Genomic DNA, 45,945 nt, shown 5'->3' with positions numbered 1-45,945 from the left:
GTATACTCCCGCTGAAAAACAAGCTATAGTAAACAAAAATCACAAAGTAACAGATAAAAGCGGAAAAGAATTTTTCGTTGAGGATTTCACTATTTTTGAGCAGGATTTACCTTTGGACTTATTTTGTCATGAATTTGGATATGTTTTAGGGCTTCCAGATTTGTATGATACAAATAAATCAGAACCACCTGTAGAAAACTGGTCCATAATGGGTGGAAGTTACACAGGTAACCCAAGAGGCTCACAGCCTGTAAGCTATGGTGCTTACTGTAAAGAGTTTTTGCAGAAGGATTTTGAAAAGAGAAAAAGAGCGGCCAATTGGCAAAATATGAAAAAAATAAGCTTAGATGATGTTACGGCAGAAGGAATTGATGTTGTACTAGATCAAGCTACCCTTAAAGGAAAAAATAAAGACGTTGTAAGAATTGACCTTCCTAAATATGCAGAAAGAGTGGTAATGCCAACTGAAGGGAGCCAATGTTTCTTTAGTGGTAAAGGTGATAAGTTAAAAAACTACATGACAACTAAAACTCCCATAGAGCTTTCGGCTGATAGCAATGCAAAATTAACTTTTAAAACTTGGTATGATATAGACCCGTACTTTGATTTTGCATCAGTTCAAGTAAGAGAAGTTGGAACTGATAAGTGGGTAACATTAAAAGATGAAACCGAGCTTACAACTGATAAGGTAGATCCTTGGATAGAGTCACATGATAAAGAAAATATACTAGATAGAAATCCAGGTTGGGGATTTACTGATACATCAAATGAAAAATGGCTATATGCTTCTTTTAATTTGAGTCAGTTTAAAGGTAAAAAATTTGACTTAAGATTTAGATTTAGAACGGATGACAATACTCCTGAGAAGGGTATATATTTTGATGAAATTAAAATTAAAGAAGGCTCAAAAATAATTTTTGAAGATGGCGCAGAGGATAGTGAAAATACAAAATTTAATTTTGATGGTTTTAGTATAAATGATGGCAAAGAGAGATATGAGCATTACTATTTATTAGAATGGAGAAGTAGTGGTGCAGGTACAAAGGTTGATAAAGGGTTGGATACTATAAATATGGGTGCAGAGGGTCTTTCCTATGAAACAGGATTGATTATGTGGTATATTAACGGAAAGTACCTTGTAAGCGGTACAGATCAGGATTATAATTCGCATAAGGGTGCGGTAGCCGTAGGTGTTATAGATGCAGATCAAGATCCTATAACTTATTCATATCCAAATGGGTCTTCAGGACCAGATAGATTAAACTATCAGCTTAGAGATGCAGCCTTCAGTATAAGACCAGACAGATCATGGTTATTGGATGCAGGCACTTACAAAGTTGAGGATATGCATACATTCATGAACCCTATATTTAAAGATAGTAATGACTACACATCACCAATGTGGGGATCACCTACAGGCTTGAATTTAAAAAATTACGGATTGCAAATATTCGTAACAGATGAGAGCAAAGATAGAAGTACAGCTAAAATCCATATTGCCAAGAGAAATGGTAATGAAGATACTGTTTATGCAAAACAAGATGCAGATATGATAAAGGAAATCAGTATATCGAATGGGAAAATATATATAACTCCAAAGGAACAATACAGTAATAAGGCATACGCAGCGTTTTCTGATCTAAATGGCAGAAGTTTAGAACTTGAGTTAAAATACGAGAATGGAAAATATGTGTGTGATTCTAAGGGGATTAGTGATAGTGGGCTATGGAAGCCGGAGTTCATAATATTTGAAGATGCCGAAGGTAATGCAAAGGCTGTTTACAACAGAGAGGCTAATGGAATATTTGGGGCGGATTTAAGTAAATTGTTTAAAAAACTAGAGGTTGAAGTTGATCCTGAGATTAAATTTAATAAGGGTGAAAAATCCAATGTTAGCATAAATGTAGATTTACCTAACAGTGTAGAAGAGGTAACATTATTAATTGGTATATATGACGAGCATGGTAAAATGTTAGCTAGCTCTATTAAGAGTGAGAAGGTAAATGGCAAAACTACTTTAACCTCAGAAGTTGATGTTCCTAACGAAGAAAATATGAAAATTAAAATTATGTTATGGGATTTAAAGACCATGAAGGTTTTGCAGAAGGAAGTAGTATATAACATAAAATAAAAAAATCTGTATTAGTGCTTAAATGTACTACTATAAAATTACTAAAAAAGGATAGCTAAAACAAGCTATCCTTTTTGCCGTTATTCCTCTATCATCAATTCTCTTAACATGACTACGGCTCTATGCTTTCTCTGGACCAAGACTCTGTAAGCTATCTTTTTAGCCTTGGCATAGTCCTTCATGCACATATCCTTTAAGACGCACTCAACTATTATTTCACGGTATTTTTCTGGAAGTTTTTCGATGGCCAAATATAAATGAGTCATGTCTTCGTTGAGAATAATATCATCTTCTAAACAGACTTTATCCTTGAGAGTATCAAGTACAGTGCCACCATTTTCTTCAAAAGGCTTGTCTAAACTGTCCTCTAAATTATATTTAGCATATCTTCTCAGTAGTTGTAAGTACCTGTTTCTCACACACTTGGCAACGTAGGCTGTGAAGTTGCCTTTGCTTGGGTTTGGAACGTATTTTTTTATTGCTAGCAGCACGGCGATGTAGCCTATCTGCTCTAGATCGTCGTAGTCGTAGTTTTTTAGATGTATTCTAAGAAGCTCCTTGTAGATTAAAGGTTTGAAGTTGGCAACTAGGATTTCCTCAGCAATCCTATCACCTTGTTTCGCAAGTATAACTAATCTATTGTTAAAGTTACCCTCTTTTGACTTTGAAGAACTAGTATCCTTTGAGCCTTCCCCCATATTTTCCTTACATAGAGATCCTTCTTTACTTGTGAAAAGTTTTTCGTCTTTTTCGTTGATTACATTTCCGTTCATTATTATTCTCCTTCCCCTAAGGATTTTATTTTTAAAAAAAGTATGTTGTGCTTTGCTGAACTTCGGTTTTAATTACGGTTTATTTTCATCAAACATAATAAAGAGTCACCTTACTTTCAAAAAAATATATTAATAGAAAAGTAACACTGTGATGTCAAATTATGCAATGGAATAATTTGTAAACAAATTATAACAAAAACTTTGGTATTTGTCTATATATTTTAAATAAATAATGAAATCATGTCAAATTATTGCACAATACCCAATCCATGCGTGTTTGAAGGGGTTTTTTTACCTAAAATGCAAAATTTGTCGAACGATTCTTTTGAAATATTTTTAAAATGTTACATATTCCTATTGAATTTGGATTTGCGTTAGCATTTATTTTGCCATATATGCTAAAATAAAAAATATAGTGAGTTTTAAACATGTAAGGAAGAACATTGAACATATGAACTTTTTACTAGTTTTTACGTGGGAAATCCTTAGATGACACAGTAATAATTTGAAAAATGTAACTTTTAGATATATAATGAAAGTTAGATATAATACCTTTAGGAGGGAAATTTATGCAGGGAAAAAACGCGAAGATATTAAGTGGGTTAATAGCTGCCATTTCAACGGTGAACTTAATGGGCAGCTCAGTTGTCAGGGCAGATGTGGATGTAAATGATTTATACGATAAAGCTTATAGAGCTACTGAAATTGCAAAGAATGATAAGACTCAAAGTTCTATCAATGAAGCTAGAAAAAACATTAGGAATTTGAATAATGCCTTAAAGGATAATGAAAAATTAAGAAAGCAATTGGTAGGAACTCTGTCAGGTTCCCTAGATCCTCTACAACATAAGTTGTTTGTCGATTTTTACGGAATACTATATAAAAAAGATGGAAGTATTAAAGAAGCCATGATTCAGGACGATATTAATAAGGCAAGGGAATATGTCAATGGCTTTGCAGGTTGTGAAGAGAATTCATATTATATAGGTGCTTGGTCTTCTGCCATTGATAAATTTCAGGGGGACAACATAAATCAAGGGAAACTGGCTTTAGAAAAAGCTAAAAAAACAAAGAATAAAGAGGATATTGCCATTGCCAGGGTTGTTTTAAATGATTTGCTTAAGATAAAGCACAATGACGATATGAAAAAGGTTATAGAAGGATTTGATTTTAGATTGTCTCAACTGGAAAATGAAAATAACTCTGTTCAAGGGGTATCCCTAAGAGCGGCTGGAGAGAGAATCTTAGAGGTTAAATTTTCAAAGGCCGTGGAGGATACAGCAAAGGTGTCTTTTCAGATTAAAAAGGAAAACATTAAACTTAATACAAGAGAAATTCAGTGGAACCAAGGTAAGGATGTGGCAACTATTGTGTTACCTCAAGTTCTACAGGATGGAATTTATTCTTGTTTTGTGTCCTATGCCGATAAAGAGTTGGCAAAGGATGAAAATGTGGTGGTAAAGGCAGCGAAGATAAGCAAAATTGACTTTTTGAATGATTACGCTGTGGTGAAAGATTCTACACCAACTACTCCTAGCATTGATGGTCAGCTAGTGACTACCATGATGCGTATAGAAAATCAATATGGTGAGGATATAACCGGCAGAATTAATTTATCTGATTTTACTATATCTTGTTCTGCGGGAAAGGTGAGCTCCATTGTTGGAAACACTGTTAGCATAAAGGATATCAATGAGTACAAGGTGGGAAGTAAGCTTACCATAACTGTGATTCATCAACCATCAGGCCTTGTAGCCAATAGAACTTTTACAGTTGTAGGACAACCAACCCTTCGCTCTATAGTATTAGGTGATGTGAAGAGCACTGATAGTAAATTAAATGGTAAGGAGATTTACCTTTCAGATATGAAGGAAAAGGGAAGCACTTATTATATTCCTCTTACTGTAAATGATGAATATGGCAATGAGTTGTCAGAGGATGAACTTAGAAATTTTAATGTGCTCAGCTCAAATGAAAACATTGTAAAACCTAAAAAATCCAATGGCAAGGCAGTGGTGGTGACTAAGGACAAAAAACCTTGCATTTTGCTAGAAAACACTGGTATAAATGGCATGTTTGGTACTTGTGTCATAACTCTTATATCTCCTAATGGTGTGGCAGCGAATTGCAAGATAACGGTTTTAGACAGTGCCAAGGTTGATGTCTTTACACTGGAACAACCTTATAGTGATTTAAAGGCGGGCTGTGAGATTACTTTGCCTTTTGCTGCAGTAAATCAGTACGGAAAAACTCTTAGTACTGCGGATGAGTTGGTGGTGGATGGAAATGGCACTTCATGTTTGAGGATCAACAACAAGGAAGTGACAATCTCTGCAACTAATGCCACTCTTACATCTAAAATAGATTATGCAAAAGAAAAAAAGTTAAGTCTTAGGTTGATAGCAAATGAAAATGCAAAAAATGTCATAATTACTGTGGTTACAGCTACGGGTAGGGTGCAGACGCTGACTTTTAGAGTTCAAGAGAAGCCAGTGGCAACTTCCATTCTAGGCATTAGAGAAGATTTCTATAGGAAACTACAAAAGGGAGAATCTTGCTCTATAGATGGAAAGATTCGATTTGCGGACCAGTATGGTGATGAAATTTTTAATGATAACAATGCCCTGTGGGAGATACAGAACGTGAGCAATTCTTCTTATGCAAGTAATTACAATGTTTCTTATAACCCATCAAAAAAGAAGTTTGCTGCTGAAAATCAAGGGACTTCTACTTTTAAAATAGTGCTTAAAGAAAATTTAACTGGAAAGGTGATAGATGAGTATGTTTTCGACATGGAATCTGTTATTCCAGAGAGCATAGAACAGTTCGTCATGGCAGATATAAATAAGCAGTATACGGGTTCCGATGTGGTTATGCAAAATTCTCACCATCAGGCTATAAAAATTCATGGAATAAAGAATGGAGAGAAGGTTAAAATCAATCAGAAGTTGATTATTGATGCCAGAATCACAAACAATCAAAAGATAGCTTTTGCAGTGGATGATAATGGTGATGTCTATAGAGAGCTTAAGTCTTCTTTTGTGGATACTAATGAAAAGGACTACAAGGCTACCCTTAATATAATAGTGGAGGGGTCTAGTGGGGTTCAGGTATTGACTCAGGAAGTTGTATACAGCAGTGCACATCCAGAGGCAAAAACTTTAGATGTTTACTACAATGGTTCTATTCTTGCGGATTCTACTGTGGAACTTAGCACTGATAGAATTGGAGGCAGGGTAGGAACTGCTTGCAATATCTTAAATAGTGAAAATAAGAATTTGTACTTTAAGTCAAAGGATCAGTACAATGTAAACTGTAGTGCTGATGAGGTAAGGTTCTATATCTCCAATGTGAAGGATGGGGCTATTAACTCAGGATTTAATGTTACTGCCGATGAAAATGGAAACATAAGCATATATTCTACCAGTGGCAAGGTAGCATCGGGAAGTTCCTTTGTCATCAATGCTGTAACTAAAAAAGGCATGATTAAATCTGTAAATGTGGTTTTGAATAGTGGAAGTAATTTAAAATAATAAAATACGATAAGGGGATGACATGTGAGTATGGGTAAAAAGATTGCTAGTTTGATTTTAGTTGCCACAATTTTCTTCAACAATATGGCGGTTTTCGCGGTGGCTACCAAGCCTACGGAGGCTGAGCTTAATAAGTTGTATGCAGAGGGATATAATGCGGTAAAAGAGTGTAAGGAGAAAAAAACTCAGCAATCAGTGAACTCTGCAAGGGCAACCCTAAGCAAGTTTAAAGGAAAGCTTGATTGGGCCATAGGTGAGTTCTCTAAAGAAATAGACAGTGTGCAGCATCCCATATTGGTGAGTATTGTAACGGGAATCAGTTCAAATAAAAATAAACCAGTTCCAGAGAGCATAAACAAACTTCGAAAGGAAATTAAAGATCTTCCCGTGGATTTTTGGAGAAATTCCTACAGCACTGCTTTAGATGAAGCTCAAGATGTTTTAATAGTTAAGGTTATGCACAGTAAACAGAAGTACGAGATGACAAAGGAAGAGTCGGATAGAGAGGTTCTTTTAAAGAATATAAATGAATTGTCCCTAATTCAGGATGACAATGTGAAAAACTTTGTAGAAAAAATACGGGAGGAAGTAAAGCCTAGGCCTACTTCTTTAAAAAAAGGAACCTATATAGTTGGAAAGGACTTTCCAAAGGGAGAGTATTTATTTCTATCTCAAGGTGAGTCCTATTATAAGATTTCTAGGGTAGAGAAGGGGACAACTGTTACGGTGGCTGAGGGCTTTATAATTGGTAGGAAGTATCTTGCTTTAAACAACGATGAGGTTTTTGAAGTTGACAGTGTGGATATGTACCATGCAAAGGAAACTCCTGAAATAGATATAAAGAAAAATAAGTTCATAAAAGGTATGTATAAGGTGGGGAAGGATATTCCTGCAGGGGAGTATTTATTAGTCAATAAGGAAGAGATGTATTTTCAAATCACTAGCAATAGCTCGGGTACTTTGGATAGCATATACAACAATGGTTTTGCCATGGGGCAGATGTATATTACTTTGAAGAAAGACCAGTATATTGAGGTGGAAGCTTGTGAAATTTATGAGGAAAAGACTGCTGCAAAACTTGACTCAACAAAAAAAGTTATTCCGCCGGGGATGTATAAGGTGGGCAGAGATATAGCTGCAGGAGATTATATTTTCTCTTGTCATGGTACAAAGGTGAATTTTAGGCTATACAAGGATAGTCAATACACTAAGGACAGCCTTATAAAAGTCTCATCTTCTCAGGATAAGATGTTCTTTGGTCTTAAGTCTGCACAGTATATATATCTTGATGGAACTGTAACTTACCTAAAATAATAAAAAAGAGAGAATCCAGTATTAATTAAAATAAGGATTCTCTCTTTTTATTGTTTACTTTAAGTTATTGTTTATTTAATGTTTGAGATATCACTGAATAGTGAATTCTTTACAGTTCCTTCAGGAAGTAATGATACGGAAGCTTTGGCGATTTTTATTGATTCCTGGTTTTTTAGCCTTTTTGCAATTTTAATGTCATATTTTGCCTTGTTTTCAAGTTTTGATATAAAGAAATCCTTAAGAGTTGTGAATCTTTCTACTAATTTTGCTTTCTCATTGTCATCTTTTAGTATCTTAAGTAAGTTATCTATGGTATAGATTTCAGAGACCTTTGGAGTTTTTTCAAAGATATCTACTTGTTCTTTGCAATACTTTAATTGGATTTTGTTTATTTTATCTTTGTCGCTTTCACTTTGCTTTATTTTCTCTTGAATAACCTTTAATCTCTGTTCTAAAGCTTTTTTTCCATCACTTGTTTCCAATTTAGACACTAGTGTCTTGGCCCTATCAAAGAGCTCTTTCATTAAAGTGCTTTCTGCTAAGTTTACCGCAGTGGTAGCTTCATCTATTTTTTCTTGGTTTGCATTTTTTATTTTGTCTTTAGCTTTCTCTATCCTATCTTTTAATGCCTTTTTTTCGCTGCCATCTTTTAATTTATCCACTAGAGATACTGCTGTATTTAAATCAGAGGTTATTAGAGTAGTTTCAAGTTTTATCACAGCTTCTGTTGCTTTACTTATCTTCTCCTTTTCTACAGCAAGTTCTTTTTCTAGTTGTTCCAATTTTTTTACACTATCTAGGATATTTTTTAATCTATTTTCTAGGTTTGTTCTAACGTCTCCTCTAGCTAGTCTGTTAACTAAGCTTTGAGCTGTGTTGTAATCTTCTCTTTTAGAACTTTTTTCTACTTTCTGCACAGCTTCAATAGCTCTGCTGACTCTTTCTACATCTACATTTTCCATGGCTATTTTGATCTTTTCTATTTTGTATAATAGATCCGTTTTTTCTTTGCTTTCATCCAATTTATTGACTAAGTTAATGGCGTTTTTTAAATCGGATTCTTGCAATGTGTTATAGGCTTTTTCCACTGCGGCAGTGGCTGTTAAAATTTTTTCATATGCTAGGGCTTTTTTTTCAGCTTCTACTAATCTATCTTTTAGAGAAGTTTTAATAGCACAATCAGGCAAGTTGCTAACTAGTTTCTGGGCACTTTGCATATCTTCTCTTTTTAATGAATTTTCATATTTTTCCACAGCTTTTCTTGCTTCATTAATTTTATCTTTGTTTGCATTTTCTATGGCGGAGGCAATAGCTTTTTCAAGTTTATATATTCTTGCATTTAAGCTTTCTTTTGTGGGCCCATCTTTTAATTGATTTACATAAGCCTTCGCTATTTCCACATACCCTGATACTAAGTATTTTTCACCTTCTTTTAAGGCGTTTTCCGCTTTTAATATTAGTTCCTGCTCTTCGGTTGAAGTTATCGCTCTGTTTCCAGTTTCATGGCGATTAAGCTGAGTTTTCACCTTTGTTGTAGCTAGAACCTGTGTATTGCTAGCTAGGGTAGAGCATAAACTTAATACTATACATAAAATAGACATTTTCTTTTTGTTCATTGCTTTAATCCCTCCTCATAATATATTTTCGGTGATTTCACTTGAAATATCAATACCTAGTAGCAATTAAAATAGAAGAAATCTATTGTTAAATAGTTATCTATTTCAAAATACAAATGGTATAACTGCAATATTAAGTAATTTAATAAATTAAATAACTGGTATATGCAAATAATGCTTGTATAATTTAGATGTATTCATGATATTTGAAATCTTCCCAATGGTAATAATCATAACTATAAAATAAAAAATTTTGGTTATTTTTATTGTCATATTTCAAATACCGTAGGTGTATTTACTTAAAATATTACCTAGAACACTAATTACCGATGGAACGCCTTATGCCGTGAAAGTGGCACGTAGGGTGTGGACCGAGCGAAATTTTTGTAAGTATGTGATGATATGTTTATGTATGTATGTGATCATGTGGCTGTATTGTAAAATGCAGTGATGACTAAAAATATAGAATATTATTGCATTACGGAAAAAGATAGCAAGGGATAGCGAAGATAAAACAATAAGCAATAACACTCAACTACAGGAAGCTATTAAAAAAGCTAATGACGGAGATACAATAAAAATAGGAGGTGACATTACAGGGGATATTAGTCTTACAAAGCTTGTCAATCTTGATTTAGGTGGCAAGACATTGACAGGAAATGTTACAATTACAAGCGATGCAAATGGAACTGTTAGTATTGCAAATGGCATTATTACAGGAAACTTTACTGTAAACGCTAAGAATGCCACAGTTAACAATGCTGCCACAATAAATGGGACTACTACAATAAATGATGTTTCCAATAACACATTTAATAATAGTGGTGTATTAAATGTGGTTATAATTAAAGATTCCAATGGTGGATCTTTCAACAATACTGGGGTTATAAATAAAGACATTACCATAGAGACAGGAGTAGACTTTACAGAGGCTCTTGTGCTAAAAGGTGTTATTGATGCTACGGTTAAGGTAACTGGAAATAGCAAATCACGAGTTAATATAGAAGGAAAAGTCAAAGATGTTATTTTACAAGCAAAAGATGCAATTTTGACTTTAGCTGAAAAAAGTGAGATTGTTAATCCGGTAATAATCGATGAGGCAGTTACAATTATATCAGTTAAACCTGTAAAATCTAAAATCGGCAAAGATGTAGATGTTACGGTTAAAGAAAGTGAAAAGTCAGTTGGAAAGCAAGTTAAAGGTGAAGGCAAGGATAAGGAAGTTAAACTTGAGGTAAGCAAATCGCCATACACCTTTAATACAGCATTAAACAAGGATAGTTATGGGGTAAATGATGATATAGTTATAACTGGAAGTTTGATGGAGGCTGGAAAGGCTTTATCTAATGTGGATATTTCATTGAAGGTATCAGATATCAATGGAAATGTTATAACTGTTGAGCAACTTGTCACTGACGATAAGGGAGAATTCCAGCATACATTTAAAGTCCCAGAGGACACAGAAGCAGGAAAATATAACATGACAATTAAAGCTCATAGCCCTGTCAATGAATCTATGGAAGAAAAGTTAGTAATAAAGAATAAGTAAAAAAATTAAGTAGCATTTCTATGGTAATAGGGGTATACCCTTATCCCTATTACCTAATTAAACTGTCTAAAGAGGAGATAATATAAACAATGAATTTATATAAGAAAAATAGAATTATAAAAAGTTTCATGTGTTGTATGTTGGCATTTGCCATGGCATTTTCCGTTTTCCAAACTGCGTTGGTAAACTATCCATTAGTAGTAAGTGCCATTGAAGATCAACAATCAGAGTTTACCGTAGAAAACGGTGTAATTATTGCTTATAGTGGTACGTCAAAGGAACTGGTAATCCCAGATATGGTAAATGGGCAAGTTATCACGGCTATAGGTAAAAAAGCATTTTCAGGAAAAAAGATAACATCTATTAAATTGCCTAATACACTTGAGAGTATTGGTGAAATGGCCTTTGCAAGCAATAGCTTGACTAGTTTGGAGCTACCTAGCAATGTAAAGGTTGTAGGTGTCGGTGCCTTCATGGTAAACAATATAAGTAATTTAGTTTTAAACGAAAGTATAGAGGAAATCCAAGAAAATGGATTTTTTAACAATCCTATTGTAGAACTTAAAATCCCTGGTACTGTAAAAGATATAGGGAAAAGAGCTTTTTCTAGTCAGAAAACTGGGAAATTATCCACTCTTGAACTAGGTGAAGGCGTAGAACATATAGGTATAATGGCATTCGATAAAAATGCATTGACAAAAGTTACTATACCAGATTCTGTAACTAATATAGATGACTCTGCCTTTGCCAACAATGAAATTTCAGAGGTGATTTTGGGTGCATCTGTTGAGAGAATTGGAGCACAAGCATTTACAAACAATAAGTTAACTAGCATGGAAGTACCTTCAACTTTAAACACAATTTATTGGCATTCTTTTAAGGGCAATGTAGAGGACGCAGAGAAATTTTTTAACATAAAATTGCGCGAACCAATAAAGTTGAGTGTTGGAAGCACGGAAGATGAAGTTATTTCTGCTTTAAATGAAAATGTAAAGGTTAGGGCATATATAAGTATAGGCGCTGGCACAGAAAAGAGAAATGTACCTACAGAATTTAAAACATGGATAATAGAAAGCTTTAATGGAACCCAGGCTGGACAATATACAGCTACATGTAGCTATAAAGATTTTGAGGATATAGGTGTTAGCACTGGGGCTAATGAAGAATTAGCTAAATTAATAGTTACTGCTACCGTAGAGTTACAGGAAACTGAACAGGGTTGGGGTACGAAACATTTCATTATTGACGGAACTACTATAAAGGGATTTTCTGATGCAGGTAAAAGTAGATTTGCAACGGATAAGGACCTTGTAATTCCAAGTAAAAATATTCAGGGTGAAAATATAGATAGCATAGGTGATAAGGCGTTTAATATAGAGTCCTATGGAACTGAAGGAATAAAATCTGTTGTATTGCCTGAAACTATAAAAAATATAGGTTTGATGGCATTTAGAAACAACAATATAACAAGTCTTGTATTGCCTAATAGTGTAGAGACTATTGGAAGTGGAGCTTTTGCATCTAATAAGGATTTATCAACTTTGACGCTTTCAAATAACTTAAAATTAATATCTACTGGAGCATTCTCATTTAGCAACATAGAAACTTTAATAATACCAGAAGGTGTAACGGAAATAGGGGGTTCTGCTTTTAGCGAAAATAAAAAGTTATCCAATTTAACTATTTCTAATACTGTTACCAAAATAGGAAGTAAAGCTTTTTGGGGTGCCAACATAAAGGAACTTACAATACCTGGGAATGTGAGCGAAATAGGTTCAGATGCTTTTCTTACTGGGAATTTGGAAAGGTTAATATTAGGAGAAGGTATTGAAAAAATCAATACTAGAGCCTTTAAGTCTAACCAATTAAAAGAAGTAATAATACCAAAGAGTGTTAAAACTTTAGGTAAAGATGTTTTTGCTGAGAATAGTGATGTAACTGTAAAATATGCGTCACTTAAAGATTCTATTGAAAGAGCAGAAGGAATTTCTACATCAAATAAAACCGAAGCCAGTGTAAAAGTTCTTACAGATGCTATAAGTGCAGGGAAAACTTTAAATAACAAATCTGATGCCACATTGCTTGAAGTAAATAGTGCTGTTACAACCATTGAAAACGCTATGGCTGCTTTAGAAGATAAAGTAGAAGAAAATTCATGGCAACCAAAGCATTTTTCATTTAATGGAACTACTATAAAAGGATTTTCAGAAGAGGGAAAAACAAAGTTTAAAGATAATAAAGACCTTGTAATTCCAAGCAAAAATTCTACTGGAGAAGTAGTTACATCTATTGGAACAGGAGCTTTTTGGAGCGATACTCATACACAGGATGTTGATAAAATAAAGTCCTTAGTATTGCCGGATACTATAGAAGTAATAGAAGCAAGAGCTTTCGGTGGTAACCTTTTGGAGAAAATTCAACTTCCAAAGAACCTTAAGTCTATAGGTGATGGAGCATTCCTTTCAAATAATATAAGTGATATGCAACTAAATGAAGGATTGGTATCTGTTGGCGATCAGAGTTTTGGTCTTAACAAATTGACTAAATTAACTATTCCAACTACCATGAGAAAAATTGGTCATAGGGCTTTTTTCAACAATATCATTTATGAAATTACTATATTACCTGGTATCGAAAAAATAGGAGATCAATGTTTTGAAAATAATAAAATCCAGACTGTGGATTTGCCAGATACAGTAAAGGTAGTTGACCTTGGAGGATTTTTATACAATAGCGTAAAGAGTGTTAAATTCCCTAAAGGATTAAAGGTTATAGGACCAAAGGCTTTTGGAGTAAACGATATAGAGAGCGTTGTAATACCAGATTCTGTAGAACTATTCTGTCCGAATTCCTTTAGAAAAAATAAAGGTTTTGAAAGTGGAGAGTTTAAAATATTTGTAGATAAAATAGTGAATTTATCTGGTGACTTTAATAGTGAACAGATGAAGGATAAGCTAGACCAAGAAATTAAAGTGAGAGCCGCTATATTTAAAGGTCTTGTAGATGAAGATAAGCATATAATGAAAATTGATAGATGGGAAAAAGCTGGTGAAGAGGACGGATATTTAATATTCAGAGGTAAATTCGAGCCAGTTCCAGTAGATGAGATAAAATGCGGATCTGGTACATCATGCGAAAATACTGTAGACAATATGAAAATGACAAGTCTTATAGTAAAAGTTAAGCTTGATGGAAAGTTTACGGAGACAGTAAAACCAGTAGACCCTGCAGAGCCTACTGATCCTGTGAACCCTACAGATCCAGAAAAGCCAACAGACCCTTCGGATCAAGATAAAGAACCATGGGAATCAAGGCACTTTACTTTTGATGGAACAGCTATAACTGGTTTTTCAGAGTTAGGGAAGGCAAAATTTAAAATTAATAAGAAGGTTGTAATTCCAGAAAAAACTTTAGATGGTAAGATTGTAGACAGCATAGGTAATTCAGCATTTAATATAGATACTTATGGTTCTGACGGAATAAGAGCTTTAATTCTTCCAAATACTATAAAAAGAATAGGAACTATGGCTTTTAGAAACAATAATATTGAAAATCTTGTTTTGCAAGATAACATAATTGAATTAGGGGAAGGTGCCTTTGCGTCTAATAGGGATTTGGTATCTTTGACACTTTCAAAAGGATTAAAAATTGTGCCAAAGGGTGCGTTCTCTTTTTCCAAAATATCTAAACTAGTACTCCATGAGGGTATTGAAGAAATAGGACAATCTGCTTTTGCAGAGAACAAATCTTTAGCGGAATTGGTTATACCTAGTACTTTAAAGAAATTTGGAGCAAAGTGCTTCTGGAATGCTGTTATAGTTGAACTAACTATACCAGGTACTGTAAAAGAAATATGTGATGATGCATTTACAAGTGGTAAGTTAAGTACTTTAATACTTGAAGAGGGCATTGAAATCATAGGTAACAGAGCATTTAAGAGAAATAAATTGAGTGAAGTAATAATACCAAAGAGTGTAAAATATTTTGATGCTTCGGTATTTGAAAGGAATCCAAGTATAAATGTAAAATATGCTTCTATGATAGAGGTTATAGCTAAAGCTGAGAAACTGTCATTAGAGGGACTGCCTCAGGAAAAGGTTCAGGCTCTTCAGGCATTGATTGAAAAGGGCAAGACGTTGAATGAACAACTTATACCAAACTCAGAGGAAATAAATGCAGTGGTTCTAGAGATAGAAAATGCAATAAAGGGTCTTATAGGTGTTACAACACGACCTATTTCTGTGAATAAAATAGACAAGTCAGAAAATGCTGGTAAAGTACAGATAACTGTATCATCTACATCCAATGTAGATACAAAAGGTGTGGTAATCTTAAAGATTATAGACAATAATGGTAGAGCATACAAAGTAATATATAAAGAAAGCAATTTCATAAAGGGAGATAATGAAATTGTTTTTGAAGTGAATGCTTCACAGTATGCAAAGGGCATAAAAGAAATAAAAGTATACGTATGGGATAATTTTGACAACATGCGTCCACTTGTGTAAGAATAATTTTCTTTTACTAAGGAGAACTTTCCATAAGGAAAGCTCTCTTTTTTTTTGTGTGCCCAGCATTTCATTGATGTTAATATATACAAATAGATATTATCTATTGTTGAATGATTATCTATTCCAAAATACAAATGGCATAAATGCAATATTAAGTAATTTGATAAATTAAATAACTGGTATATACAAATAATACTTGTATAATCTTATATGTATTTATGATATTTAAAATCTTCCCAATGATAATATCTACAACTACTGAATAAAAAGCTTAGTTATGTGTTGTCATATTTTAAATATCAAACTGTGTTAATTATGAATATTTCGTAGCACATTAATTACCGATGGAACGCCTTATGCCGTGAAAGTGGCACGTAGGGTGTGGACCGAGCGAAATTTTTGTAAGTATGTGATGATATGCTTATGTATGTATGTGCTCATGTGGCTGTATTGTAAAATGCAGTGATGACTAAAAATATAGAATATTATTGCATTGCGGAAAAAGATAGCGAGGGATAGCGATACAAATACAATTATAAAAAAAGAAGATATAAAGAATTTAGACGTAAGTCAATTTGAAAAGTTAAATGTAGGGGGGATTGATGAAGAGAATATTGAGGCGTTAAAACAAGTTATGAGCTTATCTGACCAACAGAGCTTTCTTAAGGCTGATATTGAAAGTTTTTTAAATCAAATTGATAATAATATAATTTTGATAAATTCAGCAGTTGATAATTTCAATGAGACAGATGGTAAAAACAATATAAACCTTGATGTTTTTCATCAGGCTGGAATCACTGGTATAACTGGAGAAAATATAAAATTTGTGTTGAAAAAGCTCAGTGATCAAAAGGTGAGTGCAGATTTAGGAAAGATAGGCACAGTAGCATTTGAAGATGTGGCAAAAGATACTAAGACTAAAAAGCCAAGATATACATTCACAGCAAAAGAAATTCAAAAAGTTGTTAATGATATAAATAATAGTTTAAATATACTTAGCAAAAAACTAATGTTGATAAGAGATATATACGAGTTGCCTACAAATACTGAAAATAATTATGATACAAAAATATCCTTGGTAAAGATTGAATTGAATAGGATATTAAATCATGAAATCAATGGGGGAAATGATAAAAACGTCCAAGTTGATATAGTAAAAAATGGAGACAAGTATTCAGTATTTCTTATTCAAAATGGTGTGTACATTGTAAAGCACAATGTTTATATAGAAATAAAACAAGGTAAACCGGAGAACCCATCAAAGCCTGACGATGGTAATGAGGAATTACATCTTAATATTGATGAACATGGAATCCAAGTGGCAGAAATGGGAATTAGAATAGTTGGTTCTTCTTGCAAAAATGCTAATATAACCTTTCGGATTAGTAGTGAAGATGAGGATTATGTATATTTAGATCAAATCAACGCTGATGATAAGGGGAAATTTGATAAATATATATCAATGGAGGAATGTGATAGTAAAGCATATAAAATCCACATTGTGGCATCTAATAAAACTAAGTCCATATCAAAATCCATAGAGTTTAATTATAAAAGTTTACGAGTTCCTATGGTAAAAGAAAATCTTGTACAAGGTAAGGATTTTTTTGTAACAGATAATTACGATGGTGTAGTTGATAAGATAAAGTTTAATGCTGGAATTTTCTATGAAGAGGATCTTACAATAAAGCTTTATAGGTTAAAGGATAATGCTTATGGTGTAGGTGAGGATAATCTAGAAAATCCGGTTGTTTTGTCATGCAAAACTAAACAGAATGATAGTGGGGAAGTTGTTTTAGATGAGGTTGAATTAGGTGATTTACAGAAAGGAGAGTATAGGTTCCTTTTGACTGCCACAGGAAAAAATGACATGGAATCAGAAAAGGATGACGGGCACGTTATTACTATTACTTTAGCACAAGGGAATTTGGAGCAGGAAGAGTTAAAAAATCAGGCATATAAGTTAGTATCAAAGGCTGAAATAGATAATACTAAAGAAAGCTACGATGCTGCTAAAGTCATAGTGGATAAAATTAAAGATACTGTTCTTAAAAATGAACTAATGGCAAGGCTTAATAAGGTTAAGGAGTGTATAGATAATAGTCAGATTAACCAGGGGGTTGGTTTTAAAGTACTTGGAGTTTATGGAAGTGCTGGAGTGGCAAGGGTAAAAATGCAGTTAGTTTTTAAGGGAACCAATACTGTTATTAGGGATAACCTTAATGATTATGTATTTAATGTAACAAGTCATGAGATGGTTGAAAAACCTGAAATTGATAGAAATGGTTACGTATTTATAAAAATAAAGCAAGAAGATTTATTTAATCGTGATAAGAATAAAGCTCAGGGTGCTATAAAAATCACTATAACTAAAAAGGATGAGAGCAAGACAGTTGTGGCAAAGGGTAATTTGAATAAAGAGGTTAACCAAGGCGAGTATTACGTTTTTATCAAACCACAGGATATTGCTGAAAGTACTAAAGGTGGTAAGCTAAATATAACATCCATTGAGTGTAAACCTGAAGGGATAATAAACCCAGAAATAAGCAGCGGTGGAAGTATACAGTTTATGCCTGTTAAGGTAGGAGAAACAGTGGTTACTGTAAAGGTAAGTGATGGTGTAAGTGAAGAGAGTATAAGTTTTAAAGTCGTAGTAGCTAAACCAGCACCAAAGCTTTTAAAGGAAAATTTGCAACAGGATGTAGATTTCATGGTGACATATGATGAACATGCAAATCCAAAGAAAATATCATTCCATAAGGGTATATTTGCTGAAGTAGGTTATGAAGTAAGGCTTTATAAATGGAATGATAAAAATGGTGATAATATATTGAATAGAGATAATGAACTTGGAGAGTATATTACTTTGGATTCAAAAACCACTAGTGATGCAGAAGGGAATATAGTGCTTTTAGAAGGAGATATATCTGGCATTGATATAAAACAGCATAAATACATTGTTACAGCTGTGGATTTATCGACTTCAAAGGAATCTCGTATAAGTCAAGATTTCGGTTTTGTCATAAAGCAAAAAGTTATGCTTCCTGAAAAGGACGAGGCACAAATTCAGAAGGAAGCTTTGGAGGCTGTTGTAAAAGCTGAAGGTAGTAAATTACAAGTCGATGTTGATAGTGCAAGGGAAATAGTAAAGGAATCCAATAATGAAGAATTTAAAAAGAACATGATAACAAGGCTTGACTATATGGCAAATAGAATAAAAAAATTAGAAGAGGGTAAAGAGGTCATTGGTATAGAAGTGGTATCCACTAGTAATAAAACCCTGGGAACTACAAGTATACTTTTTCAATTAGTAAATGAAAAAAACGGACAACTTATAAAAGAAGATTTAAACAGTTTTAATTATCATGCAATAAATTGTATGGCTCAATTGAATAATGATAGTGAAGTTAAAATACTTGGAGACAAGATTATGATTACTGTGGATAGAGAATTTACAAGTAAAGAGGATGTTAAAAAGTACTTCATTATTGATGTTACGAGAAAATCTGAAGCTAATGTACCTGTTTTTAATAACACAATGGAGATTACAGGCATTGAATTTTACAATAAGGCTTTAAGATCTACTATTAAGGGTATAGCTAAGACAGATTTGGACAAACTTATTTTTGATTTTTCTAAGTTTAAAATAGTTCTAGATGATAAGAGTTATACTTTGCAGAGTAACTATACTAAAGCTGAAAAGTATTACAAATATACTGCAGGTGAGTATGGTTTAGGTACAAGTAGTTTTGGCATGGGACTAACTGAAAGTGATGTTAAGGGTGTTTCAGATGTTATTGGTGGTAAAAGAAATGCCAAGCTTGTTTTAGAGGATGGTTGGAGTATTCACTCTGAGAATGGTCTTGCAAAAGGCAAAAGTATAATTATAGAATTGTAAAACATTATGGTGAAGGGAGAAATAATTATGTTAAAACATATCAAAAAGTGTATTTTAAAAAGAAATATCATGGGCATATTTACGGTGTGTTTGGGATTTATCATATGCTTATCACCAAGTAAAGTTTTAGCAGCGGATAGTGATATAGATGTTAGTTTTATAAATACTGTAGATAAGGTAATGATAAATAAAAATCAACGTTTCAATATAAACTTATGCAACAAAAGTGGTGAGGAAAAACAGTGTAAGTTAATTGTATCTATGTTTAATGATAAGGATAAATGTTTAAATAAGGTTAGTTTTTCAGAAAGCATTAAGCCTACTGAATCTAAGGATTATACGTGCTATATGAAGGTTCCTGCAAAAGCTAATTGTATAAAAATATGGGTTGAAGATGAAAAAAATAATGGGAAGAGATTATCACAGGAAAAATACTTATCAACAAATGGACAAGGTGGAAATGATTCAAAGGATGATCCAAAGGAAGACCAAAAAAATGACAAGGAAGTAGTAGTATTTGCAGATAAGGGGTTGGAAAGTGCTGTAAGACAGTCTATAGATAAACCAACTGGTACCATTACTAGAGGTGATGTAAAAAATTTAAAGAATCTTGTTCCAATAAATTATGGCATTATGGAAATAGAAAATCTTACAGGAATTGAGTATTTAGAATCTTTGGAAGTTTTGGATATAGATTATATGCAAGTTTCTGATTTATCTCCAGTAAAAAATCTTAAAAAATTAAAATGGCTTTATGTAGCGGGAAATCCAATTTATACTTTAAAGAAAAACACTTTTGAAAACTTGAAAGCTTTAGAGCAACTTGGGTTATCATCATGCAGTATAACTAACATAGAGCAAGGGGCATTTAATGGCCTAGACAGCCTACATTATTTAGATCTTGTAGAAAACGGTATATCAAATATATCGCCTCTTTCTACTATTTCAAATTTGAAAAGTTTGCATTTGGATAATAACAGAATTACGGATTTAACTCCATTAAGGAATATGAAAAAACTTGAGTTATTGTGGATAGCTGGCAATAAGGTAAATGATATATCACCTTTGACGGGTATTCAAAGCTTAAAAAATATAAAGATGAATAATAATGATATAGGAAGTTTATCTTCATTGAAGAACTTAATAAACATGGAGAAATTGCATGTTTCGGGTAATAAAATAAGCTCATTAAATGGTATACAATCCATGTCAAATCTAAAAGAGTTATTTATAAATCAGAATCCTCTTACTGATATTAGTGCAATAAAGAATCTTGGAAATCTAGAGAATATAGAGATAAAAAATACTCTTGTTTTAAGCGATATATCGGCTATTGCATCCTTGAATAAATTAACACACTTAGATTTAACGGGAGATAAGGTTCAGGATATAACTGCTTTGAAGGAGTGTACTAGCCTTAATTACTTGTGGCTTGAAAATAATAATATAACCAACATAGAAGCTCTTAGAAATTTAGTAAATCTTAAAACACTAACTTTAAAAGGAAATAAAATTTCCGATTATAGTCCAGTATCGGGATACTATTTGAATCTTAAAAATAAGGATTTTGTTTTAAATTAGATTGATAAAAGTTAAAATACAGTGAAGGAGTCGTTAAAATGAGGAAAAAGCATAATAATATAATTAGCCTTGTGATGTCATTTTTTATGATTTTTAGTGTAATATTTTCTACCTCTGTGGAAGTGCAAGCACAGGTACAATCTAGTGGAGATAAGTTATATCTTCAATCACTGAAAAGACTTTTTAATGAAGCATCAAAGGATCATGAGGTTTCAAAAGTAGAGGCTTTAGATGGTGAGAAAATAACTACTTTTATAGTGGAAATTGAAGATAAAGCTGTAAAAGACTATGTGGGTGATCAATCTCTTGAAGTTGCATCTAAGAATGAACAACTCATATCTAGGGTTTTAAATTCACAGAAATATTTTAAGGATGAGATAAGAAAAATAAATAGTGAGGCTATCTTTACTAATGAATATGTACTTCTGATAAACGGTTTTAGTGTAAAAGCAAAAATGAAAGATTTGGACAAAATTAAGAACATTAAAGGTATAAAACATGTTTCGATTGAAAAGGAATATTCAAGGGATGTGAAACATGCTTTGGACCTTGGGAAAATACAAGAAGTGTATAGGGAATACGGTTACAAGGGTGAGGGCATGGTTATATCTGTTATAGATTCAGGTATAGATTATACTCACAAAGATATGGTTTTAACAGAGAGTGGTAAGAATAATGCTAAATTAAACAAAAAAAAGGTTGAGGACCTTAATAAGAATAACCCAAAGTCTAAGGGAAGATATTACACTGAAAAGGTTCCTTATGGATACAATTTTATTGATAAGAATGATGAAGTTATCGATAAAGCTGTTGGCAATATTGGTTATATGCACGGCATGCACGTAGCAGGAATTATAGGCGCTAATTGTAGTGATGATAAAGAAATGGCTTCGCATAATGGAGTAAGGGGTGTTGCCCCTGAAGCACAGCTTCTTGCAATGAAGATATTTTCCAATAATCCACAACTTAGCAATGCATGTGAAGGTGATGTCATAGCAGCTATTGAGGATTCAGTAGCTCATGGAGCGGATGTAATAAATATGAGTATTTCTGGTTCGGCTGGATTTCAAAATCCTGAGGATGGTCAGCAAAGAGCTATAAAGGAAGCTATTAACAGGGGTGTTATGGTTGTTGTGGCAGGTGGTAATGCATACTATTCCACTTACCCTGAAAAACATAATGGCATAAATGATACGTCTACAATTGGAGCACCAGGTATTGCCCACCATAGTTTGCAAGTAGCGTCTTTTAATAATTCTATTTCAACGTCTTTTTTAATGAGTTATGGTTCTTCTGATGGAGAAGGGAAAATTCCTTATGCTATGACAGACTGGGATATTAGAAAATTGGCTGCTAAATATGAAGTTGTAGATTGTAATCTTGGAAGAGTTGATGAAAAAAAATCAAATCAATGACTTTCAAGGGAAAAGTCTTAAAAACAAAATTGCATTAATAAAGAGAGGAGAAATTGAGTTTAAAGATAAAAAAATTAATGCACAGAATAGAGGGGCAGCGGGTGTAATCATATACAACCTGGATAACAATGAAACTATTTTGGAGGCAACTGCTTTCGATAAAAATGTACTAATTCCCTCAATATTCATTAAAAATAGTGATGGACTAAAATTGAGAAATCTTTGTGATAAAGGTGTTACCGTATCTTTTCAAAATCAATTATTGGAAAGAAATAATGATGAAAGTGGATGTATGTCGGATTTTTCATCTTGGGGACCAGCTCCAAATCTCGATTTAAAACCAGATATAACAGGTGTTGGTGGGGCTGTTTGGTCTACAGTTAATGATAATTCATATAAAAATATGTCAGGTACCTCCATGGCTACGCCTTACGTATCAGGTACGTCAGCTTTACTTATGCAGCATATTAATAAACTAAATATGAAATTTAAAAATGAAGAAGATAAGGTGAAATTAAATAAAACCTTGCTTATGAATACTGCAGAAATAAAAATGAATAAGGAGCATGGTGTTCCATATTCTCCAAGACAGCAAGGAGCAGGTTTTGTAAATCTGAAGGATGCGTTAAAAAACAAGGTAACAGTGACATACAAAGGTGATGCATCAGTTTCTTTAGGTGTATTGACGCAAAAGAATGTTATTTCAATGGATATTAAAAATTATGGAGATGTTGAGGTAAGCTATAAGGTTTCAAATCCATATGGGATTCTTACTGAATGCAATGAAAGTAAGAATGGTGAGCCATACGATATAAAATTGGATGGTGCTTCTATGGAGTTTCAAAATGAAGTGATAAAAGTGAAACCAGGAGAAACTGTTTCCGTAAATGCCACATTGAAATTAGATGACTCTGTAACAAAAGATAGATTTGTGGAAGGATATATATCATTTATTTCAGAGGGTGATATTGTTCCGTTAAATATTCCCTATATGGGGTATTATGGTGATTGGTCAGCTTTACCGGTATTAGATAACCCAATATATACAGGAAAATCAGTGATTGGAGAAACAACTCTTGTGGGTATAACAGAAGGGTTTGGTGGATATCAGAGCTATTACATTGGTGCAGGTAAGGATAGTAAACCAGAATATTTTGCTATAAATCCTGATGATTCATATGCTATTTCAAATGTGGCACCACAGATAACTTTGCTTAGAAATGCAAAGTATTTAAAAGTAGATGTGACGGATAAAGAAGGAAAGTTTATTAGGACTCTGCATCAGGCTGAAAATGTTCGTAAGGAGGTATTTGCAGAAAATACTTTAAAAGCGAGAGTGCAGAATGAATGGAAGTGGGATGGTACTGTATACGATTCTCAAAAGGGTCAACGTGTAAGTGTACCAGAAGGCCAATATTCCATAAATATTCGAGTGATGGCAGATGCTAAAAATGCGAAAGAACAAGTAATATCTTTTCCTGTTAAAATTGATAAGACAAGCCCTATATTGAAAAATAACAATATTGTCATAGCAGATTCGTCTCAGTGCAATTTGGAATTAGAGGCTTATGATGGCGAAAAGGGTGCTGGAATTTCAGATTTTGTTTTTATAGTTAATGATAAGGACTACGTGGATGCCAATGGTAAAAAATCATTTAAATTAAAAGAACAGGAGCTTCATAAATATTATATGAATCTTGAACTTCCAGAGAATAATAATCCAGTTTACAGAGTTTATATGGGGTGCGTAGATTATGCAAGAAATATAACTCCAGGAGAAACTGTCATAGTTAATTCAGCTAAGTCCCACTTAAAGATTAATTTGGACAAACAGTTATATGAGCATAGTGACGAAATAAAACTAAATTACAATATTGAAGAATCATCCAAGGAGTCGCAAGTTGATCATTATGAAATAAGTTTAGATAATGCTTCAAAAGTTGTGTATAGTGGTAAAAATAAATATTATACTATGTCAAATCTTCATGGTGGAGAACATTATGTATTAGTTAAAGCAATGAATTCTAAGAATGAAATTGTGGATGCCAATGCTATAAAATTCAATGTAAAAGAATCTCCTTCTAATGAATATGAAACAAGGGGAATTCGTATATGGGGATTAGATCAGGGGATTTTATATGAAGATAATTATGCTACTTTCAGTGTCAAGGCAACCAATATTACTGGGGAAGATAAAGATGTGACATTGATGATGTGTGTATATGACCATAAAGGTAATATGGTAAATTCATCTATAGCTTCTAAAACTATTTGTGCGCATGGGGAAGTTGTGTTAAAAAATTCAGTATGTATTGAAAGTGGACATACTATAAAAGTATTTGTATGGGATAATATTTACAGTCAAATTCCATATGTTGATAAGCAACTGCAATTGGTTGGGTAAAATAACATTAAAAAAGAACTCTAGTATGGGGTTCTTTTTTATATAAAAATCTAATGAAATTATAAGTAAAATTAAAAAATAAAAAAATAAACGAAAAGTTCAAATAAAATTAATAAATCGTTGAAAAAATACACAATTTATTATATAATTATATTAAATAATTGATAGTTGAAATTCTTCCCCAATTATTTCAATTGTCAGTGAAAACTGAAAGATGATTTGATTACCGATGGAACGCCTTATGCCGTGAAAGTGGCACGTAGGGTGTGGACCGAGCGAAATCTTTGTAAGCATGTGATGATATATTTGTGTTTATGCTGCTATGTGGCTGTATTGTAGAATACAGTGATGACTGATAGGATAGAATGTTGTTACGTGTTTTATAAGGATAGTTAGGTATAGCGAACAAGATTTATTAAAAGAGGCAAAGGTTTATGCTGAAAAAGCTATTTCAGGAGAAACTCTTAGCAATAGCGAATTGCAGCAGTTAAAATCATTAATGGCCGGATTGCTTAACAGCAAGGATGAAAAAGTACTAGAGGAAGCTCAGGCATTACAAATAATGCTTTTGGCAGCTGGAGTTGAAATCTAGTAAAAAAAAGGAACCCTTTTGAGGGTTCTTTTTTTGTGGTGAAGATTCTAGGTGGGAAAATTGTGTGGAATTATATATAAAATATATTTAGTTATAGAATTATTTTGCATTTACCATTATACTATACCTATAGAGTAATATAGTTTAGGAGAGAGAAGAATATGAAGCAGAGGGTAGTAACTGTAGATTTAAAAAATAGAAAACACCATGAATCCCTGATTTTAGATATAGGGGAACTGGAAGGAAACGGCGTAGTTTCTCTAAAATTAGATTTTAATAATAGTATCAATACGATTAACAAGTATATTAATGAAGGAAAGATTGAAGAAAGTGAAAAGGCAATTGAGAGGTATAAGGATTCTTTTGCAGCGTGTTCTGATAAGGAGGTTCACCATCAATTTGTTCAATTAAAAAATATATCTAATAGTATATACAATATAGAAAAAAATTTAGATACATACAATATAGAAGCTTATAGGGTGATAAGGCAGTCCCATAAATTTCTTGTGGAGTATATGAGGGAACACGATATATCTGCTTATACTGTTGAGTATTTAACTAGTGTTCAAAAGTCCGAAAAGTATATGGATGACTTCGATTTTAAGATGGTTTTAGAAAAATTGATGTGCAACATTAATATGGAAAGTCAATATGCATATCTGTATGATGTGGTTGATTTTATAAAGAAGGGCAATATTCATTTTTCTATGGAGCCACAGGCTTTAGAGGTTTTTCAACGCCTTTCCAACATTGTAGAACAGTACAACGGGGAATTGATTAAGAAGTATAATAATAATAGTGCACGTATTTCTCTTGTAAAAAAATTGGTGACCTATGGATGTGGTAAGCTTATAGAGGAAGGCACTTTTAAGATATACATAAAATCCTTAAAGGACCATTACAATGAGGAAGACATGGACCAGCTGAGAAGAGATTTTGAAGAATTGTTTGTGCTGTATAAGATGAACAGTGCGGATAGTTTTGAAGAGTTTTATTACAATTTATATATTATGGCGGAAAAATATGCGCCAGATTTTATGGCTTTAAATGAATACTACAAAAAATATGTGGCTAAAAATATGTATAAAAATGGGAAGAAATCTTATGATAAAAACTCATTTTGTAAAATCGTATCACAAAATGTTGAGAGTGTAGAATTCAATACTGATTTTACAGTACTTTATTTGTAGAGGCTAGCGGAGGTAAGGAAATTATGGCGAATTTATTTGGAGAACTGTTTAAGAAGCCTGCTGATATCAGTAGTGAATTGGAAAAACAAATTGATTTTGATGAGATAACAGGTGAGAATCCTCCAGTGGAGTTTATGTATGGAACGTCTGACTTCAAAAAAGAGCAAGTGTTAAGGGAGTATTACAAGGTAAAAGAGAGCATCAGCAATCATAAAAACATTAATAAGCTGATAACCATTGACACTATATACAGATACAATGGTTTTGAAGGTATAGAGATTGGAATCTTTCTTACGAATACTACTGAAAACCCTGTGGAACTTTATGCTATGAATCTTGGGCTTTTTAATGAGGATGGCATTCCTATAAGACAAAAATATTTAGATTTTAAAGGTGAAATTACTATAAATCCCAATTCTAGCCTTTATTATGAGATATTATTTGAGAATGTCCATGTACAAATGGAAAATGTAAATTTAAAAGTGGGCTTTTTAGATACTGAGGAATTAAAGGTATCCTATATTAAAGAGTTAAATGTAGATAGTGCTGTTAGTAAATCTCTTTCTGAAGAGGTAAAGGATTTTTTAAGAGAAAAATTCTTTGATATACCACAAATAAGGCATGGAGAAATTTCTTTGGATCCAATTTTGGCAATTGGTCGAGAGGATGGCATTAATGTAATAATTTTGGCTAGAAATGCTAGTGATAGGGATGTGACTTTGAATTCTATTCCTATAAAGATATGTATGAAGGAAGATCTGCCTATTTATGTAGGAAATCTGAATTTCAATGAAGATTCTATTATTTTAAACAGTGATAAATGCAAATTATTGAATATTAGTGTTAATCAGGAGTTTGTACCTGTAAATATTGTGAAGGACTACATATATAAATTAAAAATAGGAAAATAAGTACAAACTATTTCTAAATATATAACATTATAAACAATTTAAAATACTATAAAAAATACTTTATATTTAAAATATAATATGATATAATAGACTTAAGTAAATAAATACGTTAGTAGAGGATTGCACCAGCACTTCTATTTAGATAACCAAAGGAGACCAGTATGTATATATTGGTCTTTTTGTATGGTAAAAATTAAGAAACTGGTATATAATTAAAATAACTTGAGATTACAATATAATTTAAGGGTGGTAAACTGATGAAGGGCATGATTGGCATATTTGAAAATAACTATAGTAGAAGAGAATTGAAAAAGATAGAACCTATTGTTGATAAAATAGAGTCATTGGAAGGTAAGTATTGCGAACTTAGCGATGAGGAGCTTAGGGGAAAAACGCAGGAGTTCAGAGATAGGTTGAAAAGTGGGGAAAAGATGGACAGCTTGCTTCCAGATATATTTGCCACTGTTAGAGAAGCCGCGTTCAGGGTACTAAACAAGAAACACTACAGGGTTCAGCTCATTGGTGGAGTTGTTTTGTCTCAGGGAAGAATTGCGGAGATGAAAACTGGAGAGGGAAAGACTCTTGTGGCAACGTTACCTGCTTACCTTAATGCTATTGAGGGAAGATGTGTACATATTATAACTACCAATGACTACCTTGCAAAAAGGGACAGAGATGAGATGGGCCGTGTTCATGAGTTCCTGGGCCTTACTGTAGGTGTTATTTTGAATGAGATGTCTCCGGATGTTAGGAGAGAACAGTATAAGTGTGATATAGTTTATGGAACAAACAGTGAGTTTGGTTTTGACTATTTAAGGGATAATATGGCCAAGACAAAATCAGAGAGAGTTCAAAGGGAACTTGGATTTTGCATAGTGGATGAGGTGGACTCTATTTTAATAGATGAGGCTAGAACACCGCTTATAATATCTGGTGAGGGGAAAAAACCATCTAAGTACTATATCACTGTAAATGAATTTGCAAAAAAATTAAAGAAAAATGTGGAGTTTGAGATAGATAGGGATGGTAAGGGTATTGCTCTTACGGATAGTGGTATAAAGAAATTGGAAAAATATTTTGGTGTGGAAAACTACGCTGATTATGAAAATAGGGATTTACAACATCATGTAACCCAGGCACTTAGGGCCCATTTTACTATGCATTTAAACAAGGATTATATTGTGCGCAAGGGTGAAATCATGATAGTTGATGAGTTCACAGGTCGTGTTATGGAAGGCAGGCGCTTTAGTGAGGGACTTCACGAGGCCATAGAAGCTAAAGAGGGCGTAAAGATAAATAAGGAATCAAAGACCTTGGCCACTATTACAATACAAAACTACTTTAGGATGTACCAGCGTTTGTCGGGCATGTCAGGTACTGCTGCCACTGAGGAAAATGAATTTCAAGAAATATACGGGCTTGATGTTATATGCATTCCTACTAACAAACCTGTGTCTAGGGTGGATCACAAGGATAGGGTATTTAAATATCTATCTGACAAGTACGACGCTATAATAGAGGATATAATTACTCATCATGAAAATGGTCAGCCTATTTTGGTGGGAACTTCTAGCATCCAGAAGTCTGAGGATATATCTTATCTTCTTAAGAGGCGTGGGATAAAACATTATCTTTTAAATGCAAAAAATCCGGAAAAAGAAGCTAAAATAGTTGAAAATGCAGGCAAGGCTGGTGCTATCACCATAGCTACTAATATGGCTGGACGAGGTACTGATATAAAGCTAGATGATGAATCAAGAGCTGCCGGTGGCCTTAGGATTATTGGTACAGACAGGCATGAGGCTAGGAGAATTGATAATCAGCTAAAAGGCCGTTCTGGGCGTCAAGGAGATGTGGGAAGTTCTCAGTTCTATGTATCTTTGCAAGATGATTTGTTTAGAGTTTATGACAGTGAGGTATTCAATGCTGTATTTGGAAAATTAAACATTCCGGAACACGATGAAATACATCATAAGGCTGTTTTCAATGCCATTGAAACCGCACAAAAAAATATAGAGGGCAATAACTTCGAAACTAGAAAAAATATTATCGGATACGATGATGTGGTAAATAAGCAACGTCTTGTTATATATGAACAGCGAAATATGGTTCTAGACAATGATAATGTCCACGATAGTATTATAAGCATTATAAAAAATGTGATAAACGATTTATATAATCGCTGTAATAATGGTGAAGAATCATCAAAGGTTATAAAAAAATATGTACAACTTCTTTCAAAATACAATATTACTTCTGAAAAAATAACAGAAGAAAAGCTGATGGCAATGAAGAAGGAAGATATTGTACCTTATGTTCAGGAAGTGACCCTAAATAAGTACAATAATATTGTGGAAAATTATGCTTTGTATGAAAAGGAAAAATCCATTCTTCTAAAAAATGTGGATGAGAAATGGATTGAGTACTTAGATAGCATGGAATTCTTAAAAGAAGGTATAAGGCTTAAATCTTATAGGCAGCAGGATCCGGTGCGCGAATTCCAAATTGAAAGCTCAGCAGAATTTAATGAGATGATATCATGTATCCAGCGAGAAACTGTTAAAGAATTGCTAGTATAGAAGTATAGAAGGATAGAAGTAAGGCGGGGGTGTCCCAAGAGAGTGAAAATTCTTTTGGGGCATTTTCGCTTTTTGCTATTTTTAGGTGAGGGAGCTATGTGGCTCTTTTGTAGAAAACAGTGATGGAGCTAAACTATGTTTTAATATATTAAAACTGAGCAAAAAGCTGTGTTGTACATTTCAGTGGCGGATTAACGTGTGGGATTTTGTGTAAACTAAGATCAAATAGCTGTGTTGTACATTTCAGTGATGGAGTAGAGAATACTAGTGGGTATAAATCTAATAATTAAGAAATATTATCTCATGGCTAGCCCTTGTAAAACATCCTTCTCTTATAGGAGGGCGTCTAGTCTAACAATTTAAAAGTTTTTGTAAAGTTTATGAATAAAGTATGCAACGAAGATAAAGGTAAAATTAGCATAAAACATAAATTGGAGAAATAAGTTAATAAAAGTTTATGGAATTTTCAATTAGAATTATAATGAATAATGAGGTAAGCTTTGAAATAGTAGGGATTGACCTGTGATTTCATGGGGTAAAATAATGATAAAAAAATGAAATAATATATAAAATTACAAATAGAGTTCATCTATAGTTAAATAAATAACTATATGAAAATTAAAATTACACATTTGCAATATTAAGACAGATAAGCATTTTTATTTCTTGTACATTAAATTGCTTGATGTATAATTTTAGACGGATTCATACGATTTGAAACCTTCCCAATAATACTTCTAATACTTCTAATACTTTTGTTTATAATATGTATTTCTTTTATGTATAAGTATTATATTTCAAATTGAAGAATTTGTTTAATAAAATTACCGATGGAACGCCTTATGCCATGAAAGTGGCACGTAGGGTGTGGACCGAGTGAACTCAAAGAAGCTTGACACGGGACATTTTGAAATTATGGATTTCGGGATGCCTTTTTATTTGCAATGTCAGGCAAAGAGCAAGCGAGGGATAGCGAAGTAGAAAATAATGTTATAAAGAAAGAGGAAATTAAAGATATTGATTTAAATCAGTTGGTGGATTTAAATGTAAAGGGAGCTGATGGTGACAATATTGATGCATTAAAACAGGTGATGGTGTCATCTGGAGACACTGTTTTTTCAAAGGATGACATAGAAAAACTTATAGTGCAGGTGAAACAAAATGTAGCTGCAATAGATGAAGCCAGTGAAAATGTGGATGAGGGCATGAATAGTGTTACTCCAGATACTTTTGAAAAAGCGGGTATAGTTGGTGTAACGGATGAGAATATGATATTTGTCTTGCAAAAGCTTAATGAAATGAAATCTAATAGCGAAGTTGCCAGTCTTGCCAGATTTGGTGAAAGTGTTGCTAGGTTAGGCAATAAAAGCAACATAGAAAATACAAGCAACCTAGGAAATGTAGGCAATGAAAGTCACATGGTAAATAATGCAGTTTTAGGTGGGATGTTAGCTGTTAAGGCAAATAAACATGTATTTACTGCAAAGGAAATACAGAAAATCGTAAATGAAGTAAATAAAATTTTAAACATTATTAAGAAAAAAATAAATGTGGTAAAAGACACCTATGAGTTACCTTCAGATGTTGAAAATAGTGAATTAGCCATGGTAAATGCAGTTAAAGCAGAAATAATTAAGGCTATAAATGATGAAACAGTTACAAACAATATGGAAATCGTCATTGAGAAAGAATTAACTAAATACAAGGTTACATTGAAAATTAATGTAATTAAAGTGGTAAAGCATAATGTTAAGATAAGCATAAAACAGCCAAGTTTAGAAAATGCAACTTTTGCTGCTGAGCTTAGTAAGACGGAATATGATCTTAATGAGAGTGTGGTTATATCCGGTAAATTGCTTAGAAGTGTGGAAAATGAGGGTGGAGTATCAAAACAAGTGGGGGTATCAAAGCATGACATTACTATAACTGTATTTTCAGCTGATGGACAATCATTAATTACTTTGGATCAGGTGGAAACTGATGATAAGGGCCAGTTCCAATACAGTTTTAAGGTAGGTAAGGATGTGGAAGCTGGAGATTATAAGGTGGTAGTCAGTGCCAAGGATATATCTAACGGGGTGAAAACTCTCTCATTTAATTTTGCAGAGGCAAAAAAAGATGTAAAAGTTGAATTTAATTATGCAGAATACACTGCTGCTGTAAAAGGTTATATTCCTTCAAAGGGGGATCTTATCATAACAACTACAGGTATTACTGATGCAGAGATTGCCTCAGTCAAAATAACAGCTGAAGATCCTACTGTAATTTCTGTAACTCAACGCCCTGATCATCCGGATAGTGGGTTTACAAAGAGCAAGGTTAGGGCTTTTGGTAAAGCTTTGAAAGTAGGAACTACGCGCATAATTGCAAGGGTAACGGACACAGCTGGAAATGTATATACAGCCTATTGCAAAATAACAGTAACTAAATAAGAAACGAGGTGTGGAGATTATGGAAAATACTAAGAAGAAAAAGTATGTGAAATCTAGAATTATGATCACCATGGTTCTTGTGGTGTCTATGATATATTCCTCCATGGTGACTTGTATGCCATGGATTGTGGAGGCGTTGGCAGCTGATGGCGACAATGCTCCTGAAATTGTTTTAAGTCTTCCTAATGGCAATACGGAGATTACCTCTAAGCATGTTCAGTGCATTGAAGTGAATAGTGAAAATAATTCTGACACGGATAAGGAATGTGCTATTGTAATAAAGCAGGTAGATTGCAAGGGCAATACTTTAAATTCTGTGATTTCAGAGGATATTATAGAGGCTAAGGGAACATCTACAATTAAATCTTATATAAAGATGGTTAATGATGCCTACATGGTAAATGTACTAGCCTATGACAATTTGAAGAATAAAAAAATTATCTCTAATACTATAAATATAGCCGTAAATAATGGAAAGTTTAAGGAGAAAATAGAGAAAATTGATCCTATTGATGTGACTATAAATCAGGGAGACAAGTATACCCTTCCAAATGAGGTAACTGTCATAATGAATACTGGCAAGGAGAAAATTTTGCCAATTATTTGGGAGAAAAAACTTGCCAATACTGATACAGTAGGTATATTTAAATTTTTAGGTAGTGTAGACGGATTCGACAAAAAAGTCACACTTACATTAGAGATAAAGAGCACCAATTTAAAGGAAGAAGTTATATTTGAAAATGCAGAATTAGAATCAATAATCAAAGAGGAACTCCAGAAAGATGAAGAGTATAAACTTACAAGAGAGGACTTGCTACAAGTTACGGAGCTCAGTCTTGCATATTCATTGAGTGGCAATTCTAATATAACAGATCTTAAGTATTTAGAAAACCTCAGCGATTTAGATTTAAGTTTTTGTGGAGCAAGGTTTGATCTAACGCCTTTAAAGGGACTTGTAAAGCTTACAAAACTTAATTTATATGGAAATGCCATAGATGATATATCACCACTGGAAAGTCTAACACAGCTTAAGGCGCTAAATCTTGCTTGCAATCAGCTTACATCCATAGAGCCTCTTAGAAATCTTGTGAACTTAACTAAGCTAAAGTTGACGAGCAATCTTACTAAAGATTATTCTCCAACCAAGGCATACTACAAAAACTTAGTGGAGAAAGATTTTGAATGGAATCCAGATGAAGGACAAGGTGAAGATCGTGTAATTAAATTTACAGATGCTAATCTTGAAAAATCCATTAGGAAGACAATAGACAAAAAGCAAGGAGACATTCACCTTAGTGAAGTTGTGAATTTAAAGGAACTAAGCGTGCTAGGCCTTGGGGTTACAAGTCTTTCTGGCATTGAAAATCTTACGGGATTAGAAAAGTTATCCTTGTGGGCAAACCAAATAGAGGATTCTCAACTAAAGTATTTAAAAAACCTAAAAAACATGAAAGAACTAGATTTAGCTGCTAATAGGCTAACAAGTATACCAGCAAGAGCATTTGAAAGCATGAGCAATCTTGAGGAACTTGTTTTAGACGAAAATAGCATTACAGCCATAGATAAAGAGGCTTTTGTTGGATTGGAAAATTTAAAGAACTTGCTAATAGAGGATAACAAGATTAAAGATATAAGTTCAGTATCTATTTTGACAAATTTAGACACTTTGATGATGAGAAATAACCAAGTTTCAAATATAAGTCCTTTAAAACCTTTAACAAAACTAACTTGTTTATGGGCTGACAATAACAGCATAAGCGATATAAATCCATTGGAAAATGCAAAAGGATTCAAGGACCTTGGTATCGAAGGAAATAATGTATCGGATATTTCATGTCTTTCCAATATGGTAAATATGGAGAAACTTAAAATAAGTAAAAATCACATATCAAATATATCCGTTGTTGCAGGCATGAAAAACCTTAGATGGTTGCAGGCATCAAATAACAATATAGTAGATATAAATCCAGTAGCTGATCTAACAAAATTGGAAATCTTATACCTTGATTCAAATAAGATTATCAATATAGAAGCATTAAGAAAATTGGTAACACTTACACAACTTCAGCTAAAAAATAATGATATAAAAGATTTTTCACCTGTAAAAGATTTCTATGATGATATAAAGAGGAAGGATTTTGATCTTATAATAAATCCCACTGCAGGGGGTGGCTCTACAGATGGTACGGAAAATAATCCGCCAGTAACACCGCCAATAACTCCACCGGTAACTCCGCCAGTGGTGGAAGATGACCCTTTAAAAGAGGTTAATTTTGCAAATAGTGAACTGGAGACTTTAGTCCGGGAACAACTTGGTAAAAACAATGGGGAAACTCTTACACAGGGGGATTTGCTTGGTATTACAAAGTTTGAATGTGTGTTTGAAGAAAACACGGATATCAGCGACTTAAAGTATTTTAAGAACTTAGAGGAATTGAATTTATCGTTGTACTATACAAATTTTAATCTGGAACCTTTGAAGGAGTTAACTAAACTTAAGGTGTTGGAGCTAAATAGCAATGCCATAGAGGATATCAGTGCTCTAGAGGGGCTTATAAATCTTGAAAAGTTGGATTTGTCATCAAATTTTATTTCAAATATTTCACCATTAAAGAATTTAGTAAAGTTAAAGAGCTTGAAACTTAGCGGTAATAGTGGAATAAAGGATTATTCACCTATAAAAGATATTTATAATAATCTTCAAGAAAAAGATTTTGAAATATAAAGGGAGGATTTTATGCGAAAGATCATAGGAAAAACAAAGAAACGTTTAATAAGTAGCATTCTTTCTGTTACAATGATATTTTCTCTAATGTCTACTTCTATGGCGTATGCTGTACAAGCTAATGATAGCAAGCAAACTGCATATAAAGTAGATATTAGTGGCAAGGATAAATTAGAAAATGTAGAAGATATATTTAGGCAAACCATAGGAGAATCAAGAAAAAATAGTAGTGTATCTGTAGATGAAAATGTTCCAAAGGCAGAGGATAAGGTTACCTTTATAGTAGAAGTTGAAGAACCATCTGCTAAGGAACTTTGCGGAGATGATAATCTTGAAAATGCTTCTAAGGATACTGGTATAAATAGCAGGGTTCTGAATTCACAGGAGAAGTATATTAAGAGCATACTTACTATGGACAAAAATGCAGAAATCACCAATAGATATACTCTAGTATTCAATGGATTTAGTGTAGAAACGCAATTTAAATACAAGAGTGAGCTTGAAAAGATTCATGGTATAAAGAAGGTTTCTCTGTCAAAAACATATTATAGAAGCGTGAAAAATGCTGTGGAGACTGGCCAAATTTCTGAGGTAATGAAAAGCTATGGATATAATGGGGAAGGTATGGTTATATCAGTTATCGACTCAGGTGTTGATGTTGGTCACAAGGATATGGTATTGTCACAGGGAACAAAGGTTAAGCTTACAAAAGAGGCAGTTGATAAAATTAAGAGTAATCAAAAAAATAAGCGTGGAAAGTTTTATAGTAAAAAGGTGCCTTTTGCTTACAATTATGTAGATAAAAATGATGAAATAATTGACACTATAAAGGATAGCATTGAATATGCTCACGGCATGCATGTAGCTGGTATTGTAGCAGCTAATTGTCAGAGTGAGGATGATATTAATAATAACCGTGGAGTTAAGGGTGTTGCACCAGAGAGTCAGATTTTAGCTATGAAAATATTTTCCAATAATCCTGACAAGGCTGGAGCTGACGAGGGTGATATAATTGCAGCCATAGAGGACTCCATAGCATATGGTGCAGATGTTATAAATATGAGCTTTTGTATGTCAGCTGGTTTTCAGGATCCTGAAGATGGACAGCAGAAGGCTATAAAGGCTGCTACTGAACAAGGAATAGTTGTAGTTGCTGCTGCTGGAAATGCTTATTCTTCTATATATCCAAAAGAAGACTTGTCTGTGGTTGACACTGGTACGGTTGGTTCACCAGCACTGGCTAGCGAAACTATACAGGTAGCTTCCATTGAAAATAGCATGAAGGCTGCACACCTTATGGATGTTGTATCTCTTAAAGATTCAACTAAAATCGCTATTCCATATGTATACTCAGATTTTAATCCTGATATGTTGAAAAGTTCATATGAGATTGTATACTGTGGCTTGGGTAAGGCTTCGGATTTTGATGGCAAAGATGTTTATGGAAAGATTGCTCTTATAAAAAGAGGTGAAAATGAGTTTAAGGATAAGAAACTTAATGCACAGGCAAAGGGTGCAGTGGGAACTATAATATTTAATAAAGATGGCGACGAGGAATATGTTGAAAATCTTTCTACAGATAAAACAGTGAAGATTCCAACTGCCTTTATAAAAAATTCAGATGGTGTGAAATTAAAAGAACTTGCAGAAAGTGGATTAAGGGTCCAGTTCACTGGCAAGGGAACTTTTGTTCGAAATTTAGATGGAAACAATATGTCTATTTTTAGTTCTTGGGGTCCTACTCCAAATTTAGAATTAAAACCTGATATTACAGGTATTGGTGGAAAAGTATGGTCAACAATTAACCATGATTCGTATAAGTCTATGTCTGGTACATCTATGGCATCGCCTTATACAGCTGGAATCTCAGCATTAATACTACAGCATTTAGAAAAATTAAACATTGAGTTCAAATCTGGCACCGAAAAAGTTAAGTATGTAAAGACTATGCTTATGAATACAGCGGATATTCAAAAGGAAGCTAGTAAAAACCAGCCTTATTCACCAAGATTGCAAGGAGCTGGTCTTGTAAATATAAAAAATGCCCTTTCCAATAAATCATTGCTTACATGGCAAGGGAAGGCGTCTGCTTCATTAAAATTAATTAATAATAATCAACCTATTTTATTGAAATTGTATAATGGTGATTCAAAGGATGTAACTTACAATATAAATGTAAAGAGTAATGAAGCTAATATCAATTTTAGTAAAGCAAAATTATTGAATGATGAAAACAAAAATATTTTGGCAGAATCAAGTGGAGAAATTTTTGAGGATGTGATTGGACAACCTGTTCCTTTAACAGGGGGAAATATAACAGTGCCAGCAGGTAAAACTGTATTAATACAAGGTAATATTTCTTTTACGTCCAATGTAAAGCCAAATTCTTTTGTAGAAGGGTTTATAAGTTTTATTCCCAATGCAATAGCTGATGATGGTGATAAGGCTTGTGAGATAAGTATTCCTTTCATGGGATTCTATGGGGATTGGGGCTCATTGCCTATAATAGATAAGCCAATATACGAGGAAGGATCAGTTTTTAAGCACACTTCTCTGTATACTGTAGATAATTCTGGATTTATTGCGAAAACATATCCTTTGGGTGGGGACGATATTGGACAAATAAATCCTCAATATTTTTCAATAAATCCTGATGATAAAAAATCTAAAGACGATGTAATGCCACAGTTTTCATTATTAAGAAATGCTAAAAAATTAGTTATTGACGTTACTGATAGCAATGGAAAGGTTATAAAAACTATAGAAGATAAAGAAAATGTTAGAAAAGAAGTTCCTATGGAGCAACAGATTTCAGCAAAGGTAAACTTTGACTGGATGTGGAATGGAAAGATATACGACAAAAATCTTGGTGAGAAGGTTTCAGTGGACGAGGGACAGTATTATGTCAATATAAGAGCAACAGCTGATTTTAATGGTGCTGAGGAACAGGTTCTTACATTGCCATTAAAAATCGATAAAACTGTTCCAGCGGTCAGTGCACAGGTAATTGATATGAAAGACTCAAAATGCACTTTAGAAATAGATGCAAGGGATTTGGGTACAGTGGATTCAGGTATAGAACACTTTGTATTTATGGTAAACGGAAACAAGTATGTGGATTCTAATGGTAAAAGCGTGTTTAAATTAGAAAAACAGGAGAACGGCAAATACAAGATGGATTTGACTGTTCCAAAGGGAGAAGAACATACAATATACGTTGGTGTTACAGATTATGCAGACAATATGAAGGCTGTGCAGGTAAAGGCATCTTCTTCGGATGTTAAACCAGGAGATAAACCTAATGAGAATCCTGATGAGCCAAACATCAACCCAGATGTGTATATAGATAAAAATAGGAATATAGTAGTGGAACATCTTACTAAGGTGGATAAAATAGCTAATGGCCAAGACGTGGTCTACAAAATTGCTGTTACAAACAAAGGGGACAAACCTCAGAAAGTAACTTTAATTTGTGGAATATATGATATGGAAAATCGTCTTGAAGATTTGGCTACTGTTGAAAAAATAGTGCAACCTGGCAAAAAGGCTTACTTAACAGTTAGTGTAAAGGTCCCAGATAAAGGGGACTATAAAATGAAAGCCTTTGTATGGGATGCCATTAGTGGCGATAAGACTTACCCTTTGGGAAAAATGCGGGTGGCTTCAACTAAATAATATTTTATACCTCCTGCTTCACTGAGGCGGGAGGTATAAATTAATAAGTTCACGCAGAAAATGCTGTGTTGTACTTTTCAGTGGTGGATTAACTTATGGAGTTTACATAAATTAAGCTTAAATAGCTGTGTTGTACATTATAGTGGTGGATAAAGTGTTAATAATATTTATAATTTGAAAATTTAAAGTAAAGTCAATAGAAATTACAAATACAACAAAGAATAGCTATAGATAATTGTAATTTCCATTAACAAAAATATTGGATAATGATAATATTGTTATGTGTTAGAGAAGGAAAAATAAAATTTATTGCAGCATTATATTTGTTGTTGAAAAACTGAAACTGGAGATAGGATAATATGTGGAAGTACGTTTTAAAAAGGTTTGCTATAGGTTTTATGACAGTGATTTTCTCCTTTTGTATAACTTTTTTTCTAATAAGATTTGCACCTGGGGACCCTGTGCGCATGCTATCTGGAAAGGAAATTTCCAATCCACAACTAGTTGAGCAATTGACGGTGAAGTACGGTCTAGATAAATCTTTGCCGGAGCAGTTTGTTATGTATGTTAAAAACATGCTAAAGGGTGATTTTGGTTATTCATACATAAGCGATAAGCCTGTTTTAGAAATTATTTCACAGAGAATATTGCCCACTATATTATTGTCTTTTACATCCATTGTCATATCTATGGTTTTAGGAACTTTGCTAGGTCTTTTTGCCGCCGAGCATAGGGGTAGTGCGTGGGATAAGGTGCTTTGTGGCATCTCCTATGTTTTCGACTCTATTCCGGGCTTTTGGCTAGGACTTATTTGCATACTTGTTTTTGCGTCTTGGCTAAAATTATTGCCCACATCAGGCATGTACAATGTAAGAGAACAATATGAGGGTTACAGGTACGTTTTGGATGTTATGAAATATATGGTATTGCCAATAACCACCTTGGTGGCCATTCAAACACCGTCATATTTTAGAGTGGCGAGAACTTCTGTTTTTCAGGCAATTTCCCAGGACTATGTGATGGCTTTTCAAGCTACAGGCATGAAGAAAAAACAAATATTCAGAAAATATGTGCTAAAGAATGCTATATTGCCTGTAATTACTATGTTTGGAACATCTCTTGCATTTTCATTGGGAGGAGTAACTCTTACGGAAACTGTGTTTTCATGGCAGGGCATGGGTAGGCTAATAATTGATTCTATTATGAGAAGAGATTATCCAGTGCTCATGGGGGTTTACTTGATAATATCCATATGCATTTGCATTACCATGATTATAACTGATGTGATTTATGCGTTTCTAGATCCTAGAATACGATTGAACTGAGGTAGTGTCTATGATGGAAATAAGTAATAATAAAATAAAACTATCAAAAACGAGGAGAATTATTCGCAAGATAATTTCACAGAAGGAATTATTTTTAGGGTTGGTTCTTTTGACATTTATGTTTCTTGTGGCTGCTTTTGGGCCCATGATTTGTGAGAAGGATCCTGGATTTTTATATGACCACATGCTACATCCACCAAGTAGACAGTATTTGTTTGGCACGGATGGTGTTGGTTCTGATGTTTTTACTTTGGTTATCTATGGTAGCAGGACTTCACTGAAAATTGGCGTATCTGTTGCTATTATATCTTCCGTAATAGGCACTTTAATTGGTGCTGTATCTGGTTTTTTCGGGGGAATTGTGGACAAAATCCTGTCTGAACTTCTCAACATGTTCATGATGGTGCCTTCGTTTTTCCTAATGGTGTTGGTCATAGCTGTTTATGGAAGCAATTTGAATAATATGATTCTTGTTATGGCTCTCACAAGTTGGGTGGGTACTGCCAGGCTTATGAGGGGACAAGCTATGAGTTTAAGGGAACGAACCTTTATAAAAAGTGCCATAGTAATGGGCGAAAGCAAAATGAGGATCCTATTTAAACACATAATCCCCAATGGTATATTCCCCGTTATTGTCAATGCAACTATGAGCGTGTCTGGAGCAATTTTATCTGAATCTGGACTATCTTTTCTAGGCCTTGGAGATCCTAATGCTGTAAGTTGGGGACGTATAATCGCCACTGGAAAAAGGTATCTTCCTAGTAGTTGGTGGATTTGCGTATTCCCTGGCCTTGCAATTGTGCTTACAGTTATTGCCTTCTATTTAATTGGAGATGGCATGAATAACTTGCTGAATAATAAGTAGCTTGCTGAATCATACCATAAGTAATCTGTTGGGACATGAGCAACTTCCTAAATCATAAGTAACCTGTTGGAACATGAGTAAATTGATTGAGCATAAATTTAGAAAGAATGGTGGAGGATAAAAATGGAATTGCAAAAAACCGCCAGTAAACCTGAAAGTATTTTGAGAACAGAGGGTCTGAGTGTATCTTATATTGTAGAAAAAAAGAGAATTAAGGCAGTAAAAAATGTAGATATTCAGCTGTACTCAGGAGAGGCCCTAGGCATTGTGGGTGAATCCGGCTCAGGAAAATCCACCATGGTAATGGCAATTATGGGATTATTAGAACAGAAAAAAACTGAAATACAGGGCAGTGTTTTTTTTCACCATGAAGATTTAATCAATATATCAGAAGAAAGTATAAGGCAATTTCGGTGGAAAAATATTTCTATGGTTTTTCAGAAATCAATGAATGCTCTCAGCCCAATTCATAAAATTGGAAGGCAATTAGTTGATGTGTACAAAGTACATGGCAGTGGAGAGAGCCAGGTATACATAAAAAATAGGATATTGGACTTATTTTCCATGTGCAATCTTCCGGAAAGAGTATTTCAGTGTTATCCTTATGAGCTTTCAGGGGGAATGATGCAGAGGGTGGGCATTGCGATGAGCCTTATTCATTATCCAGAAATAGTGATTTTGGATGAAGCAACCACCGCTTTAGATGTGGTTACTGAGCATCAAATAATGAAAGAGCTTAAAAGTATTCGAAGAAAGCTCAATGTTACGCCTATTTTTATAACTCACGATTTGTCCATTGTCAATAATAATTGTGAGAAGGTGGCGGTGATGTATGGGGGTCATCTTGTGGAATATGGGTGTACAGAAGATGTGATTTCCAATCCTCTGCATCCTTATACCTTGCAGCTAATAAATGCATATCCTGAGTTGGGGGCGCAACGTGGAACTTTGAAAGGTATACCGGGAGCCATGCCAGACTTCAGTAAGGATCATAAAGGCTGCATTTTTGCAGAAAGATGCAATTGTGCTGAAAAGGTATGCTTTTTGGAAGAGCCTAAATATATACAATATAAAGAGGAAAGAATGGTAGCATGTCATAGGTGCAGGGGGTAGGTGTATGGTGCAAGAAAGTATTCAAAATGAAAACTCTTTGCTTTGTGATGATAAATCCTTGTTAATGGTAAGTAATTTACATAAAACATATAAGAACAAAAAAGATAAATCTATTGTGAAAGCTCTTAATGATGTCAGCTTTTCATTAAAAAAAGGGCAAGTCCTTGGCATAATTGGAGAATCTGGTTGCGGAAAGTCTACTTTAGCTAAGGTTCTTACGGGACTGGAGAAACCTGATAGTGGCTATGTAGAGTTTCAAGGTAAACCTTTAAAAGAAATGTTGAAAAAGCGAGAATTTAGGCGAAAGTGCCAGATGATTTTTCAAAATCCCTTTGATTCCTTTGACCCAAAAGAAAAAATTGGGACTATTCTAATTGATGCCATGAAAATTCATGGTATAGGGAATAATGGAAAACATCGCTTGGAACTTTGCAAAACCTATCTTGAAAATTACGGGCTGAAGCCTGCTGAGGAGTTTATGGACAGGTATACCTTTCAATTGTCAGGAGGACAGCTTCAACGTATAGGAATTTTGCGAGCCATGATTTTGGAACCGCAGTTGTTGATTGCAGATGAAGCTGTTTCCATGTTAGACGTTTCAGTTCGTGCTGACATTATTAATCTGCTTTTAGAGTTAGTTTCAAAAAATCAGACATCTCTTATTTTCATTAGCCATGATATAGCCACAACATGGTATATAGCGGATTTCATTGCAGTGATGTACTTTGGAAAAATAGTGGAGATAGGAAGTAGGCAGCAGATTGTAAACAAACCACGCCATTCTTATACAAAACTACTTATTTCAAGCTGTGGCACTGTTAGAAATAAATAATATATTTGAGGGGGAACAAAAAATGAAGAAGAAGATTATTTCGTTATTTCTTGCTGTGACAATGGCGTGTACAGTTCTTACTGGATGCGGAAAAAACAATGAATCAGCAAAAACCAATGTCAATAACGAAAAACCAAAGGTAGAACAAAACGCTCCAAAAGAAGGAGGAACCTTTGTAGTATCAATAACTAAGGCTCCTGAAAGCTTTAATCCAAATGCAAAGGTTAATGACCTTGCAAAACCTGTACTACATAATGTATTCAATCAGTTAGTTAAAATCAACGGAAATGACCAGGTTGTTCCTGACCTTGCAAAAAGTTGGGATTTTTCTGATGATGGAAAAACAATAACTTTCCACTTACAGTCAAATGTAAAATGGCATGATGGGAAAGATTTTTCATCTGAAGATGTAAAGTGGACATTTGATGAGATAATAGCTAAAAAAGGTCTTGCATCAGAATCTCTTGCAAGTGTTGAAGAGATTACTTGTCCAGACAAAGACACTGTAGTATTTAAATTAAAAGAAGCTGATGTATCAATGATAAGTGCTCTTGCATGGAATGGAACATTTATAATGCCAATGCACATTTACAAGGATACAGATTGGTTAACTAATGAAGCAAACAACAAACCAATTGGAACAGGTGCTTTTAAATTTGTAGAATATAAGGATAAACAAACTATTACTCTTGAGAAAAACAAAGATTTCTGGGGAGAAAAAGTATACTTAGACAAGGTTGTTTTCACAGTAAATGAGGATGACAACACTGCATATCAATCATGGAAAAATGGCGAACTTGATGAGTTAGATAATAGCGTTGAGCCTTCAGAAATTGAAAAGCTTAAATCAGACAAAAACTACACTGTATACAACAAACTTTGGCCAAATAGACAATATGTTCTTTTCAACGTTAAAGAAGGACCATTTAAGGATCTAAAGGTTAGACAGGCTGTAGAATTATCTATTGATAGAGACGAAGTATTTAAAAAAGGATTTAAAGGTGTGGGCCTTAAGGCTGAATACTTTATATCTCCTCTTTACAAATGGGCTCTTGACGAAAATGTAAAAATTAAGGGAAGAGATGTAGAAAAAGCAAAAAAATTGTTAGATGAAGCTGGCTTCCCAGTAAAAGATAATGGAATCCGTTTTACAACTACAATTGACACATTTGGTGGATATGATGAACCATTAAAAGTACTTCAAGCAAACTTTAAAGAAGTAGGAATAGAACTTAAAATTAATACTCTTGATGATCCTGGCTATGATGAAAAAGTTTGGTTTGGTCACAAATTTGAACTTACAATCTTAGGTGGATATCAAGGTCCAGATATTTCTGCTATGTCACAGAGATTTGTAACTGGTGGCGGTATTAACCTTGGCGAATACAGTAACCCAGAGTTAGATAAATTATTTAAGCAGGGAACAGTTGTATCAGATGAAGCTAAGAGAGCTGAAATATATAAAGGTGTTCAGAAAATATTATCAGAAGACCTACCATGCTCTTTCTTAGCAGAAAAAGGTGCTGAGATACCTACAAAAGCTTATGTAAAGGGTCATCCACGTAGTCCCGAATTTGTAGATAAATGTGCAGGCTATGAATTTAGCCATGTATGGTTAGATAAAGAAGCAAAATAATTTTTAATATACAAAGAAACACAATGTTGAGCACTCCTGGTAATGTCTATGAAAATGAATTTAATTTTGTAGATGTTTCAGGGGTGTTTTTGCGTTAATAATTAAAAAAACATTTGAACGAAATATTATAGTGAAAATTCAGTATACCATCAGCCTTATATATAGTATAATATAGACAAGTATTTAACATATAGTTTTAATTTGTAATAATAATCATATATCTTTGGAGGATGTTATGTATCTATTTATAGAACAAAAAATATTATCTTTTAGAGACAGATTTTCTGTGAAAGACGAACTAGGAAATGATAAGTACTTTGTAGAAGGTGAGTTTATGTCACTTGGAAATAAACTTCACGTATATGACAGAAACAATGTTGAGTTAGCCCTAATACAACAAAAATTGATGACCTTGCTGCCAAAGTTCAGTGTTTTTATTGGCTCTCGTCAAGTGGCTGAGATTCAAAAGAAATTTACTCTATTCCATCCGCGTTATATTATTGAGGGATTAAACTGGTCGGTGGAGGGGGACTTGTGGGATCACGATTACAGCATCGTCAGCAATGGAAGAGAAATAATTACCATTCATAAAAAATGGATGAGCTGGGGAGATTGCTACGAACTTTTTATTGAGGATGGTGTGGAAGAACTAGTTGCGGTGGCTATGGTGCTTGCTATCGATTGTGTTATGGACGCTAGTAATAATTCTTAACGGCGCAGCCTTGCGGGGATATAATGCAAATTAGGTTATTAGGCCTAAAATGCTGTGTTGTATTTCTCAGTGGTGGAATTCCAAGGGTATCCACCACTGTAAAGTCAAACACAGCTATTTAATCCTCACTTATGTATTTAATATATAACGCTGAGCCACCACTGTAATGTCAAACACAGCTATTAAGACCGCAGCTGTGGAAATAAACTCTTAATGCAAGCAAGAACAACAAGATTTTTACAAAAAAGAATTTAATTAATTAATAGATAAGAAGAAATGTATTGATATTTTGAATTTCAATACATTTCTTTTTTGTGTTATAGTTTAGGTTGGCATAGATTTGGGAGGTGTAATTATGGAAAAGAAAAATATAGTTTTTGTCAGTCATTGCGTTTTGAATACTGCTTCAAAGGTCACAACGTTTTCTCACAAAACTGGTGAAGAAGAAACGGCAAGGAAAGATTTTTTACATTTTGCTGTTGATAATGATATACATCTTATTCAGCTTCCTTGTCCAGAATTTAATATATATGGAGCTAGTCGGTGGGGTCACACAAAAGAACAATTTGACAACCCCTTTTTTGAAAAATATTGTATAGAAATGTTAGAACCATATATCCTTCAAATGAGAGA

The 45,945-nt window shown here is 33.6% G+C and carries 23 protein-coding genes and 1 pseudogene (1 of these 24 cut by a window edge); 22 read left to right on the top strand and 2 right to left on the bottom strand.

Annotation, left to right across the window (positions count from 1 at the left end; translation table 11 throughout):
- The coding region (locus BUA73_RS08590; protein WP_178139242.1) for an immune inhibitor A domain-containing protein at positions 1–2,131 on the top strand (2,131 nt) is incomplete at its 5' end.
- 80 nt (positions 2,132–2,211) lie between these two features.
- Here BUA73_RS08590 and BUA73_RS08585 read toward each other — a convergent pair.
- On the bottom strand, positions 2,212–2,904 hold the full coding sequence (locus BUA73_RS08585; protein WP_072903718.1) for an RNA polymerase sigma factor: 693 nt from the start codon (positions 2,902–2,904) through the stop codon (positions 2,212–2,214).
- Positions 2,905–3,473: 569 nt separating this feature from the next.
- On the opposite strand from BUA73_RS08585, the gene BUA73_RS08580 reads away from it, so the two are divergent.
- Both BUA73_RS08580 and BUA73_RS08575 read left to right on the top strand, forming a co-directional pair.
- A complete protein-coding gene (locus tag BUA73_RS08580; protein ID WP_072903717.1) occupies positions 3,474–6,437 on the top strand; it encodes a hypothetical protein in 2,964 nt (987 codons plus the stop codon).
- Positions 6,438–6,461: 24 nt separating this feature from the next.
- Entirely contained in the window at positions 6,462–7,751 is a 1,290-nt protein-coding gene (locus tag BUA73_RS08575) for an Rv1352/Rv1906c domain-containing protein (RefSeq protein WP_072903716.1), read from the top strand.
- A 71-nt stretch (positions 7,752–7,822) separates the two neighbouring features.
- On the opposite strand, the gene BUA73_RS08570 is transcribed toward BUA73_RS08575, so the two are convergent.
- A complete protein-coding gene (locus BUA73_RS08570; RefSeq protein WP_072903715.1) occupies positions 7,823–9,367 on the bottom strand; it encodes a hypothetical protein in 1,545 nt (514 codons plus the stop codon).
- Between the two features lie 649 nt (positions 9,368–10,016).
- Here BUA73_RS08570 and BUA73_RS08565 point away from each other — a divergent pair.
- The 19 genes and pseudogenes from BUA73_RS08565 to BUA73_RS08475 form a co-directional block, all read left to right on the top strand.
- Positions 10,017–10,916 carry a hypothetical protein gene (locus tag BUA73_RS08565; protein WP_072903714.1) on the top strand — a complete coding sequence of 300 codons (900 nt, stop codon included), beginning with the start codon at positions 10,017–10,019 and terminating at the stop codon, positions 10,914–10,916.
- Between the two features lie 89 nt (positions 10,917–11,005).
- Positions 11,006–15,424: a leucine-rich repeat protein gene (locus BUA73_RS08560; protein WP_072903713.1), complete on the top strand. Its 4,419-nt coding sequence runs from the start codon at positions 11,006–11,008 to the stop codon at positions 15,422–15,424.
- Positions 15,425–15,920: 496 nt separating this feature from the next.
- Positions 15,921–19,325 (top strand): hypothetical protein, encoded by a 3,405-nt coding sequence (locus BUA73_RS08555; protein ID WP_072903712.1) that lies wholly within the window; start codon positions 15,921–15,923, stop codon positions 19,323–19,325.
- Positions 19,326–19,352: 27 nt separating this feature from the next.
- Positions 19,353–20,906 carry a leucine-rich repeat domain-containing protein gene (locus BUA73_RS08550; protein WP_072903711.1) on the top strand — a complete coding sequence of 518 codons (1,554 nt, stop codon included), beginning with the start codon at positions 19,353–19,355 and terminating at the stop codon, positions 20,904–20,906.
- 38 nt (positions 20,907–20,944) lie between these two features.
- Entirely contained in the window at positions 20,945–22,321 is a 1,377-nt protein-coding gene (locus BUA73_RS08545) for a S8 family serine peptidase (protein WP_072903710.1), read from the top strand.
- Positions 22,299–24,725, top strand: coding sequence for a S8 family serine peptidase (locus BUA73_RS08540; protein WP_072903709.1), 2,427 nt, complete (start codon positions 22,299–22,301; stop codon positions 24,723–24,725). The genes BUA73_RS08545 and BUA73_RS08540 overlap by 23 nt, the downstream gene beginning before the upstream one ends.
- 753 nt (positions 24,726–25,478) lie before the next feature.
- Entirely contained in the window at positions 25,479–26,507 is a 1,029-nt protein-coding gene (locus tag BUA73_RS08535) for a hypothetical protein (RefSeq protein ID WP_072903708.1), read from the top strand.
- A 23-nt stretch (positions 26,508–26,530) separates the two neighbouring features.
- The gene (locus tag BUA73_RS08530; RefSeq protein ID WP_072903707.1) at positions 26,531–27,418 is read left to right on the top strand and encodes an SLAP domain-containing protein; all 888 of its coding nucleotides are present in this window, start codon (positions 26,531–26,533) and stop codon (positions 27,416–27,418) included.
- Positions 27,419–27,675: 257 nt separating this feature from the next.
- Positions 27,676–29,979: pseudogene (gene secA, locus BUA73_RS08525) on the top strand (preprotein translocase subunit SecA); the annotation flags it as partial.
- 962 nt (positions 29,980–30,941) lie between these two features.
- Positions 30,942–32,429: a hypothetical protein gene (locus tag BUA73_RS08520; protein ID WP_072903705.1), complete on the top strand. Its 1,488-nt coding sequence runs from the start codon at positions 30,942–30,944 to the stop codon at positions 32,427–32,429.
- Positions 32,430–32,448: 19 nt separating this feature from the next.
- Entirely contained in the window at positions 32,449–35,154 is a 2,706-nt protein-coding gene (locus BUA73_RS08515) for a leucine-rich repeat domain-containing protein (protein WP_072903704.1), read from the top strand.
- Between the two features lie 12 nt (positions 35,155–35,166).
- Positions 35,167–38,829, top strand: a complete 3,663-nt coding sequence (locus tag BUA73_RS08510; RefSeq protein WP_072903703.1) for a S8 family serine peptidase — start codon at positions 35,167–35,169, stop codon at positions 38,827–38,829.
- Between the two features lie 359 nt (positions 38,830–39,188).
- On the top strand, positions 39,189–40,154 hold the full coding sequence (locus BUA73_RS08505) for an ABC transporter permease (protein WP_072903702.1): 966 nt from the start codon (positions 39,189–39,191) through the stop codon (positions 40,152–40,154).
- Between the two features lie 10 nt (positions 40,155–40,164).
- Positions 40,165–41,019, top strand: coding sequence for an ABC transporter permease (locus BUA73_RS08500; RefSeq protein WP_207649868.1), 855 nt, complete (start codon positions 40,165–40,167; stop codon positions 41,017–41,019).
- A 123-nt stretch (positions 41,020–41,142) separates the two neighbouring features.
- Positions 41,143–42,132: an ABC transporter ATP-binding protein gene (locus tag BUA73_RS08495; RefSeq protein ID WP_072903701.1), complete on the top strand. Its 990-nt coding sequence runs from the start codon at positions 41,143–41,145 to the stop codon at positions 42,130–42,132.
- A 4-nt stretch (positions 42,133–42,136) separates the two neighbouring features.
- On the top strand, positions 42,137–42,964 hold the full coding sequence (locus BUA73_RS08490; protein ID WP_072903700.1) for an ABC transporter ATP-binding protein: 828 nt from the start codon (positions 42,137–42,139) through the stop codon (positions 42,962–42,964).
- 22 nt (positions 42,965–42,986) lie between these two features.
- The gene (locus BUA73_RS08485) at positions 42,987–44,600 is read left to right on the top strand and encodes an ABC transporter substrate-binding protein (RefSeq protein WP_072903699.1); all 1,614 of its coding nucleotides are present in this window, start codon (positions 42,987–42,989) and stop codon (positions 44,598–44,600) included.
- Between the two features lie 235 nt (positions 44,601–44,835).
- Positions 44,836–45,312 carry an LURP-one-related/scramblase family protein gene (locus tag BUA73_RS08480; protein ID WP_072903698.1) on the top strand — a complete coding sequence of 159 codons (477 nt, stop codon included), beginning with the start codon at positions 44,836–44,838 and terminating at the stop codon, positions 45,310–45,312.
- A gap of 355 nt (positions 45,313–45,667) precedes the next feature.
- On the top strand, positions 45,668–45,945 hold the 5' end (the start) of the coding sequence (locus tag BUA73_RS08475) for a CD3072 family TudS-related putative desulfidase (protein WP_072903697.1). 301 nt of this gene lie beyond the right edge of the window; the window shows 278 of its 579 coding nt (coding positions 1–278); the start codon lies at positions 45,668–45,670; the stop codon falls past the right edge of the window.

The sequence above is a fragment of the Hathewaya proteolytica DSM 3090 genome (assembly GCF_900142225.1).
Classification (GTDB): domain Bacteria; phylum Bacillota; class Clostridia; order Clostridiales; family Clostridiaceae; genus Hathewaya; species Hathewaya proteolytica.
The sequence above is the reverse complement of the archived record's forward strand: the minus strand, read 5'-3'. Positions and strand labels throughout refer to the sequence as shown.

Bases quoted from the DNA above. Each gene is read 5' to 3' on its own strand.
- BUA73_RS08480 (WP_072903698.1), top strand. From the start codon at position 44,836: ATGTATCTATTTATAGAACAAAAAATATTATCTTTTAGAGACAGATTT.
- BUA73_RS08520 (WP_072903705.1), top strand. From the start codon at position 30,942: ATGTCAGGCAAAGAGCAAGCGAGGGATAGCGAAGTAGAAAATAATGTT.
- BUA73_RS08500 (WP_207649868.1), top strand. From the start codon at position 40,165: ATGATGGAAATAAGTAATAATAAAATAAAACTATCAAAAACGAGGAGA.
- BUA73_RS08585 (WP_072903718.1), bottom strand. From the start codon at position 2,904: ATGAACGGAAATGTAATCAACGAAAAAGACGAAAAACTTTTCACAAGT.
- BUA73_RS08515 (WP_072903704.1), top strand. From the start codon at position 32,449: ATGGAAAATACTAAGAAGAAAAAGTATGTGAAATCTAGAATTATGATC.
- BUA73_RS08495 (WP_072903701.1), top strand. From the start codon at position 41,143: ATGGAATTGCAAAAAACCGCCAGTAAACCTGAAAGTATTTTGAGAACA.
- BUA73_RS08545 (WP_072903710.1), top strand. From the start codon at position 20,945: ATGAGGAAAAAGCATAATAATATAATTAGCCTTGTGATGTCATTTTTT.
- BUA73_RS08505 (WP_072903702.1), top strand. From the start codon at position 39,189: ATGTGGAAGTACGTTTTAAAAAGGTTTGCTATAGGTTTTATGACAGTG.
- BUA73_RS08540 (WP_072903709.1), top strand. From the start codon at position 22,299: ATGAAAAAAAATCAAATCAATGACTTTCAAGGGAAAAGTCTTAAAAAC.
- BUA73_RS08510 (WP_072903703.1), top strand. From the start codon at position 35,167: ATGCGAAAGATCATAGGAAAAACAAAGAAACGTTTAATAAGTAGCATT.
- BUA73_RS08535 (WP_072903708.1), top strand. From the start codon at position 25,479: ATGAAGCAGAGGGTAGTAACTGTAGATTTAAAAAATAGAAAACACCAT.
- BUA73_RS08530 (WP_072903707.1), top strand. From the start codon at position 26,531: ATGGCGAATTTATTTGGAGAACTGTTTAAGAAGCCTGCTGATATCAGT.
- BUA73_RS08550 (WP_072903711.1), top strand. From the start codon at position 19,353: ATGTTAAAACATATCAAAAAGTGTATTTTAAAAAGAAATATCATGGGC.
- BUA73_RS08580 (WP_072903717.1), top strand. From the start codon at position 3,474: ATGCAGGGAAAAAACGCGAAGATATTAAGTGGGTTAATAGCTGCCATT.
- BUA73_RS08570 (WP_072903715.1), bottom strand. From the start codon at position 9,367: ATGAACAAAAAGAAAATGTCTATTTTATGTATAGTATTAAGTTTATGC.
- BUA73_RS08560 (WP_072903713.1), top strand. From the start codon at position 11,006: ATGAATTTATATAAGAAAAATAGAATTATAAAAAGTTTCATGTGTTGT.
- BUA73_RS08490 (WP_072903700.1), top strand. From the start codon at position 42,137: ATGGTGCAAGAAAGTATTCAAAATGAAAACTCTTTGCTTTGTGATGAT.
- BUA73_RS08485 (WP_072903699.1), top strand. From the start codon at position 42,987: ATGAAGAAGAAGATTATTTCGTTATTTCTTGCTGTGACAATGGCGTGT.